Below are 56381 nucleotides of genomic sequence, written 5' to 3' on the forward strand. Positions count from 1 at the left end.
TCGACACGCTGCCGCTGACGGGACTCGTCCTCGCGCTGCTGGTCCCGGTCCTGGCACTGCTGTTCATCACCTCAGCGGACTCGGCCTCGTTCATGCTCGGCAGCACCACCACCGGGGGCGGGCTGAAGCCGCCGCGACCGGTGCGGCTGATGTGGTCGTTCGGGGCGGCCTTCGCCGCGGTGCTGCTGCTCAGCGGAGGGCAGGACGATCTGCGCAGCGCCGCGGTCATCGCCGCGGCGCCCTTCACACTCATTCTGCTCGGCCTCGGAATCTCCCTGGTCATGATGCTGTGGCGCGACCGCAGGCGGCCCGACGGATCGCAGCCGGGGGCAGTGACGCGCCCGTGAGCGCGGCGCCGTCGGGCCCGCCGCCCCGCGACGGGCCCGACGGACCAGCTGTGGTGCGCTCGGCCGCGTTCAGCTCGCAGCGGGCTCCTCCTCCGCGGGGGACGACGGGCCGGCCTCGGACCTGCGCGAGCGCGCATCCCGGAGGAAGAACGCGCCGACGATGCCGAGAGCGGCGACCACTCCGGCCACGATGAAGGCGACATTGACGCCGTGGACCGCGCCGGCCATACCGTACTTCTCGGGATCGCGCGCCGCCGCCGACATCACGGTCACCAGCACGGCGGTGCCCACCGAGGCGGCGATCTGTCGCAGCGTGTTGTTCAGTGCTGTGCCGTGCGGGATGAGGTGCGGGGGGAGCTGGTTCAGTGCCGCCGTGGTGACCGGCATGATCACCATGGCCGTACCCAGCATGCGCACGCTGTTGACGATCGCGATGTAGGCGAACGAGGTCTCCGGGGTCAGCGTGGCGAGCATGAACGTGGAGATCGCGACCAGCGAGAAGCCGGGGATGGCGAGCCACTTCGCCCCGAACCGGTCGAAGATGCGCCCGGTGACCGGGGACATCAGTCCCATCACGACGGCGCCGGGCAGGAGCACGAGGCCGGAGGAGACCGCCGAGTGCCCGGCCATGTTCTGCATGAACAGCGGGATCAGCAGCATGCCGCCGATCATCGCGATGAACACGATCATGCCCAGCGCGGTGCCGAGGGTGAAGATGCGGTAGCGCAGCACCCGGAACTCGAGGAGCGGCTCGTCCAGGCGCAGCTGGCGCCGGATGAACCACGCCAGGGCGAGGGCGCCGACGGCCAGCGGCACGATCGCCTCGGGGCTGGTCCAGCTGGTGTTGCCGGCGTTGCCGAGGCCGAACAGCAGACCACCGAATCCGACCGTGGACAGGATGACCGAGAGCACGTCCAGGGTCGGGAAGGTGCGCTCGGTGACGTTCTTGAGGATGAAGTGGGCGACGATCATGTCGATGACGGCGATGGGCAGCATCATCAGGAACAGGGTCTGCCAGGGCAGATGATCGACGATCCAGCCGGACAGGCTCGGGCCGATCGCCGGGGCGAAGGCGATCACCAGGCCGAAGGTCCCCATCGCCGTGCCGCGCTTCTCGATCGGGAAGACGACGAACAGGATGTTCTGCATCAGCGGCATGATGATGCCGCCGCCGGCCGCCTGGATCACGCGGCCCACCAGCAGGATGCCGAAGGCCGGCGCCACGGCGCACAGCAGGGTGCCCACGGTGAACAGCCCCATCGCGGCGAAGAACAGGGTGCGGGTGGTGTACTTCTGGACCAGGAACGCGGTGACCGGGATCATGATCCCGTTGACCAGCATGAACGTCGTGGTCACCCACTGTGCGGAGACCGCGGTGATGCCGAAGTCGCGCATGAACGCCGGCAGCGCGGTATTCAGCAGCGTCTGGTTCAGGATGACGACGAACGCGCCGGAGACCAGCACCGCCAGGACGGCGTTGCGGTTGACCGTGCTCGGCGTCGCGGATCCGGTGTCAGTGCCCGCCCCTGGCGGGGCCGGCCTGCTGCTCTTCTCTGTCTCAGTGGTCACGCGAAGGTCTCCTCCAGGTCTGGTGCGGTCGGTTCGTGCGCCGGCCGGGATGGTGCAGGGTGTGTCGTCGTCCGTCGTCCGTCGTCCGTCGTCCGTCGTCCGCGGGCTGGGTGATCAGTGGGCGGGGGAGGGCTGTGCTCCCAGCAGATCGCCCTGTTCGAGGAGCGCGAAGCCTTTGTCGATCTGGCGTTCCAGGCTCTGCTCCCCGTCGGTGCTCCAGCGGCGCATCGCCACCCGCAGCGTGCTGACGGCGATCGCCGCGAGCAGGTCCGGGCGGAGGTCGGGTCCGGGGTCGGTCCCGAGCCTCTCGGCGAGGGCCTCGGCAAGGGCTCGTTCGACCCAGGCGTAGTGCGTGAGCTGGCGGGCCATCAGGGGCGGGTGCTCCTGGACCAGCTTCTTGCGCGCCAGCGCCCGTCGGCGACCCATGTGATTCGTCCCGAAGAAGTCGCACTGGGCGAGCACGACGCGCAGCGCCTGCAGCGGCGACTCCTCGGAGGGGCGCTCCAGCAGCATCCGCTGGATCTCGTCCACGGGCACCGCCGGTTCGGCGACCAGGGCGTCCTCCTTGCGGGCGAAGTAGTTGAAGAACGTCCGCGGAGCCACCATGACGGCCTCGCTGATCGCTTCGACCGTCAGCGCCTCGATCCCGTGCTCGAGCGCGAGATCCAGGGCGCTGTCCTTGAGCGCCTGACGGGTCTCGAGCTTCTTCTGCTCGCGCCGTCCCACGGCTTCCTGTGCTGCGTCCGAGTTCCTCATTGATTTTTACAGTACGTGCAAGTTTGCACGGCATGCAAGGTTCGTCGTGTGTGCGCCTCATCGCGTCGGGGTTCGGGGTGGCGGCGGTGCGGCCGCGTGCGAGGGGTCGGCGGACGCCGGGCCGTGCCCGCAGCTGAACGCCCCTCAGGCCGTGCTCGACCCTTGACCGGTGTACGGTGTACACCTAGGCTCGAGGTGTACGCCGTACACCTCTGATCGGGAGCATGCCATGCGTATCGAACCTCTCGCCCTTCAGGCGGCCGCGGCGATCGCGGCCGTCGCCGCCGGCACTCTGTTCGCCGCGATCCAGTTCATCCATCCGCCCGATGAGCTGGCCAGCGTCACCACGCCGGCCTGGGCTCTCGTGGCCGCGCTGACCCTGGCCATGGCGATTCTCGGGCTCACCGGTGTCAGCGGCGCCTATCTCCGTCAGACCCGCCGGTCCGGCGTACCGGGCCTGGCCGGATGCCTGCTGCTGGCCGCCTTCTATCTCCTGACCGCGATGGTCACGTTCGTCGAGGCCCTCGTGCTTCCCGTCACCGCGGAGGACGCTCCCGGCTTCACCACCGACTTCATCGCACTCGCCGGAGGCGGGGAGGTCACCGGGGATCTCGGGGCACTCACGGCACTGGGGCCGCTCTCCGGTGTGCTGTTCATGGGCGGAGGCGTGCTCTTCGGCGTCGGCCTGTGGCGCTCCCGGGTCCAGCCGCGCTGGGTGGCCGTGCTCATCGGGCTCGGCGCGCTGGTTCCGCTGGCGACCTCGTTCCTGCCGCATGAGCTGCATCGATTCGCAGCGCTCCCGTTCGCGCTCGCCCTGATCGGCCTCGGCTTCACCTGGCGGCCGCGCCGCGGTCGGACGGACTCGAGTCCGCGCTCGGAAGCCGCCGTAGTCTGACCCTCCGACCCGATTCGAGGAGGGACATGGCACCGGCCGACGGACGTACCCCCGTCACGCGAGGGCGCGCACTGCGCGAAGCGGTGGCACTGGCCGACGAGGACGGGCTCGCAGCGGTCACCATGCGCAAGCTGGCGGCACGTCTCGGCGTGGTCCCGATGGCGCTGTACAAGCACGTCGAGGGCAAGGAGGATCTCCGGGACGGGATGGTCGACGAGCTGGTGTCGAGCATCGCCCCGTCGGATCCGTCCCTGGCGTGGAAGGCCCGGGTGCGGCACACGGTCCTCGCCGCGCGGGAGCTGGTCCTCGCCCATCCCTGGCTGCGGACGCTGATCGAGACCCGCACCCGGCGCACCCCCGCCGTGCTCGAGCACATGGAGCGCGTGACCGGAGCGTTCCTCGCCGGAGGGTTCTCCCCGGACCTCACCCACCACGCCATGCATGCCCTGGGGCACCGCATCTGGGGCTTCAGCCCCGAGGCCTTCGACGCTCCGGGCGTCCCGGACGCGGCGACCCCGCCGCCGGACCCCGAGGCGCGAGCGCAGATGGTCGATCGAATGGCCCGGCAGTATCCGAGCATCGCAGCCGTGGCCCTCGCTGCGGTCGGTGACGACCTCTCCCGGCTCGATGCGGGGTGCGACGAGCAGTTCGAGTTCGAATTCGCCCTGGATCTGCTGCTGGACGCCGTCGAGCGGCTCCGCGACGCCGGATGGTCCTCGCCGCGCCGCTGAGCCGCTCTCCGCAGTCTGCTCTCGCCGGCGACGCCCGGGTCGGTCAGCTCTGGCGGCTGCGGCGCAGCATCCAGAAGCCGGCGCCCAGAGCCACGAGGGCCAGAGCCGCCACGCCGGCCGCTTCCGTGCCCGTACGGGCGAGCGTTCCCTCTGCCGAGGGACCGGAGCCGACGGCGACGGTGCGGGGATCCGAGGAGCCCGGGACGGTCACGGTGACCGTGCCGTCACCGGCCGGGTCGCTCTCGCCGCCGGCGGGCTCGCTCTCGCTGCCGGCGGACGGTGCCGGGTCCTGCCCCGCGTCTGCGCCGTCCCCGGTGCCGGTCCCCGGGTCGCCGGTGCCTGCGTCGGTGTCGTCGCCGGTTCCCGGATCCGTGCCTCCGTCGAGTTCCGTACCCGGTTCCGTGCCCGGGTCGGTGGCCTCGCCCGCAGAGCAGTCCAGCCCGGTCAGCTCGGCTGCGCGCAGCGAGTGGCCGTCGGTGTCCGCGTCATCGGCGTAGTAGATCGCCAGGGCACCGTCGGCGCAGGTCTCCAGCGGGGCGAGGGCCACGCCCTCGTTGGCGATGTTGTCCATCCCGGCGGGACGGGCGGTGCGCTCGGAGGCGGTGACCTCACCGGCCGTGAGGTCGTAGCTGACCGATTCGCCCTCGCAGGCCTCGTCGCAGAAGGCGCGCAGCGTCCCGGTCGATCCCTGCAGATCCAGCGCCATCACGCCGTCGAAGGGGGAGGGGAGCGTGGCGACGAGCTCGGCGGACCCGCCGGGCATGAGCGCGAGGGCGTACACCTCGCCCGTCGCCTCGAGCGCCACGAAGGCGTAGGCCTCGGCGCCGGCGGGGACCTCGCCGCCGAGGTTGTCCAGGGCACTGGCCGGTGCGACCTCGATCGCCTCGAGGCCTGCGTTCGCCGCCGTCTCCGGCAGCAGTGCGGTGAGGTCCCATTCGGCCTCGGCGACCAGTTCGTCGGCCCCCTCGGCCGCGGCCGGGTCGTAGCGCAGCACGGCGTTGTGGCTGGTGCCGCCGGTGTCGTTGTCGCGCTCGATGGACTGGTAGAGCTTGCCGTCCTCGCCGTAGGAGATGCCCTCGCCGTCCGGCGTGCCGGTGCCGTCCGGGAAGCGCGTGGGGATGCCGCCCGCGGGCCAGCCCTCGGAGGGTGCGAACGTGCCGTCGGCGTTCTCGACGAGCCGGGAGATCTGGCCGGCATCGTTGTTCGTCGCCCACAGCACCATCTCACCGTCGATCATCGCGGCGTCAAGCCCGGAGAGGTCCTCGCCCCATGCGGCCTCGTCATCCAGCACGGCGACCTCACCGCTGGTGGGCAGCTCCGCGGCAGGCTCGGGCTCGGCGCAGTCGTTCGGCTCGCCCGGGGTCGCGCTCGCCTGGGGGACATACTCGTCCTCGCACAGGCCGTTGCTGGGGGAGACGTGCTCGCTCCAGGAGGTCTCGCCGAGCTGCGCGCCGTCCGGAGCGAACAGGCGCGCCGCGTCCTCTCCTCCCAGCCCGAAGCCCAGTTCGTCGCCGGTGATCAGCAGCAGCGCGCCGGGCTCGAGCGTGGTCCCGGCCGGGATCTCGTAGGTGTGCTCGTCGTCGTCATCGCGGACGACGTATCCGCCGAGGTCTGCCGGCTCATCACCGGTGTTGCGCAGCTCGACGAAGTCCTCGCCCTGGGAGGCGGTCTCGTTGATGACCACCGGGGCCGCGCAGTTGTTGGCGGCGCCCTTGGTGGGGAGCATGCTGAGCTCGAACGCCCCCGTGCCGTCGGCGCAGCGCTGCAGGGAGGGCTTGGCGTGCGTGTCGTCCGCCCAGTCGGCCGTATCGACCAGGGTGCCGGTAGGGGCGAACAGCCGGGCCATGTCGCCCTTGCCCAGTCCGAAGCCCAGCTCGTCGCGGTCGACGACCACGTACTCGCCGGGTTCGATCACGGTGCCGTCGGTGAACACCGAGGGCTCCTTGGTGTCGTCGTCGTCCAGCAGGTACCAGCCGCTGAGATCCACCGACTCGGAGCCGGTGTTGGTCAGCTCGACCCAGTCGTCGGGATCGCCGCCGTTGGAGACGACCTCGTTGATCACCACGGAGCCCTCGCCGGGAACGGGCTCTGCGGGCTCGGTGGGCTCATCCTCGGGCATCGGGCCCGAGTTCTCGGCGCCCGGGGTGACCTCCTCGGCCACGACGAGCTCTCCGTCGATGACGATGTACGTGGTCTCGGCGTGAGAATCCCACGCCACGGAGTCCACCTCGGTCGTGCCGTCGGGCAGGTACAAACGCGCCTGGTCGGACTTCCCCAGCCCGAAGTCGAAGCCTCCGTCGCCGTCGGTCTCCTCGCTCTCGAGCACCAGATGCGCACCAGGGGCGATGGTGGTTCCCTCCGGAACGGTCCAGTCGCGGTCGTCCTTGTCATCGCGCAGGTGCCACCCGGAGAGATCGATGGGCTCGGAGCCGCTGTTGACCAGCTCGACCCAGTCGGGGCCGTCGCCGCTGGACTCGACCTCGCTGATGCGCACGTCGTCTGCCGGGGCGGCGAGCGCCGGGGCGAGGCCGATACCCAGAGCGGCGGGAACCGCAAACAGGGGAGCGGCGAGAGCGAGCGCGGAGAGGCGCAGGACAGGGCGGGGACAGCGGCGCAAGGGCGCTCCTCGGATCGGGATGTACTGGGCGACCTGGACATACGATCACTGCCAGGTGAACGCAGAGCGTCCTGGGCGTGACCGACAGCGGACGGGCCGACGGGGCCGACGGGGCAGGCGGTCCGCGCCGACCGGGGCCGGGCGGCCGTCACGGACCGGGTGGTCGCCACGGGAATGTTCGCGGCGCGTCGCGTGTTGTCCCGGATATGCGCGCTATGACTTACCCCGAGTACGGAGACCCCAGCACCCTGGAGCTCACCGAGCAGCCCACCCCGAAGGTCAGCCCGGGCACCGTGCTGATCCGGGTCCAGCGGGCCTCGGTCAACCCCGTGGACTGGAAGCTGATGGCCGGCGGGCTCGACCAGATGATGGATGTCTTCTTCCCGGTCATCCCCGGCTGGGACGTGGCCGGCGTGGTCGAGGCCGTCGGCCCGGACACTCCCGAATTCGCCCCCGGTGACCGCGTCGCCTCTTACGGGCGCAAGGATGCCGTCTACGGCGGCACCTACGCCGAGTACGTGACGCTGCCCGCCACCTCGGTGGCCGCGATCCCGGACGAGGTCGACGACGAGGCCGCCGCCGGGCTGCCGCTGGCAGGCCTGACCGCACTGCGCTCGCTGGAGACGCTGGAGCTGACCGCTGAGGACACCCTGCTGATCCATGCCGCCTCCGGCGGGGTCGGCTACTCCGCGGCGCAGCTGGCCCGAGAGATCGGCGCCACCGTGATCGGCACCGCCTCCGAGAAGAACCACGACAAGCTCCGCGCGATCGGCGTGACCCCGGTGACCTACGGGGACGGCCTCGTCGAGCGGGTCCGCGAGGTCGCGCCCGACGGCGTCACCGCTGTCGCCGACTTCGTGGGCGGGGTCCGCGAGGACACCCTCGCCGTGCTGGCCGACGGAGGACGCCATGTCTCGGTCGCCGATCCCTCGGTCGAGGAGAAGGGCGGCCACTGGGTGTGGGTGCGGCCGGATGGGCAGCGTCTGCGCACGCTGCTGGAGAAGGTCGCCGCCGGCACCCTGAGCGTCGAGATCGACCGCACCTTCGCGCTCGCCGACGCGGCCGACGCCCTGGAGATCAGCAAGAACGGTTCGGCGAACGGCAAGCTCATCATCGACGCCACCCGCTGACGTCGACGCCGCCCGCCGAGGCGAGGCCTCGCGGGGGCGGCGACACCGTGGACACAGCCCGGCGGCCCATCCGAGGCCGCCGGGCGATGTCGTGCGGCGACGGGGAGGCAGCGGAGGGTTGCGAGCCGTCCTTCGTCGTGTGGCCGCTGGTCGTCGCCATCCTGCTGGGCTGGATCCCCTCGGTGGTCGCCACAGTGGTGATGCGTCACGCGCTCGAGTTCAGAGTGGCCGTGGTGCGCACGGCGCAGAACACGGGCGCCTTGGTGGAGCAGAGGGGCGACCCGAAGAACGGCTGAGAGCGCTCCGAATGTGGATGTTCGCTTCGCCGTCCCGGCTCAGATCTCGCTGCCCTGGGTGCGCAGAACGGACATGCTTCCGTAGAGGCTCGTCAGTCGAGCGACCTCGGCGTGATCGTGGAAAGCCGCGACTCCGCGACCGAAATCCTTCGCGGTCTCGATGGCGAAGCGGACGGCCTGGTCGACGTCGTGCAGATCTGTCGCCCCGGTGGCCGAACCGGGGACGGTCGACTCGGTGACGATGGCGACGCCGACCACCGGGGCGGCGGTCGCGGTGCACGGCTGGACGATCGAGTTCACGTGGTAGACGTCGTTCCCGTACGGGGTGATGTCCTGCATCGTGATGGGCATGACGGCGGGCAGGCGACCGGTTGTGCGTGAGGCGATGTCCAGCAGGCTCTCCGAGACCCGCAGGATCCAGCCGTCGGCGATCGTCGGGGTGATGGCGATGCCCTTGTGGTTGCACACTCGGTTGCCCTTGGTGGTGTCGATCGAGATGATCGCGTCCATCTCCGCGCTGACCTCATGTTTGTTGGAGACGTCCTGCTCGATGACGGAGCCCATGAAAGGCACCGGATCGTGAGGCTGCGTGGGAGCATCGGGATCGATGTGCGTGGCCACGATGACGTCGCCGGGGAGGTGCTCGCCACGCTCGGCCATCGACAGAAGTTTCGCGGCGATCGTGACCGCAGCGAGTGCTCCGTCTCCGTCGCTGACGAAACCGATCTGCTCGGGCCTGGCCCCGAGCCCGCCCAGCCGTCCCAGGATGCCCAGAGTGGGCGCATCCCCTCCGGACCGCTTGCCCGAGCTGCCGGGGATCCTCACGCGCAGGAAGTCGGTCGAGCCGCCGGTGCCCGCGACAGTCTCCACGTCGAGATCGGCATCAGGAGAGAGCGCGCGGAGGTATTCGGCGACGGCGTCGCCGTGCACGGCGGGATCATCGAGCAGATCGTAGGCGGCGATCAGGTGGCTGTAGGACATGGGATCTCTCTTTCGGGTCGTGGTCAGGGGAAGGGGTCGCAGGAGCCGGGAACCGGACTGGCCCCGAGCATCTCCGCGGCAAGACGCGCTGCGGCCGAGCGGGCCACGATCACGGGCAGCCCCGTCTCGTCAGCGACGGCGCGGCGCATCGCCGCCGTGTAGCCGAAGCAGTCCAGGGCGATCAGAGAGGCGCCGCCGGCCCTGAGTCGATGGGCCGCGGCGCGGAGGCCCGCTTCATCACCGGTGTAGGGGGAACTGGGCTCGACGAGGATCTCCACGTGCTCGCCGAGCACCGCAGCGAACTTCCCTCGCGTATCGCGCACCTGCTCGATGAGCGGGCAGATCACCCCGACCGGTCGCTCGGGCGGTGCGGCAGCTGCGACAGCATGGGTGATGATCCGATCCGGGACGAGCAGAGGTGCCTCGTGCACGAGCGGCGGGAAGGTGCCGGTGCATGCCAGGAGAGTGGCATCGACGACCTGCTCGAGCTCTGCGAGCAGGTCCGGCAGTCGCTGCATCACGGCCCGCTCGCCGACGACCGCGGAGCCGCCGTCCGCGAGCCGGGTCGTCAGGGTGTGGTCGTCCGGGGTGGGCCGCAGCTGGACGATCTGCCGGGCATCGAGTCCGTCGAGCACCCCGCGCTCTAGCAGCTCCACGCCGGGCAGAAGGCCTGCCAGCTCGGGGGTGAGGTCGGTCCGAGGGGATTGGCCGATCGTGACCACACCGAGTCGTGTCGGGGCCGGGCTCATCGCCAGATCATCTTCCCCACGGAGTTCACGGAGTCACCGGCGATCAGGCCCGCACCGACCAGCGCGACCTCCTGCTCGCCCTCGGCACCTCGCCAGCGCTGCCACAGGCTCCGGGCGGCCAGGGCGATCAGGACCAGCCAGCCGGCGTTGGGCGTCGCGACCAGCAGACCGGTGGCCAGGAGCACGCCCATCTGGCGTCCGGGCCCGCCGAGGATCTGCACGATGGCACCGGGGATCGCCCACAGCAGGAGATTCAGCAGCACCGAGGGATCGCTGAGACCGGCGGTGATGGTGTCCGCGTAGACCTGGGAGGTAGGAGGCACGGCGCCGGAGGCGAAGAGGTCCTGCCACACGAGGGCGACCAGGCCGATGGCCATGGCGAAGCCAAGGATCGAGGCCTTGAGCTGCTCGCGACGGCCCTCGAGCTCGAACGCGGTGTACGGGCGACGGTCACGCCGCAGGACCCATCCGGCCTTGAAGTCGTATCCCATGTCAGCGAAGGCGGGACCGGTGGAGGCGCAGTAGCCGATCAGCAGCGCCAGCGGCACCGTCGGGAACTGCAGGGCGAGGCCCAGGATGAGGAAGATCAGCGTGACCGCGAACGCCGGGAACCATCCGGCATGCATCGCGGCCAGCCCCACGATGAGCTCGTGCACGATCGCCGCGACGGCTGCGAACAGGGCGAAGGCGATGATGCCCCACCACGGGAGATCGGCCCACATCCCGCCGGCGACGGCCAGTGCCAGCCCGCCCAGCAGGAACAGTGCGAACCCGGAGCTCAGGGCGCGGCGCAGCGCCCTGTCCGTCACGGTCGGGGCGAGCGAGGGATCCGACTCCGCGGCGGTCTCGAGGGCAGCCGTCTCGGACCTCTGCCGCGCTGTGGGGCGGCCGAACATGATGACGCCGATCTGGACGAGGGCGACGATGCCGGCGCCGACCATGACTCCGTGCGGGACGTACAGCGCGCCGAGATCGACGTCGAACAGTCCCGGGGTGTACTGAGCGATGAGCAGACCGGCGGCGAACATCAGCAGGGCCCACATGTTGCCGATCATGGCGATTCCCGCCGCGGACATCGGCAGCCCGGCCATGGAGGCGCCGAAGCCGACGACACCACCACCGATCAGCACGGCCGCCTGTTTCCCGCCCTGGTCACCGGCCTTGATCGTCTCCGCGGCCGCCACTCCGGGCGGCCAGGCCGCGTTCGCCGGGAAGAACCGTGACCCGTAGGCGCGGTAGAGCACGAACACATCGATCGCGAGTCCCAGGCTCGCCCCCAGCAGCATCGGCCACACCAGGTCGGGACGACCGAACAGGAACGGGATCGCCATCGGGGTCAGGAGGGAGTTCGCAGCGGCGAAGGTTGCTCCGGAGATGGACGACTGCACCAGGTTCTGGCGGTTGACGTCCCGCATGCGGTGCAGCCCCGCGAACCCGAGCCGCCCGATCAGCATGGCGATGACGGCGCCGATCACGCTCGTGTTGGGGGAGACGCCGAGCGTCGTGATCATGTGGATGCCGATCGCAGCCCCGAGCAGCCCGACCAGCAGCGTGATCGCGGCCGTCGCGGGGGCGAAGGCGCGAGGATGCTGAATCCCGGTGATGGTCTCCTCCGGTGCCGGGGGTGCTGCGGACATGCGAGAGCCTCTCGACGTGCTGAGCGCCGGGTGGCGCGATGTCGGCCTACCCTCGACCCTCGGCGGCCACTGGCGCAACGACTTCCCGATATATGGGTCTGCCAGTTACAGTCTGGGAACGCAGATTGGTCTGAATACGGGGGACCGGCGTTGATCGGGTACTACTGGTCCTCTGGGCCTGAAGGGGCCACGAGCAGAGCAGAAAGGGCGTCATGGAGGACACCGATACGGGCTCGCGGGCGCCGTTGCAGACGGTCGACCGTGCACTGCAGATCCTGCTCTCGTTCAGCGAGACCCGCCGCGAGTGGGGAGTGGTCGAGCTCGCCGAGGAGTTCGGGCTGAACAAGTCGACCAGTCAGCGCTTGCTCGCGGCACTGGCCGCACGAGGCTTCCTGATCGCCGACCCCATCTCCCGTCGGTACAGCCTCGGACCCGCGATGTGGCACATGGCCGCGCTGTGGGAGCGCGGCGGCGGACTCGCGCGTCTGGCCGAGACCGTGCTGGAAGACCTCGCGCGCACCACGGGGCGCACCGCGTCGTTCACGATCCCGGATGGTTATCACGTGCGCTGCATCGCGGCCGTTGACGGAGATTCGGGACCGGTCCGCTCCCATCCCCTGGTCGGGGACCTGTACCCGGCGCACGCCGGTGCCACCTCCCGCGCCTACTTCGCCTTCCTCGATCCGCTGGTGCGGCGCAACATGCTCAGTGGCCGCCCGTTCGCCCGCTACACGGACCTCACCGAGGTCGACGAGTCGGCCCTGGAGCGCCTTCTTGTCGAGACCTATCGCGCGGGGTGGGCGTACTCCGAGGGAGAGTTCGACTCCACCACTCGGGCGATCGCCGCCCCGGTGAGCATCGACGCGACCCCGATCGGATCTGTGTCGGTGATCGAACCGAAGGCGTACCGCTACGACGATGAGCTGCGTGACCAGGTCCCGGCACTGCTGGAGGCGACCAAGGCGCTCGCCGATCTGCTGGCGAGCCACCGCGGAGCGCCGGGACGCCCTCCCGGGACTCGTCGAGTCTCGTGAGCATCCGAACACCGATCGGAAGGACCTATGCATCTGCTGCTGCTGTCGAACTCGACCAACCACGACTCCGGGTACCTCGAGCATGCCCGGGACGTCGTCGGGGAGCACATCGGCGGCGCCGAGCTGACATTCGTGCCGTATGCGCTGGCCGATCACGACGCGTACACGGCGAAGGTCTCGGCGGCGCTGGCTCCGCTCGGCATCAGGGTGCGCGGACTGCACGAGGCCGATGACCCACTGGCCGAGCTGCGCGCCGCCAAGGCCGTCTTCGTCGGCGGCGGCAACACCTTCCGGCTGCTGGCGGCGCTCGAGGACATCGAGGGGCTCCAGGCGCTGCGGACCCGCGTGCACGAAGGTATGCCCTACATGGGCGCCAGTGCCGGCACGAATCTGGCTGGCCCCAGCATACGCACGACGAACGATATGCCGATCACCCGGCCGCGATCCTTCGATGCGCTCGCCCTCGTGCCGTTCCAGCTGAATCCGCACTATCTCGATGCAGACCCGGGCAGTACACACCGTGGCGAGACCCGGGAACAGCGTCTCCAAGAGTTCCTGGAGGTCAACGACGCGACGGTTCTCTGCCTGCGCGAGGGCACCTGGCTCCGCGTGAACGGGTCCACGGCGATCATCGGCGGCCGTCCTGTGCGGTCCGACGCCCCCGGGCCCGCCCGCGTGCTGCAACGGAGAGCCAGGCCGCAAGAGGTCAGCGGAGATGTCTCGGGCCTGCTCACCGGGACCCCGCGATTCGACGTCCCGGCCTGAGTTCCCGGTGGAGCCGACTCAGGTTCCGCCGAGCTCCTGCAGCTCGCCCAGCAGCGCGAAGATCTGCTCGTCCATCTCCACCTGGGTCATGACGATGCAGACGCTGCCGTCGGGATCGGCGAAGAAGTCGGTGCCCATCCCGCCGGACCAGCCGAAGCGGCCCCGGTGCGGGCCGTCGGTCACCACGGAGACCCCGTAGCCCCAGCCGTTGCCCTCCCAGAAGCCGGGGAAGAAGCTCTCCGGGGTCTTCACCGAGTCGGGCACGTGGTCCCGCCGCAGCTCGCCCAGCAGCTCCGGGCCCAGCAGGTCACCGTCCAGCAGCGCACGCAAGAACGCGTGGAAGTCAGAGAGAGTCGAGACCAGCTCGGAGTGGCTGACGCCGAACGGTGGCGGGTCGGCATAGAAACCGGCACCGGCGGGCTCGATCTGCTCGAGACCGTGCTCGGTGCGCCGGAAGGCAGGCAGCAGGCGGTGGGCCTGGTCGCGGGGCACCGTGAAACTCGTGTCGGGCATTCCGGCCGGATCGAGCACCGTCCGCCGCAGCACGTCCTGGGTTCTCTCCCCCGTGAGGCGACCGAGCTGGATGCCGAGCACCCCGAAGGAGACGTGGTAGCGCCAGCCGTCGCCGGGCTGGAAGGCGAGGGGCAGGGCGGTGAGTGCCTCGAGCCACTCCTGAGCACCGAGCTCGAGCGGCTCGTTGCCCGGCTCGACCCGGGAGGTGACCATGGCGCGCTTCAGCGGCGAGTCGGTGGTCATCATCCCGTAGCCGGACCGGTTCGTCAGCAGGTGCCGCAGCGTGATCGGGCGGGAGGCGGGCACCGTGTCCGCCAGCGCTGCCTCCGCACTGGTGAGCACGCGGGGCTCGGCCAGCTCCGGCATCCACTCGGCGACCGGGTCGTCCAGGCCGAGCACGCCGTCCTCGACGAGGCGCAGCGCCGCCACCGAGGTGACGATCTTCGTCATCGACTGGATGCGGAAGATGGCATCGGTGCGCAACGGTGACCCGCCCGGGGCATCGGTGCCGACGGCGACCGGCTCGTAGTCATGGCCGCACGTGGCGACAGCTCCGGGCATGGTGCCGGACTCGACGTGACGGGACAGCAGCTCGCTCAGGTCAGTGGCCAAGAGGCGACTCGGCAGAGTCATCAGCCCGCGGTCGCCGCGCCGACCTCGGGCTCACCCGCGGCGGCGCTCTCACCGACGGCCTCCGACATGGCGCAGATCTGGAACGTGGCGCCGTCGGGGTCGGCGACGGTGGCGATCCGGCCGAACGGGGAGTCGATCGGACCGTCCAGCACGGAGCCTCCCAGCTCCTGGACCTTCGCGGCCGCCGGGTCCGCGCTCTCGACGGCCAGGTAGGCGCGCCAGCCCGTGGCCTCCTTCGGCATGAAGGCCGTGCTGTCCCCGAGCCCCCAGGTGGCGCTGTCCATGGGGCCGGCGTTGAGGTACCGCATCATTCCGTCGTCCATGGATTCGCCCATCGGCTCCAGCTGGATGTCGAGCAGGGTCGAGTAGAACTCGCGGGCCGCGTCGAACTCGTGGGTCATCAGTTCGAACCACACCGGCGAGCCGGGCGCGCCCGTGAACTCGAAGCCCTCGAACTCGTTCGCCTGCCACAGGCCGACGCGCGCGCCGGTGGGGTCGGTGATCATCGCGCTGCGGCCGAGCGGGCCGATGTCCATGGCCGGGGAGAACACGCTCGCCCCGTTCTCGGTGGCCCGGGCGAGGCGGGCGTCGACGTCGTCGACGGCGAGGTAGACGTCCCAGCCGCTCTCGAGCGGTGTCCCGTCGGGCATCGGCATGCCCGCCACGTCCATGAGGCCGCCGACGGGCGCACCGTCGTTGCTGATCATGTGGTAGTGACCGAACTCCTCGCCGGTGTCCTCGAACGTCCAGCCGAAGAGTTCGGAGTAGAAGGTGAGGGTCGCCTCGAGCTTCGTCGTGCCGAGATCGAGCCAGGTCGTGTCTCCGGTGGGGCGGGCCATGATTCCTCCAGTGGTGGGTCGCGGAGTGCGGCGGACAGTGCTGTGGCTCACAGTAGAGGCTCGCGAGGGTCTGGTCTTGTCCGATCCTGCGCACATCCGGCCCTGCGCACCTCTGATGCTGCCGGGCCGGGCGCTGTCACCGTCGGCACAGGCTCGGCAGTGCCGAGAGCAGGGGGATCCCGACCGCGTCCTCCTGGGCCCGGAATCGCAGGGTGACCTCGCCGGCGGCGGTGATCGGATGTGGATGGGCGGCGACGACGGGGGTCGACGGCGTCAGGTGGGCGCGTGGGTCGGCGTCAGGGGCCACCGCGAAGCCGAGCAGGAACGGGGCGCTGTCGCACAGCGGGAGGTCGATGAACTGCTCGCCGGAGGTCAGCGCGCCCGAGCGTGGCAGCCCGATGGGTGCCGGGTGCGCGTACCAGCCCACCCAGATCGAGGCATCTCCGCGGCGGCTCAGCTCCTCCGGCACGTCGAGGTGGATCCGTACGGTCCGCTCGTCGGGGGCAGTCAGCGAGAAAGGGCGCGGCGGGTGGTCGCTGATCCGCTCCGCCAGGCGGCGGAGCTCGGCCGGCGGCACCCCGACGGTCTGGCGGAAGCGCCGGCTGAAGCTGGAGAGGGAGTCGAACCCGACGGCGGCGGCCACGTCGATCACGGGGTGCTCTGCGCCGAGCAGCATTCGCTTGGCGGCGTCGATCCGCATAGCGATGAGGTACTGGCCGGGACCGATGCCCACGTGAGCACTGAAGCGCCGGGCGAAGTGGAAGGGGCTGTAGCCCGCCTCGTTGGCGAGATCTGCGACCTTCAGCGTCGCGGCCTCCCGCCGCGCGAGAGCGAGCACGGAGTCCCACGGCGCGGACGCCTGCCGTTCAGTGGTCTGGGTCACGCGCCGAGTCTAAATCGTTGTACACGGCAGTCGCAGGCGGGAAAAGCGCTTGCGGGGGACGTGGCCGGTGGGCCCTGTCCCTCGGTGCCGGCTCCCGCCCGGCCGGTCTCCGCACGGCGGGATGACGGTGGCAGTACGTGACTGCCCAGCGCATGGTTACAGTGGCAGAGCCCTACTCCCCGTGGTCCGCGTGATGCTGGACCCGATCACCGGTGCCGGCTGGTCCGATCCGTCGGAGGTCGTGACCGCCCCGGTGCAGGGGAGTCCGCCATCCCGAACGGAGAAGCTCTGTGATGACCGAGGACGAATCTGCCACCGGCAGGAGAGGGCCCGCCGGGTCACGACGTACCGACCGGCGCGGCGGAGACCGGCTGCCCAGCCTGGACTATTCCCGTCCGAAGTATCCCCACAACATCCATCCAGCCCTGGTGCCCGGCATCGGCATCGATGACCAGCGCCGCATCTACCACGTCGACAAGATCGTCTTCGGGGTGGCCGGGATCCTCACCGTCGCCTTCGTGATCTGGGGCATCGTCGATCCGGCGAGCGTCGGCACCGTCGCCAACGCGGCGTACGCGTGGACGATGAGCCACCTGGGGTGGCTGTTCAACGCCGTCGCCACCGTGGTGCTGGTCGCCATGATCATCCTCAGCCTCTCGCGGTACGGGAAGATCCCGCTGGGCAAGGACGGGGAGAAGCCGGAGTTCTCCACCTTCTCCTGGGTGGCGATGCTGTTCGCCGCCGGCCTGGGCATCGGCGTGATGTTCTGGGGCCCGGCCGAGCCGCTGACCTACTTCCTCTCGCCGCCGCCGCTGACGAACGAGGCGGAGTCCGTCGAGGCCATGCACTACGCACTGGCCCAGACGTACTACCACTGGGGCTTCCACGCCTGGGCGATGTACGCGCTGGTCGGCGGAGCCGTCGCCTATGCGGCCTACCGTCGCGGGCGCTCCCTGCTGATGTCCTCGATCTTCCAGCACCTGTTCGGCAAGCGGCGCACCGAGGGCTGGGCCGGTCAGCTGGTGGACACCTTCGCGATCATCGCGACCCTGTTCGGCACCGCCGCGGCCCTCGGTATCGCGGCCCTGCAGATCGGTCAGGGTGTCGTCATCGTCTCCGGCGCCTCGGAGCTGACCAACACTGCCCTGCTCCTGGTCATCGCGGTGCTCGCCGTCGGGTTCGTGATCTCCGCCGTCTCCGGCGTCTCCCGCGGCATCCGCTACCTCTCCAACCTCAACATCGTGCTGACCATCGGCTTCACCGGTCTGGTGTTCCTGCTCGGTCCCACGCTGTTCCTGCTGAACCTGCTGCCCTCGGCCATCATGGAGTACGTGGGCTCGCTGTTCCACCTCATGGCCCGCTCGGCCTCCTGGGGCCAGGAGACGCTCGACTTCCAGTCGGCCTGGACCGTGTACTACTGGGCATGGTGGATCTCCTGGTCGCCCTTCGTAGGCATCTTCATCGCCCGCATCTCCCGGGGCCGCAGCATCCGCCAGTTCGTCCTCGGCGTCATCCTGATCCCGTCCTCGCTGCTGTTCGTCGCCTACGGGATCATGGGCGGGACCGCCATCTCGATGTACCGCGAGGGCGGCCTGGGCGTGATCGAAGAGGTCAACGCCCCCGAGGTGCTCTTCTCGATCGTGGACAACCTGCCCTTCGCCAGCGTGATGCCGCTGCTGATCATGGCGATCCTGGCGATCTTCTTCATCACCGCCGCCGATTCGGCCTCGGTGGTGATGGGCATCCTCACCACCCGAGGCAGCTCCAACCCGCCCAAGGTCCTGGTCGTCTTCTGGGGCCTGGTGATGGCCGGCATCGCCGTGGTCATGCTGCTGCTGGGCAACGAGTCCGCGCTCCAGGGGCTGCAGTCACTGGTGATCGTCACGGCCGTGCCCTTCGCGGTCGTCATGCTCCTGATCGTCGTGGCGTGGTTCCGTGAGCTGCGCACGGACCCGAACACCCTGCGTCAGAAGTACGCGGAGGCCGCCGTCAGCAACGCGGTCGTGGACGGCGTGGACAAGTACGACGACGACTTCAGCTTGCAGGTCGTCCGGGCCGAGCCCGGGGAGGGCGCCGGCGCCGGGGTCGACTCCACCCATGCGGATTACACCGAGTGGTACCAGCGCACCGACGAGCACGGCGAGCCCGTCGGCTTCGACTTCGAGACCGGAGAGTGGGCCGACGGCTGGACCCCCGAGACCGAGGAGGACGACACCGGCTCGGTGTCGCCCGAGGTCACTGCCACCCCGAGCACACGAAAGGACACGCCATGAGACCGAACATCGTCGTCATCCAGGCCGACCAGATGGCCGCGCAGGCGCTCGGCGCCTACGGGGACCAGGCGGCTCTGACCCCGAACATCGACGCCCTCGCCCAGGAGGCAGCGGTGTTCGACCGCGCCTACTGCAATACGCCGCTGTGCGCTCCCTCGCGGGCATCGATGATGACGGGCCGCATGCCCTCGGACATCGGGTGCTACGACAACGGGGACGACTTCGGCGCCTCCACGCCGACGTTCGCCCACCACCTGCGCGCCGCCGGCTACCACACCGCGTTGGTCGGCCGCATGCACTTCATCGGCCCCGACCAGCACCACGGGTTCGAGCAGCGACTGACCACCGACGTCTACCCGGCGGACCTGGACATGGTCCCGGACTGGCAGCGGGATCTCGGCGACCGGCTGCAGTGGTATCACGACGCCGACGCCGTCTTCACGGCGGGCGTCTCGAAGGCCACCGTCCAGCAGGACTTCGACGACGAGGTGGGCTTCCATACGCTGCGCCACCTCAACGACCGTGTGCGCGCGAACCAGGCCGCGGGGGAGGACATCCCCTTCCTCATGGTCACCAGCTTCATCCATCCCCACGACCCGTACGAGCCGCCCCAGGAGCACTGGGACCGGTTCGAGGACGTCGACATCCCCGATCCCGCGCACCCGCAGGTGCCCAGCGCGGACGAGGACCCGCACAGCCATCGTCTGCGGGCGATGAGCGGATTCGACCGGCGCGAGCCGACCCTCGACGAGGTCCGGCGCGCCCGGCGCTCCTACTACGCCGCCGTGAGCTACATCGACGACCACGTGGGCCGGATCCGCGAGCGCCTGGAGACCCTCGGGCTGCTCGAGAACACCGTCATCATCGTCACCAGCGATCACGGCGACATGCTGGGCGAGAAGGGCCTGTGGTACAAGATGTCGCCGTACGAGGAGTCCTCGCGCGTGCCGATGATCGTCTACGGGCCCGAGCACCTGGTCCCGCGCGGCCGGTACGCGAACCCGGTCTCGCTGCTCGACCTGATGCCGACCCTGCTGGACCTGGCCGGTGCGCCCGGCGACCAGGACAGGGAGGGCCGTGACCCCGCGCGCCGGGGCATGTCACTGCTGGAATCCGCGCGTCGCGAGGCCGACGGGAAGGCCGGCCCCGAGGACCGCGACGTGGTGATCGAGTACCTCGCCGAGGGCACGCTGCGCCCGCAACTGACCCTCGTGCGGGGTCAATACAAGTACGTGGTCTGCCCGGGCGATCCCGATCAGCTCTTCGACCTGGTCGCCGACCCGCACGAGCTGACCAACGTCGCCGAGCGACCCGAGCACACCGAGCTCGTCAGCCGGCTGCGCGGCGCGCTGGAGAACCAGTACGATCTCGCCGCTCTCGAGGAGGCCGTCCTGGCCAGCCAGGCACGGCGGCGCCTCGTGGCCGAGGCGCTGCAGACCGGCACCCCGCGCCCGTGGGACTTCGTCCCCGACCCCACGCAGCGCTACGTGCGCGGCGACTTCTGGGGTGCCCTGCAGTTCGGGCAGATCCGCGACGCGGTCCCCATGGAGGAGACCTCCTGAGCTGCTGACCGCAGCGCGCCCGACGGACCAGCGCACGCCCGACAGACCAGCGAGATCCGCGACTTGTAGGGAATAAGCGAGCCATTCCCTACAAGTCGCGGATCTCGTTCGTTGGGCTGTTCTCCCGGGGAGAGAGGGAGCGGGGGTCAGGCGCCCTGTGCGCTCCGGATCAGGTCCGCGGCGCGCTCACCGATCAGCATCGTGGTGATGTTGGGGTTCACCGCGACCAGCTGAGGCATCACCGAGCCGTCGACCACGCGCAGCCCCGTGACGCCCTTGACCCGCAGCTGCGGATCCAGTGGTGAGGAGTCGTCGTCGGCCGAGCCCATCCGGCAGGAGCCGGCCGGGTGATAGACGGTGTTGTGGGTGCGGGAGACGTAGTCGGCGATCTCCTCGTCGCTCTGGACGTCCTCACCGGGGTAGAGCTCGCGGCCGCGGAAGGCGTCCATGCCGGGCTGGGAGACGATCTCCCGGGCCTTGCGGATACCGGCCACGGCGACGGCCATGTCATGGCCGTCCTCGTCGGTGAAGTAGCGCGGGTCGACCTTGGGCTTGTCCCGGTAGTCGATCGAGCGCAGCCGCACCGTGCCGCGGGAGCGGGCATGGGTGATGTTCGGAGTCAGCGCGAAGGACTCCGGGGAGGTGGGGTAGCCCTGCCGGCGGGTGTGCATGTCGAAGGGCACCGAGCCGTAGTGCATCATCAGATCCGGCAGGTCCAGCCCCTCCTGGGTGGGCGTGAAGATCCCGATCTCCCACCACTGGGTCGTATCGCGCGTCATCTTCTGCGTGGACTCCCACGAGATCACAGCTTCCGGGTGGTCCTGGAGGTTCGAGCCGACGCCGGGGGAGTCCACGCGCACCTCGATGCCGAGCTCGCGCAGATGATCGGCCGGGCCGATGCCGGAGAGCATCAGCAGCTTCGGGGAGTCGATCGCGCCGGCGGAGAGGACCACCTCGCGGCGTGCGTGCATCACGGAGGAGCGGCCGAAGGCGTTGTCGACGTACTCGACCCCGGTGGCCCGCTGGTCGGCGTCGAAGAGCACCTGCGCCACGTGGTGACCGGTGAGGATGTGCAGGTTCTCCCGCTCCATGACCGGGTGCAGGTAGGACACCGAGGACGACGACCGGGTGCCGTCGGCCCTGCGGTTGACCTGGAACCAGTTCGCCCCGTTGACCACGGTCTCGAAGTCGTTGAAGGTCGCCGTGGGGATGCCGGCCTGCTCGCACGCCTCCAGCAGTGCGGCCCCCAGCGGATCCTCCGGGGGAACGTCCATGAGGTGGACCGGACCGTCGGTGCCGTGCCCCTCGCCGCTGCGGGAGCTGTTGGTCTCCAATCGCTTGATCAGCGGCAGGATCGCCTCGGCGTTCCAGCCGTCGGCGCCCAGCTTCTCCCACAGGTCCATGTCCTCGGCCGGGGGGTAGAAGGCGATGCAGGAGTTGTGGGAGGAGCACCCGCCCAGGACCTTCGCGCGCGCATGGCGCATGAAGGAGTTGCCGTGCTCCTGCGGCTCGATCGGGTAGTCCCAGTCGAGCCCGGATTCGAGCAGCTCGGGCCAGCGCTGGAGGTCCAGCACCTCGGCGTGGTCGAGGTCATTGTCACCGGCTTCGAGGAGCGCGACCTCGAGGCTGGGGTCCTCGCTGAGCCGCGAGGCGACCACAGCGCCGGCGGACCCGCCGCCGACCACGATGTAGTCATATTCGGTGACGGGGTTCTCGGAGGGAAGGTCCTGGTCGGACATCGTGTCTTCTTCCTGTCGTTCCGTGAGAATGAGGGTCGATCAGCTGAGCGTGCCGGGCTGGTCTCCTACCGCTGGCAAGCTCGCAGTACGTCGATCAGCTGAGCTTGCTGGGCTGGTCTCCTACCGCTCGCAGGCTCGCAGTACGTCGATCAGCCTTTGCGCGGGAACCAGCCGGAGACCGCGGGCTCGGTGTTCTCGTAGATGTGCTTGGCCTCGGTGTACTCCTCGAGTCCGCTCGGGCCGAGCTCGCGGCCGATGCCGGAGCGCTTGAAGCCGCCCCACTCCGCCTGCGGCAGGTAGGGGTGGAAGTCGTTGATCCAGATAGTGCCGTGGCGCAGACGCCGCGAGACCCGATTGGCGGTGCCGGAGTTCGATGTCCACACCGCGCCGGCCAGGCCGTACTCGGTGTGGTTGGCGATCTCGATCGCCTCCTCCTCCGTGGAGAAGGTCTCCACGGTGATCACGGGGCCGAAGCCCTCCTCGACCACGGCCGGGTTCTCGGCGGTGCACTGATCCAGGACGGTCGGGGCGTAGAAGAAGCCCTGCTCGTGCTCGGGGCCGCCCCAGTTCCCGCCGGTGCGCAGCCGGGCACCGGCCTCGACGCCGCGATTGACGTAGTCGGTGACCTTGTCACGGTGCTCGGCGGAGACCAGCGGGCCGGTCTCCGCATCCTCGTCGAGCGGACCGCCCATGACGATGCCCTCGGCGCGGGCGACGAGGTCGTCGACGAACTGCTCGGCGATGGTGTCCTGGACGATCAGGCGCGTGCCCGCGGAGCAGACCAGGCCCGAGTCGAGGAACCCGGCGTTCAGCGCATTGTCCAGCGCCGCCTCGTAGTCGGCGTCGGCGAAGACCACGTTGGGGTTCTTGCCGCCGAGCTCGAGGGCGACCTTCTTGATGTCGCTCGCCGCGGACTCGGCGATCTTGCGGCCGGTGACCAGGCCGCCGGTGAAGGAGATCAGGTCGATCTCCGGATGGGAGGACAGGGGAGCGCCGACCACGCCGCCGGCGCCGAGCACGAGGTTGGCGACCCCGGCGGGCAGCCCGAGCTTGTCCAGCACGTCCAGGATGAGGATCGTGGTGTGCGGGGTGAGCTCGGCCGGCTTGATGATGAAGGAGTTGCCCGCGGCCAGTGCCGGGGCGATCTTCCACGAGGCCTGCAGCAGGGGGAAGTTCCAGGGCGTGATCATCCCGCACACGCCGACGGGCTCGTGGACGACGCGGGAGATGACGCTGCCGTCACCGGCGTCGACGAGGCGCCCGGGGTTCTGATCGGCGATCTTGCCGAAATAGCGGAAGCAGGCGGTGATGTCGTCCATGTCGCCTTCGGCCTCGACCAGTCGCTTGCCGGTGTCGAGCGCCTCGGCGCGGGCGAATTCGTCCTTGCGGGCCGCCAGCGCATCGGCGACCTGCAGCAGGAAGTCCCCGCGCTCGGAGGCCGGCTTGTCGGCCCAGACGCGGGACTCGAAGGCGGCCCGGGCCGCGAGGATGGCCCGCTCGACGTCCTCGGCGGTGGCCTCACTGACCACTCCGACCTCGCTCTGATCGGCCGGGCAGGTCACGGTGCGGGTCTCTCCGGACGAGGAGGGGACCCACTGGCCGTCGATGTACAGGGTGGCGATCTGGTCAGTCATGGCGCTCATTCTCCTCCGTCGCGGGTGGTGCGGGGGGCCGGGCCCGTCCGGTCGGGCGCAGCGGTCGTCGGGGCGGGGTGGTCGAGCTGGTCGGTGTCGACCCATTCGTCCGGAGCGGTCACCGGGACCGCGCCGGTCACGGTGCCGATCTGCCGGCTCATGGTCAGATACATGATGTGGGCGTCGTAGGCGTCCAGGACATCGGCGATGACCTGATCCTTCGTGTACCCCATGATGTCGCGTCCCCGCGACCCCAGGGCCGAGAAGATCTCGATGCGGTAGTAGGTGTCCTTCACGGCGGCCAGGTTGGCCGCGAAGTTCGGGACGGAGTAGGCCACGGGGTAGGTCTGGTACTTGAAGTCCTCACCCTCGGGGAAGGAGACGACCAGGTCGACGAAGGGGATGGAGCTGTCCGGGTGGGACCCGCGGTGGCAGGTGACCTCGCAGCCCAGTTCGCTCAGCTCCGCGGCGACCTCCTCCACGGCGGGCGTGGCGACCGTCTCGACGAAGTCCGTGGCCTGCTCGGCGGAGGCGTAGGACATGCGGTGGCGCAGCCGGTCCCGCCAGGTTCCGCGTTCGCCGCCCTCGCGCACCCGGCTGGTCAGCAGCGCGGGCAGTGCCGCCTGGCGCGACTCGAGGTTCATCCGCTCGGTCCTCAGCACCTTCCACAGGCTGAACATCACCAGGTACACCATGATCGACAGCGGCAGTCCCACCATCACGGTCGCAGCCTGCAGCGTGTACACGCCGTCGATGAACAGCATGACCACGGTCAGGGCGCCGGTGATCACGGCCCACACGATCCGCAGCCACGGCGGGCCGTCCGAGTCGGTGCTGGAGGCCTTCGAGGTCATGTTCGCCATCACCAGCGAGCCGGAGTCGGCCGAGGTGACGTAGAAGAACAGGCCGGTCAGCAGAGCCAGGGACACGGTGAACAGCGACCCCGGGTACTGCTCCAGCAGATTGAAGAAGCCGGATTCGGGCTGATTGACCGCGAGGTCCAGGAACTCCTGGTCCCCGAAGAAGCCCAGCGCGGCATTGCCGAAGATCGAGACCCACAGCAGGATGAACGAGAAGGGGATCAGCAGCACGCCGACGATGAACTCGCGCAGGGTGCGGCCACGGGAGATCCGCGCCAGGAACAGGCTGACGAACGGCGCCCAGGCGATCCACCAGGCCCAGAAGAACAGCGTCCAGTCCGCCATCCACTGATCCGCGGGATAGCCCTCGGCCCCGTCGCTGTAGGCGAAGGTGGTCATCAGCATCGAGGGGAAACGGGAGAAGAAGTCGCCGATGTTCTGGACCAGGGCGTTGAGCAGCTGGTGGGTCTCACCGGTGATCAGCACCCACAGCATCAGGGCGATCGCGAGGTAGACGTTCAGCTCCGCCAGGCGGCGGATGCCCTTGTCCACACCCGAGACGGTCGAGGCGATGGTGATGAACACGGCCAGCGCCATCAGAGCGATCTGCACCGCGATCGAATTGGGGATCCCGAACAGCGCGGAGAGCCCGAAGTTCAAGAACACCACGCCGATGCCGAGGGAGACCGAGATGCCGAAGATGGTGCCGATCGTCGAGGCGATCTCGGCCGCGTGCCCCACGGCGCCGTGGATGCGGCGGCCGAAGATCGGGGCGAGAGCGGAGCGGATGCTCAGCGGCAGGTGATACCGGTAGGCGAACAGGCCGAAAGCCATGCCCATCAGGGCGTACATCGCCCAGCCCGGGATGCCGTAGTGGAAGATCGTCCAGATCGGGGCCATCCGCGCGGCCTCGGCGGAGCCGGCGGGAACGTCCGGCGGGGTGAGGTAGTTCGTCGCTGGACCGGAGATGCCGAAGAACATCAGGTCCACGCCGATCCCCGCGGCGAACAGCATCGCGGCCCACGTGAACATGTTGTACTTCGGCTGCGAATGGTCCGGACCCAGCCGGGTCTGGCCCACCTTGGAGGCTGCGACGATCACGACGAACACCACCACGAGGGCGGCCGTGAGCACGTAGTACCAGCCGAAGTTCGTCGCCACCCAGCCCATGGAGCCGAAGATGACCGTCTCGGCGGTGCCCGGCCAGATCGCGGCGAACAGCACGAACGCCACGATGAGCACCGAGGTGCCGATGAACACCGGCCAGTTCACGGGGGAGTGGGAGCCCGCCGTGCCGATCGCCGGGCCGCCGTCCTCCCCACCGGGGTCCCTCCCGGGTCCGGGAGCTGACGTGGGCGGGTGGCTCTGGGCGGCCTGGGCCATCACGGTCCTTTCGATCGACGAGCGAGGGGTCCGACGGTGCATCGGCCGGCGCCGGGAATTCTTCGTTCCGGCGGGTTCGGCCGACGCACGACACTAAGGTGATCTCCGCTCCGCGGGCCACTATCGGTGCACAGTCCGTGATCCACCCATCAGATGACGATTTCTCGGGTGCGGAATGCCACGCCGGGGCAGGTGCAGATCAGTCTCGCGCGTGTCCCCGTCGCTGTCCAGGGCTCCATCGCAGGTGCGTACGGAGCCGACCGGGGGCGTGCCGCCGGCCGCAGAGCCGCGGACCGCCGGAATCGTGAATGCTCGCGAGGGGTCGGCGCGAGAATTCTCGACGTTCGCGAAGACCGCGCGGGGCACACGAATTCCGCGCCTTCGCGCAACTCTCCGGAATCGGCCCGGCGCCCAGCGGCGCCCAGGCGGCCGAGCGGCCCCGCTCAGTCGCGACCGACGTCCTCGCGCAGCACCTCGGGCCATGCCGCCACCTGCTCGGGTCGCTCGGCGATCCGGAGCCGGGCCCGCGGCAGCACCCGTGCGAGTGAGAGCGCAGTGGAGACGGGATGGCCTCCGTCCCCGGTCCACGCCAGGATCGACACCGGCAGCCGGAGGCCCGCGAGCTCCTGCCGGGAGGGCAGGTCACTGAGCGCAGCCCCTCGGTAGGCCGCGGGGAGCAGCCGCTCGGCGACGTCCGGGGTCGCCGGAGGGTGGCTCGCCGCGGCCGGAGGCAGCGCGTGCAGGCTCGCGCCGGCACCGGCGAGGCGTTCGGCGCCATGGCGCTCGACGAATGCTGCCAGTCGTTCGTAGTCCCTCGCCTGCGCGGCGCGGGTCTCCCACGCCGTCGGCGGCAGCAGCAGAGTCAGTCCGTCGAACCGGTCCGGTTCCCGCACTGCCGCGTGGAGCAGGGTGCCGCATCCCATCGACGGTCCGACGCCGTGCACCGCCTCCCCGGGGAAGTAGGCCTCCACCAGCGCCAGCAGGTCCGCGGCCAGCCGGCTCCAGCGGTAGTCCTCCGGCAGTGGGCGTCCGGTGGAGCGGCCGTGGCCGCGCGCGTCATAGCGCAGCAGGCGGGTCCCGGACAGGCCCCGACCGAGATCCAGATCGAGCAGTCGGTCCCGAGCACGGCTCGAGGTCAGCCCGTGCAGCTGGACCACCGGATGCCCGCCCTCGTCGCTGTACTCACAGGCGAGCTCGGCCCCTCGGACACGGAACGGTGACAACGGGACCTCCGGGTCGGTGGCGAGACGGGTGCCGGTTAGATTACCGCCATGCGGCTCACCCACGTCGCCCATCTGCGGCTCCCGTTCGGTGCTCTGCGCAGCTACGAGGTGGAGACGTCCGCCCCTGGCGCCGAGCTGCCGGTCTCCTTCGATCAGAGCCGCCACGTGGCCGCCGGCAACCGGCCGGGCTCGTGGATGGCCATCTCGCTGACCCTGCCCAGCCGGGTCGACCCCGATCAGCTCGGTGCCGCGTGGCTGGGCGTGATCGCCCGCCACGGCACGCTGCGCACTGTGTTCGACGAGACCGACGAGACCGACGAGACCGACGAGACCGACGAGACCGACGAGACCGAGCATGCAGGAGTGCGGCTCAGGAGCATCGAGGTCGGGCCCGGCCGCTGGGTCGATCATCCCGTCGGCCCCGGTCGTTCCATGCACGAAGTGCTCCGCGAGGTGCTCGATGAGCACTGCGTGTCCCTGGCGCGCCCCGCCCACCGGCTGTGCATGATCGACACCGCCCAGGGCCCCACGCTCGTGCTGGCCGCGGATCACGCCCACGTGGATATGTGGTCCATGCTCGTGCTCGCCCGCGACCTGTTCACCGCCCTGGCGGACGTCGGCGCCGGCCGCGAGCTCTTCCCCGGCTGGGTCCCGACCTTCGCCGAGCACACCCGGATCCTGCGCGGCCGCGACGCCCCCGAGGATGTCCAGCGCCGCTGGCGGGAGATCATCGCCGCGGGCGGGGACGTCATGCCTCGTTTCCCGCTGCCGCTGGGGGAGGCCGGGCCGCAGCCCGAGCGGGTGGAGGTCCGTGACGTCCTGGACGTGGACGATACCGCCGCCCTCTCCGCGCAGGCCCGCTCCGACGGGGTCTCCACCCTCGCGCTGGCGGTCTCCCTGATGACCGAGGTGACCCGCGAGCTGGCAGGGGTCCCGCTGCGCGCCGTGTTCCCGGTCCACAGCCGGTACGACACCACCTGGCACGACTCGGTGGGCTGGTTCATCACCAACTCCGTGCTGGAATCCGGGGACCCGGCGCCGGCCGCCGCCGCGGCCGCGGTCAAGGAGGCGATCCGCCTCGGATCGTGGCCGCTCGAGAAGGTCCTCGCTCCCTGGGGAGGCATGCCGGAGGCCCCGGGCATGTTCGCGATCTCCTGGCTGGACCTGCGGCGGCTGCCCGTGCGCATCGACGACGTCGGCCTGCAGGCCCAGTACGTCAGCGCCGCGACCCGCCCCGACGGGGTGATGCTCTGGTTCATCCTCGACGAGGCGGGAGTGCATCTGCGCTGCCGCTACCCGGACACCGGCGAGGCCCGTGCCGGGGTGGGCGCCTGGCTCGACGCGCTGGTCGCCCGGATGCAGCAGCGAGCACGATCCTCCGCCGGGGACCTGCTGCGGTGCGGGCAGAGGACCTATCGCCTCCAGCGGGCCGAGCGAGGAGACCTCCCGGCGATCCGCGACCTGCTGGCCGACGACGACATCGGCCGCACCCGCGAGGCCGGGGACCTCGAGGAGTACGAGGCCGCGTTCGACCAGATCGCCCACGATCGTGCGCACTATCTGGCTGTGGTGCGCGACGAGGGCGGGACCGTGGTGGGCACGATGCAGCTGACGATCCTGCCCGGTCTCTCGCGTCGCGGCGCCACCCGCCTGCAGATCGAGGCGGTGCGCGTGGCGCGCTCCGAACGCTCCCGTGGCCTGGGCAGGGCGATGTTCGAGTGGGCCCATGCCCACGGGCGCACCCGCGGCGCATCCCTGGCCCAGCTCACCACGGACCTCGAGCGCACCGGCGCCCGCGAGTTCTATGCGCGGCTCGGCTACGAGGCGACCCACGCCGGTCTCAAGCGCGGCCTGTGACGGCGTGGGCCTGGTCGAGGTGACCTTCAGGCACTAGCGTGGACGTACCGCGCACGCGCCCCCAGCGCAGCGCTCGATGACGAGGACCGGTCATGGCCGACGCCCAGACTCCGCAGGCAGAACAGGAACTGATCGTCGATTTCATCCTCTCCCTGGACGGCTGCGCCGCCGCCGAGGGGTGGCCGGGGTGGTGGGGACTGGAGAGCCCCGAGTACCTCGAATGGCTCGCGCAGGAACCCGAGCGCCTCGTGCTGATGGGCGCGACCACCTACCGGCTGATGTCGCAGATGGCGGTCGAGGCCGCGCAGATCGACGTCTCCGCGGAGGAGAAGGCCAGCTTCGAGCAGATGACCGCCACGGACAAAGTGGTCTTCTCCGCCACCCTGGAGGAGCCGCTCTCCTGGCCGAACACCACGCTGATCAGCACTGATGCCATCCAGGGGGTCAGGGACCTCAAGCGCACCTCGAGCAAGCCGCTGACCACCATCGGCAGCATCCGTCTCGCGCATTCGCTGCTGCGGGCGGGCGTGGTGGACCGGTTCCGCGTCATCCTGTTCCCGGTGATCACGGGCCGTACCGGCCTCGAGCGCATCTGGGAGCAGTTCGAGGACTTCCGTCTCGAGCTGCTGGAGGCGCGCACCTTCGCCGGTGGGCTCCAGCTGCTCGAGTACGCGCCGACGCACCTGCCCGAGCCGCCCGGGACAGCGTGGCAGCGCTGACTCCATCGGGTCTCAGCTGAACTGGATCCCGCCGTCGACCAGCATCGTCTGACCGGTGACGTAGTCCGAGTCCTCGCTCGCGAGGTAGGAGACCATGCGGGCCACGTCATCCGGGACCGAGACCCGTCCGAGGTGGATGGAGCGGGCGTTCTCGGCCAGGGCCTCACCCCGCTGCTGGCCGTTCTTGGCCGCCAGCTTCTCGTCGATGAGGTCCCACATCGCGGTGCCGACGATGCCGGGACCGTAGGCGTTCACCGTGATCCCGTGCTCGGCCCACTCCATCGCAGCGGCCTGGGTCAGCCCGCGGACCGCCCATTTCGTGGCTGAGTAGGGCCCCAGCAGCGCGAAGGGGCGGAAGGCGACGATCGAGGCGGCGCCGATGATCTTGCCGCCATGACCCTGGGCGATCATCTGCCGGGCCGCCTGACGGTAGGAGTTGAACACTCCGGTGATGTTCACGTCCACGATCTTCTGGAAGTCGGCGGCGTCGTAGTCGATCAGCTCCTGGACCTGGGCGATGCCGGCGTTGGCGACGAACACGTCCAGGTGGCCGCCGGCCTCGACGGCAGAGGCGACCAGGCGCTCGACCGAGGCCTCGTCCGTGACGTCCACGTCCGTGCCCGTGGCCGTCCCGCCCGCCGCGGTGATCGCCTCCACCGTGGAGTCGATGCCCTCCTGCATGGTCGGCAGATCCGCCACCACGACGTGCAGGCCGTCCCGCCCCAGGCGCCGGGCGATCCCTTCGCCGATGCCGCGGGCCGCTCCGGTGACGACGGCGACCCGCTGGCCCTCGGGGGCCCTGCGCCGCGCCGCCTCGATGGTCGACAGATCGTCGGTGCCGCTGTGCGTGGTGCTCATGGTTCTTCTCCTCATCGAGAGTTCCGGCGATGCCGAGCGGCACCGCAGCGACAGCACAGCAACGCCTGGCCCCGACGGCAACGGAGGTTCTCGCCGCACGAGAACCTTCCGCGGCGCCACCCGGGTGACCGAGCACGACCATGAGCCGACCGAACGGACGAGGAAGCGCCCGATCCGGGGCGGGGCGCAGTGCGCGCACTAAACTGTCACCACGATCAGGACCCCGCCGGCCCGATCCGGCGGCCGTCATTCCAGGAGGCTCCCGATGACCGATCCGACGCCTGATGATCCCTCCCGTGCGGCGGACGACCGCGGCCAGGAGACCCTCGGCGCGACAGGCGATGGCCAGAGCGACCCCGCGCTGCAGCGCGACCCCGAGGAGTGGGTCAGCGGGGACGACCCGATGACCGAGGCCCAGAAGTCCTACCTCGACACGCTCGCCAAGCAGGCGGGGGAGGAACTCCCGGCGAACCTCACCAAGGCCGAGGCCTCCGAGCACATCGACCGGCTCCAGGGCGGGCGCCCGGGCTGAGCCCTCACGACGGGAGGGGGCGCGGTGGTCATCCACCGCGCCCCGTCGTCGTCCTGCCCTGCTTCAGCCGGCTCAGTCGAGTCAGTCCACCGTGAGCTCTCCCATCGGACCCCAGTCCTCGACCTCGACCTGCTGGGAGATGATCTGCGGGGTCGCGGAGAGGTACTGCGGGAACTCCTCCTGCATCTTCTGGAAATGCGGTGAGTTCACGTGCGGCTCGGCACCGTCGTCGGTGAAGGCCTCGATCAGCACATAGGTGTTGGGGTCCTTCACGCTGCGGGACCACTCGAACCACTTGTTGCCCGGCTCGGCCAGCGTCGCCTCGGTGAACTCCCGCGAGAGCTCCGGCCACTGGTCGGCGAACTCGGGCTTCACAGGGAACTTGACGTTGATCAGGATCATGTCGGGTCCTTTCCGGATCGGTGGTGCGAACAGCCTGCCCGGCGGGCGAGGCGTGCGGTAGAGCGATTCTCGCAGGACAAGAAGAGCACAATGGGGGTCGATCGCAAGGAGGCAGGATGACCCTGATGAAGGACCGGGACGACGAGGCCCCGGCCGGACAGATCGCCAGGGCGCTCGCCGTGCTCGAGGCCGTCGCCCAGCACGGCAGCAGCTCGGCACGCACCATCGCCGACGCCACGTCGATCCCGCTGCCGACGGTGTACCGGATCGCCCAGGAGCTGATCCGTGAGGAGTACCTCGTCCACCTCAGGGATGAGAAGCGGTTCGCCCTGGGCTACCAGCTGCACCGCCTCGCCGTCGGCCTCCACGAGGATCTCGGCATTCCGCGCGCGGTGCGCGAGGAGGTCTGCGCGATGCACCGCGACCTGGGAATGGCCGCCTATCTCGCGATCCACCGGGGCACGGACTTCGTCGTCGTCTTCGTCGCGGACTCCCCGCAGCACCCGCGGCTGAGTCCCATGGGATTCGGCTTCCATGAGAGCCCGCACTCCACCGCCTTCGGGAAGGTGGGGCTCAGCGCCCTCACGCTCGAGGAGCGCGACGCCTACCTCGCCGATCGCGAGCTGCGCGCCCACACCGATCGCACGATCACCGACCCCGAGCTGCTGCGCCGGCACCTGGAGGAGATCTCCGCGCGGGGCATCGCCTGGGAGCATCAGGAGTTCCAGACGGGGACGGACTGCCTCGCCGCCTCGATCAAGGCCGACGACGGCATGCTCATCGGGTCCGTCGCGGTCTCCGCGCCCGTCGCGGCGTTCGAGGGCCGCACCCGGCACGTCGAGGACCGGGTGCGTGCCTGCGCCTCGCGCGCCGGCCGGGCCTACCGCCTCGGCACCCACCACGGCTGAACCCCGTTCTCGTTCTCGCCCCGCGATAAGCGGAGTTGCCGCGGCTGGGGGCCGTTCCTAGGTTGTGCTCCACATCACTGACGACGACGCAGTGGGAAGGAGATGTCATGAGCGCATCGCGCAGCAGCGAGGCCGTCAACGACGTCGAAGGGACACAGGAAGCCGACCGCACACTGGTCGCCCTGATCAAAGCCGCGTTCCCGCACGAGCGGGTCCCCGACGCGGCCTACGAGCGCACCGCCGCGGTGGTGCGGAAGCAGGCGGAGGAGAGCACTTGGATGCGGGTCAAGCTCGCCCAGGGTCTGGACTCCCTGCAGGGACTTGCCGGCGGGATCTTCCACGAGCTCACGCCGCAGCAGGCACTGCCGCTGCTGGGGAGGATCCAGCACACCACCTACTTCGGGTTCGTGCGTCAGACCAGCGTGGTCACCCTCTACGAGGACGAGGAGGTATGGGAGGCGCTGGGCTACGAAGGGCCGTCCTTCGACCAGGGCGGCTACATCGACCGCGGATTCGACGACCTCGACTGGCTGCCTGATCCCCGGATCGAGGAGTACGACGGCGAGCCCCTCGAGGAGGTCGTCTCCGATCTGCCCACGGCCGCCAGCACCAGCAGCACCCGCGGTGCCGCGGTGCCCGCCGGGCAGAGTCGCGCCAGGGCGGGCCGAGTCGGCAACGGAAGGACGAAGCAGGCATGAGCACCATCGACCACGACACCGAGACCGTCGTCATCATCGGCTCCGGCGCCGGCGGCGGCACCCTGGCCTACGAGCTGACGAAGCAGGGCATCGAGTGCGTCGTCCTCGAAGCCGGCCCGTACCTGCGCAATGAGGACTACATGAACCTCGAGTGGGAGGCCTTCAACCAGATGGCGTGGACAGATCCGCGCACCACGTCGGGCTCCTGGCGCATCGCCCGGGACTTCCCCAACCTCCCGGCCTGGATCGTCAAGGCCGTCGGCGGCACCACCACCCATTGGTCCGGGGCGACCCCGCGCTTCAAGCCGCACGAGTTCCGGGCCCGCAGCACCTACGGTCGCATCGACGGGGCGAACCTGATGGATTGGCCGCTCTCGTACGACGACCTCGAGTCGTACTACACGCGCGCCGAGGATGCGATCGGCTCCACCCATCGCGGTGGCCGCCCGCCGCTGCCGGCGAACAACAACTACAAGGTCCTGGCCGCCGGCGCGGAGAAGCTCGGCTATCGCTACTACGCGACCGGGCCCTACGGCACCAACGCCGCCCCGTACGACGGCCGACCGGCCTCCATCCAGGACGGCTTCAACTTCCAGGGCGACAAGAACGGCTCCAAGTGGTCGACGATGGTCCGCGAGATCCCGCGCGCCCTGGAGACCGGGAAGCTGGATCTGCGACCCGACTCGCACGTCTGCCAGATCCTCCACGACCGCACCGGCCGCGTGAACGCCGTGATCTATCTCGACAAGGACGGCAACCTCCACCGGCAGGCGGCGAAGGTCGTGTGCGTGGCCGGGAACTCGATCGAGACCCCGCGGCTGCTGCACCTCAGCTCCTCCTCGATGTTCCCCGACGGGCTCGCCAACTCCTCCGGTCAGGTGGGGCGCAACTACATGCGTCACATGACCGGCAGCGTCTACGCCCAGTTCGACAAGCCGGTGCGTATGTACCGGGGCGAGACCATGGCCGGGAACATCTCCGACGAATCCGTGCACAACCCCGCGCGCGGGTTCGCCGGCGGCTACTACATCCAGACCATCTCCCTGGGCCCCGCCTTCATGGCGAGCTTCGTCGAGCCCGGCGCCTGGGGACCGGACTTCACCAAGCTGCTGGACGGCTACGAGAACACCGCCGGATGCTGGCTGGTGGGCGAGGACATGCCCCAGGAGTCCAACGCGGTCACCCTCAATGCGACCGTGACCGACCAGCACGGACTGCCGGCCGCCCACGTCCACTTCGACGACCACGCCAACGACGCCGCGATGCGCAAGCACGCCTACGGGGCGGCGACCACGCTGTACAACGCGGTCGGCGCCGTGAGCACGCACCGCACCACGCCGTACCCCTCCACCCACAACCTCGGCACCTGCCGCATGAGCGAACGGCCGGAGGACGGTGTGGTGGACAAGTGGGGCCGCGCCCACGACGTACCGAACCTGTTCGTCTCCGACGGCTCGCAGTTCACCACCGGGGCGGCCGCGAACCCGACCCTGACCATCGTCGCCCTGGCCATCCGGCAGGCGGAGTACCTGGCTGATGCGCTGTCGAAGGGGGAAGTCTGAGTCTGCGCCGACGGGGTCAGGGCTTGATGCAGATGACGGGCTTGTTCGCCTCGAGGATGATCTGCTGGGCGAAGGAGCCGAGGAAGAGCTTGGCGACCGCCGAGCGGTGACGCACGCCGATCACGATGGCGGAGATGTCCTCGCGCTCCGCCCGGTCGATGAGGTCGCCGGCCTCGGAGTGGCCGCGCTCGTCGGGCCGTTCGACCTGCTCGACGACTTCGCCGAGGTCCGGGGAGGGAGTGTGCTCGCCGTCCATGAGGAAGTAGACGAGGTCCTCCCCGCGGCGGCGGGCCTCGCTGATCCCGTAGCGGTAGGCGGCCCGGCCGGCGGGAGTGGCGGTTCCTGCCACGAGAACAGACATGGGCGCTCCTTCGGGGGTTCGTCCCAGGCACCCTAGCCGACGCGTGGTCGCGACGGCACCGGCGGTGGTGAGGGTGTTTAGACTGTCGGGCCACCTCATGACGAAGGAGTCGTGCCCATGCCCCATGCGGCAGACAGCCCGCCGCCGGCCGGATCCCCGACCCGCCGCCGCGCCCTCAGCATCGGGTTCGGGATCCTCGCGGTCCCTGTCATCGCAGCCGCCGGCTACGAGTCGATCCGCTCCGCCTCGGGCGGCAGCAACATCCGTTCCGCCCTGACCCTGGTCGCTCCCGCGGCAGCGGGCGGCGGCTGGGACGCCTTCCAGCGCGAGATGCAGCAGACCATGCGTGCCAACTCCCTGGTGGGCAATGTGCAGGTGGTGAACGTCCCCGGTGCGGGCGGCACCATCGCTCTGGGCAGCGTCAGCCAGATGGACCAGCCGAACACGCTGATGGTGGGCGGCACCGGCCAGATCGCGGCGCAGATCCAGTTCGACACCTCGTCCGTGATCACCGATGTCACCCCGATCGCCCGCGTCATCGAGGAGTACGACCTCATCGCCGTGCCCGCCGACTCCCCGCATCAGGATCTGGAGTCACTGGTGACGGCGTGGCGGGAGGATCCTCCGTCCCTGGCCTGGACCGGGGGCGGTTCCTTCGACCAGCTCGTGATGACGGACCTCGCGCTGGCCTCGGAGATCGCGCCGGCGGAGTCGACCTATATCCCCTCCGACGGCGGGGGCGAGGCCATCCAGGCCCTCCTGAACGGAACCGCTCAGGCCACCGCGGGCGGCTTCGCCGACATCTATCCCCAGGTCCAGGGTGGAAGGCTCCGAGCCCTCGGCGTCGTCGCCCCGGAGCGCCTCGAGGGCGTCGACATCCCGACCCTGCCCGAGCTCGGCTACGACGTGACCCTGACCAACTGGCGCGCGCTGTTCGCGCCGCCCGTGGTGACCGACGAGGAGGTCTCGGAGCTCGAGGCCCTGATCGACGAAGCCGTCGCCACCCCTGAATGGCAGGACGCCGTGGAGCGCAACTACTGGGTCGAGGTGCCGCTGAGCGGCGAGGAGCTCACGCAGTACGTCGCCGAGGAGACCGACCGCATCGCCGGGCTGTTCGAGGAGATCGGAGGATGAGCGAGATGGAGAGGACCACGAGCTTCTGGCGCGGCCGCTCGGCGCTGCTGATGCCGGCGATCATCGCGACCTTCAGCCTGTACCTGCTGATCGGTTCGTTTCTGCTGGAGGCAGGGGAGGCCGAGTTCCCCGGTCCGCGGTTCGTGCCGGTGATCCTCGGCTCGGTCGGACTGCTGCTGGCCGTGCTGCTCGCCATCGGCGTGCTCCGCCACCCCGAACCGGCCGAGGAGACCTCCGGGCGGCGCTACCGCACCCACTCGGACTTCGTCGCCCTGGCCTGGGTGGCGGGCGGCTTCCTCGCCTTCGCGCTGCTGCTGCCCTGGCTGGGCTGGATCCTCGCCGGCGGCCTGCTGTTCTGGTGCGCGGCGCACGGCTTCGGCTCCCGCCGGCCCGTGTTCGACATCCTGGTGGCGCTGTTCCTCAGCTCGCTCGTCTACCTGATCTTCGCCACCGGCCTCGGCCTGGTGCTTCCCTCCGGCGTCCTGGGAGGCGGTTTCTGATGGAGCAGCTCGATCTGCTGATGCAGGGCTTCGCCGGCGCCCTGACCCCGATGAACCTGCTGTGGGTCGTCGTCGGCTGCCTGCTCGGCACCGCCGTCGGCGTGCTGCCGGGAATGGGCTCCTCGATGGCGGTGGCGCTGCTGCTGCCGATGACCTTCGCCCTGGATCCCACCGCCGCGTTCATCCTGTTCGCCGGGGTCTACTTCGGCGGTCTCTTCGGGGACTCGACGATGGCGATCCTGCTGAACACCCCGGGGCAGGCCTCCGCGATCGCCTCGACCTTCGAGGGTCATCGGATGGCGAACGACGGGCGCGCCCCGCAGGCCCTGGCCACAGCTGCCATCGGCGCGTTCATCGGCGGCATGGTGGCCTCGATCCTGGTCGTCTTCCTCTCCCCGGCGCTGGTGGCGCTGTCGGCCAGCTTCGGGCCCGCGGAGTTCTTCGCCCTGGCCCTGTTCGCCTTCGTCGCCACCTCCTCGGTGGTCGCCGACAACGTGCTCAAGGGGCTGGCCGCGCTGGTCCTGGGCATCGGGATCACCCTGGTCGGGATCGACGGGGTCTCGGGGATGGAGCGGTTCACCGGGGGAGCGCCGCAGCTCTTCGACGGCATCTCGCTGGTCACCGTCACCGTCGGCATCCTCGCCCTCGGCGAGGTCTTCTCCGTGGCCTCCCGCGTCCGGCGCGACCGGGAGGACCTGCAGATCCGCGCCGCCGGCCGGCCGTTCCTCAGCCGCCACGAGCTCGCCGAGGCCGCGCCGGCCTGGGGCCGTGGCACCCTCATCGGTCTGCCGTTCGGCGTGGTCCCCGCCGGCGGCGCCGAGGTGCCCACCTTCCTGGCCTACGAGGCGGAGCGCAGGCTGGACCGCCGGCGTCGGGTGCCCATGTTCGGCAAGGGAGCGATCCGCGGCCTGGCCGCCCCCGAGGCGGCGGGCAACGCCACCACCGGCATGGCGATGGGTGCGCTGCTGGCACTGGGCCTGCCCGTCTCGGCTACCGCGGCGATCATGCTGGCGGCGTTCCGCCAGTACGGGCTCCAGCCCGGCCCGCTGCTGTTCGATCGCAGCCCCGAGCTGGTCTGGGCTCTGCTGGCCAGCTTCTTCCTGGCGATGGTGGTGCTGCTGATCATCAACCTGCCCTTCGCCCAGCTGTGGTCGAAGCTGCTGCTGATCCCCAAGCCCTACCTGTACGGCGGGATCACGCTGTTCTGCGGGCTCGGGATCTACGCGACCTCGGGTGCCGTCTTCGATCTGCTGCTGCTCCTGGCCGTGGGCGTGCTCGGCTTCGTGATGCGCCGCTACGACTACCCGCTGGCACCGCTGATGATCGGCATGGTGCTGGGGCCGCTGGCAGAGAGCTCACTGCGCGATGCGCTGCTCTCGTCCGTCGGCGACCCCAGGGTGCTGGTCTCCAGCCCCATCACCATCGGCATCTACGTCCTGCTGGCCGTGGTCATCGCCCTCTCGGTCCGCACCGCCGTGCGCAGGCGCACACGCCGGGACGTCTGACACGGGCGCTGCCGACCCTCAGAGGTTGACGGTCACCTCGCCCTGTTCACGCAGGTCCTCGGTGATCTGCGGGAGCGCCTCCTGCCGCTGCTTCATGAGCATGTCCTCGGCGACCTTGTCGCGTGCGTCCTCGAAGGGCGGGATCTCCTGCTGCTGGCCGCCGGACTGGGGCTGCTGACCGCCGGACTTCGACTGCTCGACGAGCTGGTCGTACTGCTTCTTCACCTCCTCCTCGCTCGGCTCCTCGATGCCCGCCTCCTGATCGACATAGCCGGTGAGCTGGAAGTTGTCGGATGCGTCGGCTCGCAGATCCTCCTCGGAGATGCCCTGCTGCTCCGCGGCCTTGACGAGCTCGTCGACCGACCCTGCGCCCTGCTGCGCGGCGAACTGCTCGAGCTGGGCGTCGATGTCGTCCTCGGTCGGCGTGATACCGGCATCATCGGCGGCCTGCAGCACGAGACGGTTGTCGATCAACTGAGCGGCGACCTGCTCCTTCAGCTTCGCCTGGTCGAGCGGTTCGCCGCCGCCCTGCTGCTGTTGCTGCATGGAGGCCTGCTGGAACTGGCTCTCGTAGGCCTGGACGAACTCGTCCTTGGTGATCTCCTCACCGTTGACCTCGGCGACGATGTCCGGGACGTCCGAGACGTCGGGCTGAGCCTGCTGGCCGCCTCCGTCGCTGGGAGCCGGCGGCTGGCCGCCCCCGTCGCTGACGGAGGGCTGCTGGCCGCCTCCGTCGCTGGCGCCCGACGGAGCGGCCTGATCTCCGCTGCAGCCCGCCAGGGCCACGACAGCCGCCAGCGAGGCGGCGGCGAGCGTATTGCGGATTGTCGAGGTGCTGAGGACCTTCACTGTGCCTCCTGAAGTTGACGGCCCGGGCGACGCTACAACCCGAAACCTGGCACCGTGTTGCAGGAATACTCAGATAACGGTCAGATAACGCCGCTGGTGAGGCGCGGGGCCGACGCCCTCGACGGGCCTTCCCGGACGCGGCGGGCCGGCGGCCCGAGTGAGCTCGGGCCGCCGGCGACGCCGTGCGCTGGGTCTACGCCAGCTCCTCCGCGGCGTGGACGGCCATCGCATCGCGCACGTAGGGCGCGAGCTCCCGGCCCTCGAGCGTGAAGGTCTTCGCGAATCGAGGATCGGCGACATACATCTCACCGAGCCCCATGAACGCCTCCGCGTCGGGAGCCTTCCCGCCCCAGCCGGCACTGATCCAGGCGTACAGCCGGCGGGTCAGGGCCCGCACCTCCTCGCTGTCCACGGCGACCCCGCGCCGGGCGGCGTCGTCGTAAGCGGCGATCAGGTCGGTCAGCTCCGCCTGGAACGCCTGCTTCCCGGCCTCGTCCAGAGACCTCCACCACGCCTCGGAATCGGCATAGGCCTGCGCACCCCAGCGCTCCTCGACCTCATCCTTGTACTGCGTATGGTCGAATCCCTCGAACATCTTCTCTGCCATGAGTCCTCCTCCTGTCTCGATCATCGAAAGGGTCGCTCGCACCGACGCGACGGCCTGTGCCAGGCGCTCCCGTTCACGCTCCAGCTGCCGCACGTGCTCACGCAGCGCGTCGGCCACGTCCACCTGCTTCTCGAGCACGCGGCCGATCTCCGCCAGGGGGAGGCCGAGCTCGCGCAGCACCAGGATCCGCTGCAGGCGCAGCAGTCCGTCCCGGTCGTAGAACCGCTGGCCGCCGTGCCCGGTGCGGGAGGGCGTCAAGAGCCCCACCTGCTGGTAATGGCGCAGGGTGCGGCTGGTCGTGCCGGAGCGGCGGACGACGTCCTGCATCGACCATTCCTGCTCTGTGTTGCCGGCCATGTCCGGTTCCTCCTCTCTCTCCACCGTGGTGCATGGACCACAGTGACGCTTGACGTCGCGTCAAGCGCAAGGGGTATTCCGAACCGGGCCCCGAACCGTAGGGTGGCGAGCCATGGAGATGACGATGCCCGGGGACTGCGGCAACTCACCGCGCATGGCGATCGTGGCCGACGTCGCCGCGGCCTGGGCTTCGGGCGATCATGACGCCATACGCGAGTGGCTCACGGACGATGCCCGCTGGGTCCGCGTCGGCGCCGACGGACCCGATGCCTCCCACGGCGGACCCGCGATCGTGCCGCCTCCCTTCGAGGCCGAGCGCGGCGAGATCCTCACCGTCGTCAACCACGGCCGAGGGGCCGCGTGCGACGGCTACCTGATCCGCGGTGAGGATCGCGCGGACTTCTGCCACGTCTTCCGCTTCGCCGGCGCCGCCAGGACGGCCCGCATCCGAGAGATCCGCACCTACCTGCAGACCTGAGTCACCACGGGATCTGCTCCGCGGACTCCAGCACCGTCGGCTCCAGCTTCTCCGCGCGGGCCCCGTCGGCCCCTGCAGCCGCCGGAGCGAAGGCCAGTCCGGTGCGCGAGGTCAGCTCCCGGAGATCAACCAGGTAGGTCGAGAAGGCGGAGAGGTCCAGGCGCTCCAGCCCACCGAGATCCTGCGTCAGCAGGAAGGCCTGCACGCGCAGCTCGTCGTCGACCATGTAGTAGACGGCCTTGAAGAACTCCTGGGGCAGGCGCACGCCGCGGTACTCCCGGTCCTGCTCGCCGAAGACCGGGCCGCCGACCACGCTGACCCGCAGATCCTGCACCTCGACCTGGTCGAACAGGGAGTTCTCCACCTCGCCCCAGACACCGCCGCGACCGGACTGGTTGAACCGCGCCATCTGCGGGGCGATGTTGGTGAAGCAGAAGGAGTCCTCGTTGGCGCGCCGGGCCTCGGTCCGCTCACCCCAGGTGAGATCGGCGCGGCGGGCGATGTGCCCCCGATCGAGGTCGTTGCCGCGGTACAGGTCCTCGCCGGCTTGGGCGTCCTCCGGGAGCCGGTCATCGAGGCGGAAGTCGATCCCGTCCCGGCTGATCCGCTGCAGGCGTGCGCCGTCGATGTTCCAGGCGACGACCCGCGCGAAGCGTCGGGAGGCCGACTGGACCAGCGAGAAATGCGTGTACGGCACCACGGGTGATCCGTCGACGCAGGCCGCATCCTCGCGATGCTCCGCCGCCAGCTCCGGGAACGGCACCGGCTCGGCGAGGAAGTCGGGATCGTAGCCGCGGGCGCTCGCCCGGGAGGCCGCCTCGGCCTGCGCGGTGGCGGGGGAGAGGGAGAATCCCAGTGCCGTGCGGACGGACGAGGCATAGCAGGCCAGGGCACGTTCCTGCCCGTCGGCCGAATCCGCGCCCGCGAAGTGCAGCCCGCCGAGGACCGACGAGGTGTGGCCGTTGCCTGCCTTCAGCATCCACGCCGCCCCGGAGTCCCCGCCGTCGCTGAGCGCCGTCTGCTGGCCGGTGCGCCGTGGATCCGGCTCGATCTCGAAGCCGCCGATGCTGTGCTCACCGGCGCCGTCGCCGTAGTCGAGGGCGACCATCGTGTGGATGCGCGAGACGACCCCGTGGCTGACGCCCGTGGTGCGGCCGGACTTCACCACGCGATCGCCGAGCTCGGGATCGCCGATCTCCTCGGGCACCACGTCGAGTTCCAGGATCGAGGGATCGCTGCTGCGCTGGTCGAGCGAGGCAAGGGCTGCGTCGCCAGCCGCCCCGAGATGGGACCGCAGCAGGCGGCCGAAGACGTTGCGCGGATCACCGGAATTGTCGTCATGGGTGCCGGGCTGGAGCACCTCGTCCCCGATCGTCCCCTCGGGACCGTGCAGCACGTGCCAGTTCGAGAGGACCACCGGCGCACCGGTCCTCCGGTCGTGGACGATGGCGCCCGCGGTGCCCGCCGAGACCGTCGGGTGCGAGATGCTGACGCCGGGACGCAACGGGTCCATGCGTCCCTTGCGGTCCTCGTCGAAGGCCTCGGGCACCACCTGGTACGAGGGGACGTAGACCCGTTCGATCACGTCGGTCGGCACCTCGACGGACTCGATGTCGACGGCCTCGGGCAGAGCTCGGGTGGGGGCCATCTCCACTTCGGCCGGCGCCAGCTTCGCCCGCACGGTGAACTGGATGCATACCTCGCCGGTGCGCTCGCCCTCGACCTCCTTGGTGCCGATGCCGAGGGAGGTGACGTTGCCGTCCTCGAGATAGAGTCGGCCCCAGCGGCGGATCCAGGTCCGCATCTGCTCGATGGTCGCTCCGGGTCCCTGTGCGCTCGCGCTCATGGCTCCAGTCTGGGAGGCGGGGGTGACGCGCGGGCGACGGGGGCGTGAAGGATCGGTCCGTCACGGGCGCATGACGGCTCCGCGAACGGCGTCGTACAGCAGTGCGCGCCGGGCAGCATGGACATCGTCGGGTTCGTCGGTCGTCGCGGCGTAGACGTTGCTGACCGGGGACCATGCCATCGACATGCCGATGACCAGTGCCATCACGTCGAACGGGTCCCCGTCGCGGACGGAGCCGTCGTTCTGCCCCTGGGCGATGTGGGCCAGTTTGCGGTCGTCGAGGCGCTCGGCATCCTCGACGAGGTGGCCATCGGGCCGGCGCTCCAGACGAGCCCAGGTGGCCAGACGGATCAGGTCCGGCCGGCGCAGATACTCGTCGTAGAGGCGGACCGCCCAGTTCGCGAGGTCCGAGTCCTCGAGCGGGACGGCGTCCATGATGTGCGTCAACGAGTCGCGGAAGATCGCGTCGAAGAGTGCGTCCTTGTTCCCGAAGTAGCCGTAGAGCTGTGCCTTGTTCGTGCGTGCGGTCTCGACGATGCGCTCGATGCGGGCACCGGCGATGCCGTACCGGGCGAACTCCTGGGTCGCGGCCTCCACGATGCGCTCGCGAGTGGCGGCGCCGCGCGGCGTCAGATGCTTCGTCGTCATAACGACAGCCTAGCAACAGACCAGTCGGTTTACTTTGTCACGCTGTGGACGTACGCTGCGGCAGACCGAACAGTCTGTTTGCAACTGAGGAGAGAAGCATGAGAACCACCGACGGATGGGCCGCCGACGGGGCCGGCAGACTGCGACGCACGACCCTGGAACGGCGCGACCTGCGACCAGGAGATATCGCAGTCCGGGTCGACTACTGCGGGGTGTGCCACACAGACCTTCACGCCGTCCACGCCCATGGTCACGCCGAGGAGCAGCTGGTCCCGGGCCACGAGTTCACCGGAGTGGTCACGGCCGTCGGCCCGCAGGTGATGGATCGTGCCGTCGGCGAGGCGGTCGCGGTCGGCAACATCGTCGACGCCTGCCTCGAGTGCGACATGTGCACAGCAGGTCAGGAGAACTTCTGCCGAGAGTTCCCGACGCTCACCTACGGCGGCCGAGAGCGCGGGGACGGCGCGATGACCCTGGGCGCCTATTCGCGCGAGTACGTGCTCCGCGAGGACTTCGCGTACCCCCTGCCCGAGGGGCTGGACCCCGCGGCGGCTGCCCCACTGCTGTGCGCAGGGATCACCGTCTGGGAGCCGATGCGCGCCCTCGAGGTCGGCCCGGGGTTCCGTGTCGCAGTGGTCGGCCTGGGCGGGCTGGGTCACCTGGCAGTGCGCCTCGCCCGCGCACTGGGCGCCGACGTGAGCGTCATCAGCCGCACGGCAGCGAAGACGGAGGACGCCCGGCGCCTGGGCGCCGTCGACGTGGTGATCTCGTCGGATGAGGCCGCAATGGCGGAGGCGCGCTCGCGGTTCGACGTCCTCATCGACACCGTGGCTGTGGCGCACGAACTCTCGCCCTACCTCGCGCTGCTCGCCCTGGACGGAACACTCGTTCACGTCGGCTACCTCGGGCCCCTCACCGTGGAGACCACCGAGCTGCTCATCGGACGCAAGCGCATCACCTCGGCGGGCAGCGGTGGCCGGCGCGAGACGGCGGCGATGCTGAAGTTCTGCACCGAGCACGGAGTCGTCGCCGACATCGAGCTTCTGCCCTCAGTGCGGGTGAACGAGGCGTTGGAACGGCTCGAACAGGGTGACGTGCGCTATCGCTTCGTCCTGGACCTCTCGGACCTCGACGGGGAATGACGGGGATCCCGTTTGCTGGCTGTTCGTCCGCAACAGGGCCACCGGGCATGGCCCGGACGAGGACGACGAACGGCCGGGCCGTCCCTGAAGACGACCCGGCCGGTCGGATACGCGGTGAACTCGCGTCAGCGGCGTCGTGCCGCAGAAGGATCAGTAGAGGTTGAGGAAGGTCTGCAGGACCTCCGCGGTGTCCTCATCGATCTCGTCGGAACCGTTCTGGGCGGCACCGATCTCGTGCTGCAGGCCGGCCACGGTGTCCTCACCGATCACGCCGTCCTGCTCGGTGTTGGCCCACGCCTGGAGCGCGAGGGTGGTCTCCTCGTCCATCTCACCGGTCTGCTCGACGCCCAGCCAATCCTGGAGCGCGGTGATGGTCTTGGGGCCGACCTTGCCGTCGACCTCGAGGGTGCCGGCGACGGAGAGGTCACCGGTCGCCTTGGAGCCCGGCTCGCCGGCGGACTTCTCCGGTTGCTCAGCCTGCTCCGGCTTCTCGGACTCCTGAGCCTGCTCGGACTGCTGCTCCTCGGACTCGGACTGCTCGGACTCATCCTGCTTCTGCTGGGAATCCTCCTCGTCCTTGCGCTCGCTGCGGTCCTCGTCGCGGCTGCTGCTGTCGTCCTCGCGGGACTCCCGCTGCTCCTGCTCGCCGGACTGCTGCTCCTGGGAGTCCTGCTCCTGCTCCTGCGACTCCTGCTGCTGGGAGTCCTCCTGCTGGGAGCTCTCCTCCTCGCCCTCGTCGTCGGACGCAGCGGGAGCACCGCCGGTCTCGGCGCCGCCGCTGAGGTGCACGCCGCAATTCGGCCATGCGCCGGCACCCTGGCCCGCGAGGACCTTCTCGCCGATGGCGATCTGCTCGCTCTTGGAGGCCTGATCGGCGCTGGGGGCGTACTGCGTGCCGCCGTAGCCTTCCCAGGTCTGCTGGCTGAACTGCAGGCCGCCGTAGTAACCGTTACCGGTGTTGATGGACCAGTCGCCGCCGGACTCGCACTGCGCGACGTCGTCCCAGCCGCCCGCGGCGTTCGCTGCGCTGCCGCCGGCCAGCATGCCGGTGGCGACGACTGCGCCACCGGCGAGGGTGACGGCGGTACGGGTCAGGCCACGGCGCAGGGCCGGGGTCCTCATGGCATGCGTGTTGTGCTTCGGCATGAACACGTCCTTTCGGATGTCTCGCGTATCTCGCGTATCTCGAACGTCGGCCACGGTAGGGCCCGCACTCCCCCTGAAGGCAAGAGAGATGGGGGAGGGGTGACGGCTTTTTTACTCTTGCGTTTCAGGACTATGACATTCGGCGACGGCGATGCCGGTGCTGTGACCTGCATGAATGGAGATGCCCTCACGTGTTCGCGCACGTCATGTGATGTAGGCGCCCTTTGTTCCTCAGATCACGGGGCTATAACAACGATAGTGACGTGCGCCTCCAGGAGGCTTAGTGAAGGTGGTGTGTGCGGCCGGTTCCGATGGCGAACCGTCGCATTTCCGACGCACCGGACCGCGGCGGTGCGGCCAGCTCGCCGCCACGGAGTGGCAGGGCGCAGGCGGTCGGGCTCCGGGTCGGGTGGATCGCGCGGCGGGAACGGTCAGCGGGCGGTGTCGATCAAAGCCCCGACCGGCCCGGTGGCACCACGTCACGCGAAGGGGACGGGATCAGACCGGCGTCGCGGCACCTCATCACCCGGGGACGTCGACGGGCCCCGCCGCTATGCGACGGGGCCCGGGTCGACGTTCCTCCCGTAGGAGATCAAGCGCGGAGGTCAGCGCTCCTCGGGGCCGTCGTTCTCCTCACGAGAGGCCGAGTCTCGGGACTGATCCGCCGGAGCGGAGCCTGCCCGGGGATCCTCGACGAGGATGTTCCCGTCGGCGTCCTTGCGGACCTTGCCGTCGGGCCCGATGGTCGACAGCCCTTCGGGGTGCTCGTCGCTGCGCGTGCCGCCCTGACGATCGCTCCAGCGCTTCTGGGCCATCGCGTGGGCATCGTCCAGCAGCTCGCTGAGGGACTTCTCCTCGTGCACCAGGTCCTGGTACTTCTCCGGCAGGTTCTTCAGCTTCTCCTCGTTCTCCATCAGGCGGCGGTACACGCGCTCCCGCTCCTGCTCGAAGGACGTGTACGTCATCGACACGTACGCTTCGGCGTCGCGGCGGGCGCTGGAGACGGTGTTCTGTGCGCGTCCGCGCCGCGAGACCAGCGAGGCGATGACCGTGAGGGTCAGGACGGTGATGATCACCCCGAGGGAGAGCGAGGTCGTGACCTCGGGAACCGGGACCGGCTCGCCGTGGTTGATGATGCCGAGCTCGTTCTCATGCAGCGCGTGGAGGATGAGCTTGACGCCGATGAAGCCCAGGATCGCCGCCAGGCCGTAGGAGAGGTAGACCAGGCGATCCAGCAGGCCGTCGAGCAGGAAGTACAGCTGCCGCAGGCCCAGCAGCGAGAACACGGTCGCGGTGAAGACGATGAAGGTGTTCTGAGTCAGCCCGAAGATCGCCGGGATCGAGTCGAGCGCGAACAGCACGTCGGTGCCGCCCACGGCCACCATGACCAGCAGCATCGGGGTCATCACGCGCTTGCCGTCCACCTGCGTGGTCAGGCGGTCGCCGTCGTAGACGTCGGTGGTCGGCAGCACGCGCTTGGCGAGGCGGACGACGAAGTTGTTGGCGTCGTCCTTGTCCTCGTCCTCCGGCTTGAGCATGTTGCCCGCGGTCAGCAGGAGGATCAGGCCGAAGAAGTAGAACGCCCAGGCGAAGTGCTCGATGATCGCGGCGCCGCCGGCGATCAGGCCGGTGCGGGCGATGATCGCGAAGGTGATGCCGAACAGCAGCACTTTCTGCTGGTCCTCGCGCGGCACGCGGAAGCTGCTCATGATCACGAGGAACACGAAGAGGTTGTCGACCGAGAGCGCCTTCTCGGTGATGTAGCCGGCGAAGTACTCGCCGCCTGCCTGTCCGCCGCCGAACAGCAGTACGAGCAGGCCGAAGACGACGGCGATCGCGATGTAGATCGACGACCAGACCGCGGCCTCGCGGAGCGTGGGGATGTGCGCCTTGCGCACGTGGAAGATGTAGTCGAAGGCCAACAGGCCCACGATCACGGCGATCGTGAGGGCCCAGATGAGTGGGGAGACAGTCATGGTCCTGCTTTCCGGGTCGCTGTATGGACCCGGGTCTCTCCACCCGCCGATTCCTGTCGGCGGGCCGTTGCGCCCGGAGAACCCTCGTCAGTTCTCGTGATGACGTGCGCAGCGTGGCGGATACTCCCCCGTTGCCGACACGGAGTCTACACAGGAGCCCTGAACGCCCGCGAGAACGCTGAGAGCAAGGGCACCTCAGAGCAGGTCGTCAGGCCCGGTGTCCCGGTGGGCGTGGAGGAACTCGTCGACCACGGCCGCCCCGAGATCCTCGGGGTCCGGGGCGACGACGGTGCCGCCGACGCGTCGGGCCATCGCCGCCAGGAACCTGGTGAGGCCAGGGTCGTCCCCGAGCCGGAAGAAGGTGGTCGAGGCCCCGGCCCGGCCGAGTCGGTCCAGCTCCGCCACGGTGGCGGTGATCGTCTCGGCCTCGGGCGGGTAGGAGAACCAGGACTCGCCGCCGGGAAGCAGCTGCGCGGTGGGCTCGCCGTCGGTCACCACCAGCAGCACGGGCTGCATGCCGGGGTGCTTGCGGAAGAACTGTCCGGCGAGCATCAGCCCGTGGTGGAGGTTGGTGCCCTGCTCGTGCACCGCCTCGAGCGCCAGCAGCTCGCCGATCTCGCGGGTGCGCGCGTAGCGGCCGAAGGAGACCAGCTGCAGCGCATCGCCCCGGAATCGGGTGCTGATCAGGTGGTGCAGCGCCAGGGCGGTGCGCTTCATCGGCACCCAGCGGCCCTCCATCGCCATCGAGAACGAGGTGTCCACGAGCAGTGCGACGGCCGCCCGGCTGCGGGCCTCGGTCTCCCGCACCTCGATGTCCTCCACCTGCAGGTGCACCCCGGCACCGGGGTCGCCGCCCTCGCCGGCGGTGCGGGTGATCGCATTGGTCAGGGAGCGGCCGACGTCCCACGGCTCGGCATCGCCGAACTGCCACGGGCGCGTGGCGCCGGTCTGCTCGCCGGCCGCGCCGGCCTGGCGGGTCTCGCGGGCCCCGGTGCGGGAGGAGAGTCTGCTCGCGGTGTCGCGCAGCAGGGACGCGCCCAGCTTCCGCGTCGCGGCGGGGGAGAGCCGCAGAGTCCCGTCGGCGGAGCGACTGAGGTACCCGGAATCCCGCATGGCCTGTTCGAGCTCCTGCAGCGTGCGGGCCGAGACCGCGGCGTCCTGACCCAGGTGCCGGGTCAGGGCTTCGATGTCGAGATCCGACAGACTCGAGCCCGCATAGGACTGCGAGAGCTGTTCGGCGAGATTGTCGAGATCGGCGAGGTCCTGCATCACGCCCGCACCCTCGCCGAGACCGAGCCCCTCCTCCCCGTCGAAGGACTCCGAACCGGTCCAGTCCTCACCCGGGCGCAGCGCCTGCAGAGCCCCGTCCATGCGGGCCAGCTGCGCCATCAGCTCCGGTGACCCGAAGGCCTGGCCGGACAGCGCCATCAGTTCCTCGCGCTGCTCGGGCGTCATCGAGCGGAGCATCCGCGCGGCGGCGGCCGAGCGCTGGGCCAGCACGTCGATCAGCTCGTCGATGTCCTGGGGGTCCTCGGGGAAGGCATCCCCGTGCTTGGCCATGAACTCGTCGAAATCCTGGGAGGTGTCCTCGCCGCGAGCGTGCTTCTCCAACAGGTCGCCGAGGTCCCGGAGCATCTCGGTGATGGCCGCGCGGTCCTCGTCGGTCGCTCCTTCGAGGGCCTGCTTCATCCCGGCGAAGCGCTGGTCGAGCATCTCCCGGCCCAGCAGCTCCTGGATCTGCTGATAGGTCTCCCGGCCCTCGGTGGAGGCCCAGTCGTAGCCGGCGAGCTCGGTGACCGCGGCCGACGTGGAGGCCGGCAGGTTATCGATCGTCATCTCCCGCAGCGTGCGGTCGGTGGGATCCATCTCGGTGTCTCGGGCCAGCTGCCCGCGCTCGGCGAGGACCGCCTTGTCCAGCAGCATCTTGACCTCCTGCAACGTGCCGTCGAGGCGGTGCCGGCTCAGCAGATCGCGCCGCCGCTGCTGGACGCGGCCGGCGAGCTCGTCGAGTCCCTCACGGCTGCGGCCGCCGCGGCGCAGGAACTCCCGCAGGGCGTTCTCGGGCGAATAGCCGTCCATGACCCCCTCGGAGACGGCATCGAGGGCCTCGGCGAGGTCGACGGGGGGCGCGAGCGGATCGGGGCCTCCGGTGAACCGCCCGTAGCGGGCGCGGCGCTGGGGTCGGGGCATCGCGTCATCCTCCTTCTCGGCCGAGGAGCACTCAGCCGTAGACCGTCTCCCCGGCCCCGCTCTCCTTGGAGAGGCGGCGGACCAGGAACAGGCCCTCCAGGGCCAGCTCGATCGCCCCGGCCCGCTCACCGGGACTGTGCGCGCCGAGCCGTTCGGCGATCTCGTCGTACACCTCCGGGGCGGACAGCTCGGGCAGGGACTCGAGGAATTCCGTGGCCGTCACCTTGTCGCCGGTGGTGACGGTCTGGGACCCGTCGAAGGCCTCCACCAGCGGGCCCAGGTCGAGGTTGCGGAAGTGCTCGCGGACGGTCTCGGCGGTGGCGGTGCGCAGCAGGTGCTCGAGGATCTCGAGTTCGCGCCCCTCCTCGCCGGATTCGAACTCGACCTTGCCGCCGAGAACGTCGATCGCCGTCTCCAGGTCGACGGGCCGGGCCACGGCCTCGTCATCGCGCACCGTCGCGCGGTGCAGGGCGGCCGCGGCGACGGTCTCCGCGGCGGCGATGGCGAAGCGGGCCGAGACCCCGGAGGCCTGGTTCACGGCCGCGGAGTCACGCAGGTTGCGGGTGAAGCGGGCGAGGATCTCCAGCAGCACGTCGGGCACCGCGGCGGCGAGCTCGGCCTCCTGGCGGGTCACGGCGATCTCGTCGGCGATCTCGAGCGGGTAGTGGGTGCGGATCTCGGCGCCGAATCGGTCCTTCAGCGGGGTGATGATCCGCCCGCGGTTGGTGTAGTCCTCCGGGTTCGCCGAGGCGGCGACCATCACGTCCAGCGGGAGCCGCAGCACGTAGCCGCGCACCTGCACGTCGCGCTCCTCCATGACGTTCAGCAGCGCGACCTGGATGCGTTCGGCCAGGTCGGGCAGCTCGTTCAGTGCCACGATGCCGCGATTGGCGCGGGGGACCAGCCCGTAGTGGATGGTCTCGGGGTCACCCAGCCGGCGGCCCTCCGCGACCCGCATCGGGTCGACGTCACCGATCATGTCGGCCACCGAGGTGTCGGGCGTGGAGAGCTTCTCGACGTACCGCTCGCTGCGGTGCAGCCAGACGATCGGCAGGGTCTCGCCCTCGGCCGAGAGGCGTTCACGGGTCGCGTCGGTGATCGGGTCGAAGGGGTCCTCGTGCAGCTCGGAGCCGCCGACGGCGGGGACCCATTCGTCGAGCAGGCCCGCGAGGGTGCGCAGGAGGCGGGTCTTGCCCTGCCCGCGCTCACCGAGCAGGACCACGTCGTGGCCGGCAATGATGGCACGCTCGAGCTGCGGGATGACGGTCTGCTCGAAGCCGTGCATGCCGGGCCAGGGGGAGCGGCCCTCGGCCAGGGCGGCCAGCAGGTTCTCGCGCATCTCCTCGCGCAGGGTGCGGTGGGTGTATCCGGCGGCGCGCAGCTCGCCGAGGGTGGTGATCTCAGGCTTCTGGCTCACACCCACACGGTAGACCTCTCTGTCCTTCGTGTGGGAGGCGTGCCTACTCTGTGATCGATGAGCGAGCACACGGGCACCCTGATCCTGCTGGTGCGTCACGGGACCACCTCGACCACCGGCACCCTGCTGCCCGGGCGGGCGAGCGGCCTGCACCTGGCCGACTCCGGCCGCGCCCAGGCCGAGCAGGTGGCCGAGCGGCTTCTCGAACGCCACGCGCATCGCCCGCTGAGCGCCCTGCTGACCTCGCCGTTGGAGCGGGCAGTGGAGACGGCGACGCCCACGGCCGAGCGCACCGGGCTCACTCTGAGGCACGAGGAGCTGCTGCTGGAGTGCGACGTCGGGGAGTGGACCGGGCAGAAGCTCGCCGACCTCTCACGGCTGCCCGAATGGCGCACCGTGCAGTCCGCGCCCTCGCAGTTCACCTTTCCCGGCGGGGAGAGCTTCGCCGACATGCAGAACCGGATGGTCTCGCTCGTCGAGCGCCTGCGCACCGAGCACCCCGGCGGCACCGTGGTGTGCTTCTCCCACGCCGATCCCATCCGCAGTCTGCTCGCCCACGCCCTCGCCGGCGGTCTGGATGCGATGCAGAGGCTCTCGGTCTCCCCGGCCTCCGTCTCGGCCATCGAGTATCCGGAGCACGGGGACCCGGTGGTGCTGCTGACCAACTCCGGAACTCGTTCCCTGGCCGATCTCACCGCGCAGTGAACGAGCTCCACGCCCTCGAGACGGAGCCGATCGAACTGCTCGGCGGGATCGTCGGCTCGAGCAACGAGACGTTCCTGGTGCGGCTGGGCGAAGCCTGCGCTGACGTGCACGCCGTGTACAAGCCCGAGCTGGGCGAGCGGCCCCTGCACGACTTCCCACCCGGCCTGTATCGGCGGGAGCGGGCCGCCTACCTGCTCTCGCAGCATCTGGGCTGGGGCCTGGTGCCGCCGACGGTCATCCGCGAGGACGGACCCTTCGGGGTCGGCTCCTACCAGCTGTTCCGCCACCACGACCCGGACGAGCACTACTTCACGCTGTACACGCGCAGCACGGGGCACGTTCTGCCCGTCGTGCTCGAGGGATTCGGCGACCCCTTCGGGCTCGGTCTGCTGGAGGCCTCGGCCGACGGGGCGGGCGAGGACGTCCAGGAGCAGCTGCGGCGACTGGCCGTCTTCGACATCCTCGCCAACAACGCGGACCGCAAGGCGGGTCACGTGCTGCGTGGGACCGACGGGCGGGTGTGGGCGATCGACCACGGGCTGTGCTTCTCCGAGGATCTCAAGCTGCGCACCGTGATCTGGGACTTCGCCGGGGAGGCGTTGGAGGACGAGACTCTGGAGTCGTTGTGGGATGTCGTCGACGAGGTGCCCGCAGAGGTCGCGGACCTGCTCGAGCCCGCGGAGGTGCGAGCGCTGCAGGGACGCGCCCGCTGGCTCACCGCGGTCGGCGAGCTGCCCGGGGACCCGACGGGGATGCGATTCCCCTGGCCGCTGATCTGAGAGGAGCGAAGGATGGCACGGGAGCACGAGAAGACCGTCGCCGAGCTGCTGGAGACGTATGGGACCACCTATGCCAAGCAGGCGGGCATCACGCTGCGGGATACGCCCTCGCCGCTGTACCGGCTGCTGGTGCTGTCCACGCTGCTGTCGACCCGGATCAGCGCCGACATCGCGGTGGACGCCGCGATCGAGCTCTCCCGCGCCGGGTATCGCACGCCGCAGCGGATGCGTGAGGCGAGCTGGCAGCAGCGGGTCGACGCGCTCGGTCGTGGGCACTACCGCCGGTATGACGAGTCCACCGCGACGCGGCTCGGGGACGGTGCCGAGCTGCTGCTCGAGGAGTACCGCGGTGACCTGCGCCGGCTCCGCGAGCAGGCCGAGGATCGTGAGGGCGTCCTGGATCTCCTGCAGGCCTTTCCGGGCATCGGGCCGACGGGCGCCGCGATCTTCGTCCGCGAGGTGCAGGGCATCTGGCCGGAGCTGGGCCCGTTCCTCGATGCCAAGGCCCTGGACGGGGCCCGGCGCGCCGGGCTGCCCGAGGACGTCGCGGCACTGGACGCCCTCATCGACCCCGGCGACCGGCCCCGGCTGGCTGCGGCCCTGGTGCGGGTCGCGCTGGAGGGGTAGGACTCACTCGCGGTCCTCGACCGCGTCCTCCAGCTCGTCCTTGTCCATCTTCGAGCGGCCCTCGACGCCCTGGCGCTTGGCGTCCTCGTACAGCTGCTCCTTGGTACGGCCCTGGGGGCCCTGGCCGGACCGCTCGCCGCCGCGCTCGGACGGGGACTTGTCCTCGGTGGAGGTCTTCGAGGCCTCGTCGGCCTCGCCTTCCTGGGCCCGCGTCTTGTTGACCGTGCGGGCGGCGATCTCCTCCGCCGTGTCCTCCGAGCGGCCCTGGTCCTTCACGCTGTCCTTGACGTGCTCGTACTGCCGTTCGCGCTTCTCGCTCCATGCCTCGGGCATGATCGGCTCCTTCCCTCAGGAAAACTCGTCCATCCCCATACTGGAAGTCCTCGCCCCGAGCGTCGAGCGCCCGGACCAAGCGGTTCTCAGCTGCGCAGCTGCTCCTCCTCCTCGGCCCGCGGCGAGGGCTCCTCGCGCTCGGGCTCGACCGCGTCCTCGCGCTGGGTGTCTCCGCTCATGCTGCCGATCCGGTTCGACGGGGTGGCCTCGTCGCGCCAGCGCAGCAGGGCGCCGACGCCTTCCGGGATCCCGTCGAACTCCGCCTCCAGCGCGGAGACGGAGGCGTCGGTGAGGATGGCCCGGCGCAGCAGACTCTCGATGCCGGCCGGCTCGGTGCCGGAGACGAAGATGAGCTCCTCGACCTGACCGCGGTCCAGGGCCTGGCCCACCTCGCGCGCACCGCCGACGGAGGCGCCGTCGCGGGCCTGGCTCTCGTGGAACCGCTCCGAGAGCGCGCGCTGGCGTTCGTCGATGAACTCCCGGGTGGTGCGGGCGACGACCTCGCGGAACGAGTCGCGCTCCAGCGCCACGCCGCGGGTGCCGCCGGAGACATCCTGCAGCCGCTCCCGGACCTCACGGCCCACGGCGTCCTTGCACAGGCTCATCGCGCGCACGTCGCCGCTGAGCAGCACCATGTCGGGGTCGTGCTCGCGCACGATCCGGTCGACCTTCTCGGCGACCGCGTCGGCATTGCGCTCCCAGGAGTCCTCGACCCGGGCCTCGTAGTTGTTCGCGCGCCAGCCGTGCTGGGTCCCGCCGCCGAGGTTGGCCTTGTGCAGCTCGTCGTGGCCGCCCTCGACCGTGTCGTCCGCGCCCAGCCCGTTGGGCCCCTGTGCGATCGACGGGTTCTCCGGGGCGCGCAGATGCAGATCAGCGCCCGCTCGATCCACGACGATCAGCAGCTGGCTGACGGCGAACGGCGTCAGCTGCAGCAGCGGCAGCAGCTGAGGCGACTCGCCCCTGTGCACCGACTCCTGCAGCGGCGGCACGGGCAGGACGCGGTCGATGAGGATCTCGTCGTCGGTGGCGATGATCGTGCGGCCGTGGCGGCCGCCGATCGGGGACGGGCTGAGCACCGTCTCCTCGATCCGGGTCAGCAGGTCGTCCGGGGCGCCGTCGGCCGCGAGCGAGGAGCGCATCTGCGACCAACGCGTCTCGAGCTCGGCGGCGGAGTGCGGATCCGTCCTGGTGGTGTCGAGGTGGACCGAGGTGAAGGGACCGGACCGTTCGAGTGCCGGCTTGAGCCAGGGCAGTTTCACTGTGACCTCCTGCGTGCTCGACGTGCGGGGACCGAGCTCCCAGCTCGGCCTCGTTGCACCGCGTGGGTCGTCCCACCCTTCCACGCGGTGGGGGCCGCCGCAAGCGGCATCCCGAGGCGGTGGCCGAGTCAGTGCTCGCCGCCGGTCTCCTGACGCAGCAGACCGCCGAGCCAGCGCGCGATGTGCCGGGCCGCCGGCATCTCGAGACCGTTCTCGACGTCCGGGTTGTAGTTGGTGTTGGTGTTGATGTCGTAGGTGACGGTGCGGCCGTCGACCGTCCGCATGTACTCGACGCCGGCGATCTCGATACCGTGCCGCGCCAGCAGGTCCCGGTAGCCGCGGATCAGGGGATCCTCGGCGGTGACCTCGGGGCGGATGCGGAACATCGGCTCCGGCTCGACGCCCGGTTCCGGCACGGCGCACGCCTCGGCGGGGCACAGCTCGAAGCCGCCGCCGGAGGTGTCCACCCGGACCGCGTAGACGAACTCGCCGCCGACGAACTCGGCGCGGGTGATGGCGGGCTCGGCGGCGACCAGGAGCTCCTGCAGCAGGGTGATCCCGTCGGCCGCCTCCTCGAACTCCTCGCCCTCGACGTACGCGGCGAAGGAGGCGTGGTCCTCGAATCGGCGCACGCCCAGGCCCTTGCCGCCCTGGTTGTGCTTGGTGATGAAGGGGGCCTCGATGCTTCCGGCCGCCTCGAGGAGGCCCTCGCGGCCGTGGACGGCCACGGTGCGCGGCACGTCGAAGCCCGCGCTGCGCAGCACGGAGTGCTGGATGACCTTGCTGACCTCGAGGTCGGCGACGTCGCGGCCGCCCACCACGCGCCGGCCCCGGGAGGCGGCCCAGCTGGTGATCGAGCGGGCCGCGTCCTTCGCCAGAGGCGCGCCGCGGGTGTGGGAGGAGGCGCTCAGCCGCGACCAAAACACCCCGCGCGGCGGCTCGGAGTCCAGGTCCAGGGTGCCCTGCCCCAGCGGCCACTCCACCAGCGGCACGCCTTCTGCCTCGAAGGCGCGGCGGAAGGGCGGCATCCACTCGGGGTTGTCGTGCAGCACGTGCACGGCCGGTTCACCGGTGGCGGCGGAGGTGCTCATCATCTTCTCCTCGTCGGCGATGTCTGGGCGCTTCGTCAATGCGCATCGGCGGCCGGATATTCCAGCGCTCGACCGTGATGGCGGCCGATCGGCACCATCAGCGGCAGCCCGGAGACCGGATCGGTGATGACCCGGTTGGTCAGGCCGAAGACCTCCTGCACGCGGTCCTCCGTGAGCACCTCGGCGGGGCGGCCGCACGCGCGCACGGCGCCGGAGGCGAGCATCACCAACTGGTCGCAGTAGCGCGCGGCGAGATTCAGGTCGTGCAGCACCATGACGATGGTGATCCCGCGGGCCCGGTTCAGATCCGTCAGCAGGTCCAGCACCTCGACCTGGTGGCTGACGTCCAGGAACGTGGTGGGCTCGTCCAGCAGCAGCAGATCGGTCTCCTGCGCCAGCGCCATCGCGATCCACACGCGCTGGCGCTGCCCGCCGGAGAGCTCGTCGACCGGCCGGTCGGCGAGGTCCGCGGTGCGGGTCGCGTCCAGGGCGGCGGCGACCGCGTCGTCGTCGGCGCGGCTCCAGCGGGAGAAGACCCCCTGGTGCGGGTGCCGCCCGCGGCCGACGAGATCGGCGACCGTGATCCCCTCGGGCGTGATCGGGGCTTGGGGAAGCAGTCCCAGGAGGCGGGCCAGGTGCTTGGCGGGCATGCGGTGGACCTGCTGGCCGTCCAGCAGCACCCGGCCCGCCCGCGGCGTCAGCAGGCGGGACATCGAGCGCAGCAGCGTCGACTTGCCCGAGGCGTTCGCGCCCACGATCGCGGTGACCTTCCCGGGCAGCACCGAGAGGTCCAGTCCCTCGATGACGGTGCGCTCGCCGTAGCCGAGGGTCAGCTCCTGGACGCGC

Annotated in this window: 51 protein-coding genes (1 of these 51 running past the window's edge); 23 read left to right on the plus strand and 28 right to left on the minus strand. The window is 70.1% G+C overall.

Annotated features, from left to right (window positions below):
• Positions 1-347, plus strand: a 347-nt coding sequence (locus AC5020_RS06500; protein ID WP_464987643.1) for a BCCT family transporter, incomplete at its 5' end; no start/stop codon positions are given.
• Positions 348-416: 69 nt separating this feature from the next.
• Here AC5020_RS06500 and AC5020_RS06505 read toward each other — a convergent pair.
• Both AC5020_RS06505 and AC5020_RS06510 read right to left on the minus strand, forming a co-directional pair.
• Positions 417-1916 carry an MDR family MFS transporter gene (locus AC5020_RS06505; protein ID WP_464987644.1) on the minus strand — a complete coding sequence of 500 codons (1500 nt, stop codon included), beginning with the start codon at positions 1914-1916 and terminating at the stop codon, positions 417-419.
• 114 nt (positions 1917-2030) lie between these two features.
• Positions 2031-2672 carry a TetR/AcrR family transcriptional regulator gene (locus AC5020_RS06510; protein WP_377019425.1) on the minus strand — a complete coding sequence of 214 codons (642 nt, stop codon included), beginning with the start codon at positions 2670-2672 and terminating at the stop codon, positions 2031-2033.
• Positions 2673-2901: 229 nt separating this feature from the next.
• Here AC5020_RS06510 and AC5020_RS06515 point away from each other — a divergent pair, with 229 nt between their 5' ends.
• Both AC5020_RS06515 and AC5020_RS06520 read left to right on the plus strand, forming a co-directional pair.
• The gene (locus AC5020_RS06515; protein ID WP_464987645.1) at positions 2902-3567 is read left to right on the plus strand and encodes a hypothetical protein; all 666 of its coding nucleotides are present in this window, start codon (positions 2902-2904) and stop codon (positions 3565-3567) included.
• Between the two features lie 26 nt (positions 3568-3593).
• The gene (locus AC5020_RS06520; protein ID WP_464987646.1) at positions 3594-4298 is read left to right on the plus strand and encodes a TetR/AcrR family transcriptional regulator; all 705 of its coding nucleotides are present in this window, start codon (positions 3594-3596) and stop codon (positions 4296-4298) included.
• A gap of 43 nt (positions 4299-4341) precedes the next feature.
• Here the strand turns inward: AC5020_RS06520 and AC5020_RS06525 are convergent, their stop codons facing one another.
• Entirely contained in the window at positions 4342-6915 is a 2574-nt protein-coding gene (locus AC5020_RS06525; protein ID WP_464987647.1) for a lamin tail domain-containing protein, read from the minus strand.
• 215 nt (positions 6916-7130) lie between these two features.
• Between AC5020_RS06525 and AC5020_RS06530 the strand changes: the two genes are divergently transcribed.
• Both AC5020_RS06530 and AC5020_RS06535 read left to right on the plus strand, forming a co-directional pair.
• Complete coding sequence (locus AC5020_RS06530) at positions 7131-8045, plus strand: NADP-dependent oxidoreductase (RefSeq protein WP_464987648.1); 915 nt, start codon at positions 7131-7133, stop codon at positions 8043-8045.
• Between the two features lie 86 nt (positions 8046-8131).
• Complete coding sequence (locus tag AC5020_RS06535; RefSeq protein WP_464987649.1) at positions 8132-8341, plus strand: hypothetical protein; 210 nt, start codon at positions 8132-8134, stop codon at positions 8339-8341.
• Positions 8342-8380: 39 nt separating this feature from the next.
• Here AC5020_RS06535 and AC5020_RS06540 read toward each other — a convergent pair whose 3' ends face one another.
• The 3 genes from AC5020_RS06540 to AC5020_RS06550 are packed head-to-tail and all read right to left on the minus strand — an operon-like array spanning position 8381 to position 11708.
• On the minus strand, positions 8381-9322 hold the full coding sequence (locus AC5020_RS06540) for a DUF1177 domain-containing protein (RefSeq protein ID WP_464987650.1): 942 nt from the start codon (positions 9320-9322) through the stop codon (positions 8381-8383).
• 23 nt (positions 9323-9345) lie between these two features.
• On the minus strand, positions 9346-10071 hold the full coding sequence (locus tag AC5020_RS06545; RefSeq protein WP_464987651.1) for an AroM family protein: 726 nt from the start codon (positions 10069-10071) through the stop codon (positions 9346-9348).
• Positions 10068-11708: an OPT/YSL family transporter gene (locus AC5020_RS06550; RefSeq protein ID WP_464987652.1), complete on the minus strand. Its 1641-nt coding sequence runs from the start codon at positions 11706-11708 to the stop codon at positions 10068-10070. Before AC5020_RS06550 ends, AC5020_RS06545 begins: the two co-directional genes overlap by 4 nt.
• 212 nt (positions 11709-11920) lie before the next feature.
• Between AC5020_RS06550 and AC5020_RS06555 the strand changes: the two genes are divergently transcribed.
• Both AC5020_RS06555 and pepE read left to right on the plus strand, forming a co-directional pair.
• Complete coding sequence (locus AC5020_RS06555) at positions 11921-12742, plus strand: IclR family transcriptional regulator (protein ID WP_464987653.1); 822 nt, start codon at positions 11921-11923, stop codon at positions 12740-12742.
• A gap of 27 nt (positions 12743-12769) precedes the next feature.
• Positions 12770-13507 carry a dipeptidase PepE gene (pepE, locus tag AC5020_RS06560; protein WP_464987654.1) on the plus strand — a complete coding sequence of 246 codons (738 nt, stop codon included), beginning with the start codon at positions 12770-12772 and terminating at the stop codon, positions 13505-13507.
• 18 nt (positions 13508-13525) lie between these two features.
• Here pepE and AC5020_RS06565 read toward each other — a convergent pair whose 3' ends face one another.
• From AC5020_RS06565 to AC5020_RS06575, 3 genes are all read right to left on the minus strand, one after another.
• Positions 13526-14632: a serine hydrolase domain-containing protein gene (locus AC5020_RS06565; RefSeq protein WP_464987655.1), complete on the minus strand. Its 1107-nt coding sequence runs from the start codon at positions 14630-14632 to the stop codon at positions 13526-13528.
• A gap of 20 nt (positions 14633-14652) precedes the next feature.
• The gene (locus tag AC5020_RS06570; RefSeq protein ID WP_464987656.1) at positions 14653-15492 is read right to left on the minus strand and encodes a VOC family protein; all 840 of its coding nucleotides are present in this window, start codon (positions 15490-15492) and stop codon (positions 14653-14655) included.
• A gap of 136 nt (positions 15493-15628) precedes the next feature.
• A complete protein-coding gene (locus AC5020_RS06575; RefSeq protein WP_464987657.1) occupies positions 15629-16375 on the minus strand; it encodes a helix-turn-helix domain-containing protein in 747 nt (248 codons plus the stop codon).
• A 293-nt stretch (positions 16376-16668) separates the two neighbouring features.
• On the opposite strand from AC5020_RS06575, the gene AC5020_RS06580 reads away from it, so the two are divergent.
• Entirely contained in the window at positions 16669-18648 is a 1980-nt protein-coding gene (locus tag AC5020_RS06580; RefSeq protein ID WP_464987658.1) for a BCCT family transporter, read from the plus strand.
• Positions 18645-20210 carry a choline-sulfatase gene (gene betC / locus AC5020_RS06585; protein WP_464987659.1) on the plus strand — a complete coding sequence of 522 codons (1566 nt, stop codon included), beginning with the start codon at positions 18645-18647 and terminating at the stop codon, positions 20208-20210. Before AC5020_RS06580 ends, betC begins: the two co-directional genes overlap by 4 nt.
• Before the next feature lie 146 nt (positions 20211-20356).
• Here betC and AC5020_RS06590 read toward each other — a convergent pair whose 3' ends face one another.
• The 4 genes from AC5020_RS06590 to AC5020_RS06605 all read right to left on the minus strand — a co-directional run bounded on the left by AC5020_RS06590 (position 20357) and on the right by AC5020_RS06605 (position 27112).
• On the minus strand, positions 20357-21949 hold the full coding sequence (locus AC5020_RS06590; RefSeq protein ID WP_464987660.1) for a GMC family oxidoreductase: 1593 nt from the start codon (positions 21947-21949) through the stop codon (positions 20357-20359).
• A 149-nt stretch (positions 21950-22098) separates the two neighbouring features.
• Positions 22099-23583, minus strand: a complete 1485-nt coding sequence (locus AC5020_RS06595; protein ID WP_377793267.1) for an aldehyde dehydrogenase family protein — start codon at positions 23581-23583, stop codon at positions 22099-22101.
• A gap of 5 nt (positions 23584-23588) precedes the next feature.
• A complete protein-coding gene (gene betT, locus AC5020_RS06600; protein ID WP_464987661.1) occupies positions 23589-25826 on the minus strand; it encodes a choline BCCT transporter BetT in 2238 nt (745 codons plus the stop codon).
• A gap of 443 nt (positions 25827-26269) precedes the next feature.
• The gene (locus AC5020_RS06605) at positions 26270-27112 is read right to left on the minus strand and encodes an alpha/beta fold hydrolase (protein WP_464987662.1); all 843 of its coding nucleotides are present in this window, start codon (positions 27110-27112) and stop codon (positions 26270-26272) included.
• Between AC5020_RS06605 and AC5020_RS06610 the strand changes: the two genes are divergently transcribed.
• Together AC5020_RS06610 and AC5020_RS06615 are read left to right on the plus strand one after the other, a co-directional pair.
• On the plus strand, positions 27098-28906 hold the full coding sequence (locus tag AC5020_RS06610; RefSeq protein WP_464987663.1) for a GNAT family N-acetyltransferase: 1809 nt from the start codon (positions 27098-27100) through the stop codon (positions 28904-28906). The two genes, AC5020_RS06605 and AC5020_RS06610, sit on opposite strands and share 15 nt — an antisense overlap.
• A 92-nt stretch (positions 28907-28998) precedes the next feature.
• On the plus strand, positions 28999-29625 hold the full coding sequence (locus tag AC5020_RS06615; RefSeq protein ID WP_464987664.1) for a dihydrofolate reductase family protein: 627 nt from the start codon (positions 28999-29001) through the stop codon (positions 29623-29625).
• A gap of 12 nt (positions 29626-29637) precedes the next feature.
• On the opposite strand, the gene AC5020_RS06620 is transcribed toward AC5020_RS06615, so the two are convergent.
• Complete coding sequence (locus AC5020_RS06620) at positions 29638-30483, minus strand: SDR family oxidoreductase (RefSeq protein ID WP_464987665.1); 846 nt, start codon at positions 30481-30483, stop codon at positions 29638-29640.
• 265 nt (positions 30484-30748) lie between these two features.
• On the opposite strand from AC5020_RS06620, the gene AC5020_RS06625 reads away from it, so the two are divergent.
• Positions 30749-31015 (plus strand): DUF3072 domain-containing protein, encoded by a 267-nt coding sequence (locus AC5020_RS06625; RefSeq protein ID WP_377019404.1) that lies wholly within the window; start codon positions 30749-30751, stop codon positions 31013-31015.
• Positions 31016-31096: 81 nt separating this feature from the next.
• Here the strand turns inward: AC5020_RS06625 and AC5020_RS06630 are convergent, their stop codons facing one another.
• Positions 31097-31417 carry a putative quinol monooxygenase gene (locus tag AC5020_RS06630; protein ID WP_377793272.1) on the minus strand — a complete coding sequence of 107 codons (321 nt, stop codon included), beginning with the start codon at positions 31415-31417 and terminating at the stop codon, positions 31097-31099.
• A gap of 116 nt (positions 31418-31533) precedes the next feature.
• On the opposite strand from AC5020_RS06630, the gene AC5020_RS06635 reads away from it, so the two are divergent.
• The 3 genes from AC5020_RS06635 (at position 31534) to AC5020_RS06645 (ending at position 34585) form a co-directional block, all read left to right on the plus strand.
• Entirely contained in the window at positions 31534-32325 is a 792-nt protein-coding gene (locus AC5020_RS06635; protein WP_377793273.1) for an IclR family transcriptional regulator, read from the plus strand.
• A 107-nt stretch (positions 32326-32432) separates the two neighbouring features.
• Positions 32433-33023 (plus strand): hypothetical protein, encoded by a 591-nt coding sequence (locus tag AC5020_RS06640; protein ID WP_377019400.1) that lies wholly within the window; start codon positions 32433-32435, stop codon positions 33021-33023.
• Positions 33020-34585 carry a GMC family oxidoreductase gene (locus AC5020_RS06645; RefSeq protein ID WP_464987666.1) on the plus strand — a complete coding sequence of 522 codons (1566 nt, stop codon included), beginning with the start codon at positions 33020-33022 and terminating at the stop codon, positions 34583-34585. Before AC5020_RS06640 ends, AC5020_RS06645 begins: the two co-directional genes overlap by 4 nt.
• 16 nt (positions 34586-34601) lie before the next feature.
• Here the strand turns inward: AC5020_RS06645 and AC5020_RS06650 are convergent, their stop codons facing one another.
• Positions 34602-34946, minus strand: a complete 345-nt coding sequence (locus AC5020_RS06650) for a universal stress protein (RefSeq protein WP_464987667.1) — start codon at positions 34944-34946, stop codon at positions 34602-34604.
• Positions 34947-35063: 117 nt separating this feature from the next.
• Here AC5020_RS06650 and AC5020_RS06655 point away from each other — a divergent pair, with 117 nt between their 5' ends.
• Genes AC5020_RS06655 through AC5020_RS06665 form a run of 3 tightly spaced genes read left to right on the plus strand, consistent with a single transcriptional unit; the run spans position 35064 to position 38085 of the window.
• The gene (locus AC5020_RS06655; protein WP_377019396.1) at positions 35064-36080 is read left to right on the plus strand and encodes a tripartite tricarboxylate transporter substrate binding protein; all 1017 of its coding nucleotides are present in this window, start codon (positions 35064-35066) and stop codon (positions 36078-36080) included.
• Complete coding sequence (locus AC5020_RS06660; protein WP_464987668.1) at positions 36077-36580, plus strand: tripartite tricarboxylate transporter TctB family protein; 504 nt, start codon at positions 36077-36079, stop codon at positions 36578-36580. Before AC5020_RS06655 ends, AC5020_RS06660 begins: the two co-directional genes overlap by 4 nt.
• Positions 36580-38085, plus strand: a complete 1506-nt coding sequence (locus tag AC5020_RS06665) for a tripartite tricarboxylate transporter permease (RefSeq protein WP_464987669.1) — start codon at positions 36580-36582, stop codon at positions 38083-38085. The genes AC5020_RS06660 and AC5020_RS06665 overlap by 1 nt, the downstream gene beginning before the upstream one ends.
• An 18-nt stretch (positions 38086-38103) precedes the next feature.
• Here AC5020_RS06665 and AC5020_RS06670 read toward each other — a convergent pair whose 3' ends face one another.
• Both AC5020_RS06670 and AC5020_RS06675 read right to left on the minus strand, forming a co-directional pair.
• Positions 38104-38934 carry a SurA N-terminal domain-containing protein gene (locus AC5020_RS06670; protein ID WP_464987670.1) on the minus strand — a complete coding sequence of 277 codons (831 nt, stop codon included), beginning with the start codon at positions 38932-38934 and terminating at the stop codon, positions 38104-38106.
• Positions 38935-39127: 193 nt separating this feature from the next.
• Positions 39128-39898 (minus strand): MerR family transcriptional regulator, encoded by a 771-nt coding sequence (locus AC5020_RS06675; RefSeq protein WP_464987671.1) that lies wholly within the window; start codon positions 39896-39898, stop codon positions 39128-39130.
• 112 nt (positions 39899-40010) lie between these two features.
• Between AC5020_RS06675 and AC5020_RS06680 the strand changes: the two genes are divergently transcribed.
• Complete coding sequence (locus AC5020_RS06680; protein ID WP_377019391.1) at positions 40011-40376, plus strand: nuclear transport factor 2 family protein; 366 nt, start codon at positions 40011-40013, stop codon at positions 40374-40376.
• 1 nt (position 40377) lies between these two features.
• On the opposite strand, the gene AC5020_RS06685 is transcribed toward AC5020_RS06680, so the two are convergent.
• Both AC5020_RS06685 and AC5020_RS06690 read right to left on the minus strand, forming a co-directional pair.
• A complete protein-coding gene (locus tag AC5020_RS06685; RefSeq protein ID WP_464987672.1) occupies positions 40378-42222 on the minus strand; it encodes a DNA/RNA non-specific endonuclease in 1845 nt (614 codons plus the stop codon).
• A gap of 60 nt (positions 42223-42282) precedes the next feature.
• A complete protein-coding gene (locus AC5020_RS06690; RefSeq protein WP_464987673.1) occupies positions 42283-42870 on the minus strand; it encodes a TetR/AcrR family transcriptional regulator in 588 nt (195 codons plus the stop codon).
• Positions 42871-42968: 98 nt separating this feature from the next.
• Between AC5020_RS06690 and AC5020_RS06695 the strand changes: the two genes are divergently transcribed.
• Positions 42969-44012: an NAD(P)-dependent alcohol dehydrogenase gene (locus AC5020_RS06695; RefSeq protein WP_464987674.1), complete on the plus strand. Its 1044-nt coding sequence runs from the start codon at positions 42969-42971 to the stop codon at positions 44010-44012.
• A 150-nt stretch (positions 44013-44162) separates the two neighbouring features.
• Here the strand turns inward: AC5020_RS06695 and AC5020_RS06700 are convergent, their stop codons facing one another.
• The 4 genes from AC5020_RS06700 to AC5020_RS06715 form a co-directional block, all read right to left on the minus strand.
• Positions 44163-45158 carry a transglycosylase family protein gene (locus AC5020_RS06700; protein WP_464987675.1) on the minus strand — a complete coding sequence of 332 codons (996 nt, stop codon included), beginning with the start codon at positions 45156-45158 and terminating at the stop codon, positions 44163-44165.
• Between the two features lie 605 nt (positions 45159-45763).
• Positions 45764-47134, minus strand: coding sequence for a TerC family protein (locus tag AC5020_RS06705; RefSeq protein ID WP_377019385.1), 1371 nt, complete (start codon positions 47132-47134; stop codon positions 45764-45766).
• Between the two features lie 195 nt (positions 47135-47329).
• Positions 47330-49324, minus strand: coding sequence for a vWA domain-containing protein (locus AC5020_RS06710; protein WP_464987676.1), 1995 nt, complete (start codon positions 49322-49324; stop codon positions 47330-47332).
• 31 nt (positions 49325-49355) lie between these two features.
• The gene (locus tag AC5020_RS06715) at positions 49356-50741 is read right to left on the minus strand and encodes a sigma 54-interacting transcriptional regulator (protein WP_464987677.1); all 1386 of its coding nucleotides are present in this window, start codon (positions 50739-50741) and stop codon (positions 49356-49358) included.
• A 57-nt stretch (positions 50742-50798) separates the two neighbouring features.
• Between AC5020_RS06715 and AC5020_RS06720 the strand changes: the two genes are divergently transcribed.
• Genes AC5020_RS06720 through AC5020_RS06730 form a run of 3 tightly spaced genes read left to right on the plus strand, consistent with a single transcriptional unit; the run spans position 50799 to position 52852 of the window.
• Positions 50799-51446 (plus strand): histidine phosphatase family protein, encoded by a 648-nt coding sequence (locus AC5020_RS06720; protein ID WP_464987678.1) that lies wholly within the window; start codon positions 50799-50801, stop codon positions 51444-51446.
• The gene (locus tag AC5020_RS06725) at positions 51443-52225 is read left to right on the plus strand and encodes an SCO1664 family protein (RefSeq protein ID WP_377019380.1); all 783 of its coding nucleotides are present in this window, start codon (positions 51443-51445) and stop codon (positions 52223-52225) included. Before AC5020_RS06720 ends, AC5020_RS06725 begins: the two co-directional genes overlap by 4 nt.
• Positions 52226-52237: 12 nt before the next feature.
• Positions 52238-52852 (plus strand): endonuclease, encoded by a 615-nt coding sequence (locus tag AC5020_RS06730; RefSeq protein ID WP_464987679.1) that lies wholly within the window; start codon positions 52238-52240, stop codon positions 52850-52852.
• Positions 52853-52855: 3 nt separating this feature from the next.
• Here AC5020_RS06730 and AC5020_RS06735 read toward each other — a convergent pair whose 3' ends face one another.
• From AC5020_RS06735 to AC5020_RS06750, 4 genes are all read right to left on the minus strand, one after another.
• The gene (locus tag AC5020_RS06735) at positions 52856-53185 is read right to left on the minus strand and encodes a plasmid stabilization protein (protein ID WP_464987680.1); all 330 of its coding nucleotides are present in this window, start codon (positions 53183-53185) and stop codon (positions 52856-52858) included.
• 86 nt (positions 53186-53271) lie between these two features.
• Positions 53272-54444, minus strand: coding sequence for a baeRF2 domain-containing protein (locus AC5020_RS06740; protein ID WP_464987681.1), 1173 nt, complete (start codon positions 54442-54444; stop codon positions 53272-53274).
• A gap of 128 nt (positions 54445-54572) precedes the next feature.
• Positions 54573-55538, minus strand: coding sequence for an ATP-grasp domain-containing protein (locus AC5020_RS06745; RefSeq protein ID WP_464987682.1), 966 nt, complete (start codon positions 55536-55538; stop codon positions 54573-54575).
• Between the two features lie 32 nt (positions 55539-55570).
• Positions 55571-56381, minus strand: partial view of an ABC transporter ATP-binding protein gene (locus AC5020_RS06750; protein WP_377019374.1) — the 3' portion only. 20 nt of this gene lie beyond the right edge of the window; the window shows 811 of its 831 coding nt (coding positions 21-831); its start codon lies beyond the right edge, outside the window — the gene reads right to left on this strand; the stop codon is at positions 55571-55573.

The sequence above is a fragment of the Brachybacterium sp. SYSU DS0246 genome (assembly GCF_059391765.1).

Excerpts from the sequence above, each read along its gene's own strand:
- AC5020_RS06675 (WP_464987671.1), bottom strand. The coding sequence starts at position 39,898 with ATGGCCGGCAACACAGAGCAGGAATGGTCGATGCAGGACGTCGTCCGC.
- AC5020_RS06640 (WP_377019400.1), top strand. The coding sequence starts at position 32,433 with ATGAGCGCATCGCGCAGCAGCGAGGCCGTCAACGACGTCGAAGGGACA.
- AC5020_RS06530 (WP_464987648.1), top strand. The coding sequence starts at position 7,131 with ATGACTTACCCCGAGTACGGAGACCCCAGCACCCTGGAGCTCACCGAG.
- AC5020_RS06620 (WP_464987665.1), bottom strand. The coding sequence starts at position 30,483 with ATGAGCACCACGCACAGCGGCACCGACGATCTGTCGACCATCGAGGCG.
- AC5020_RS06545 (WP_464987651.1), bottom strand. The coding sequence starts at position 10,071 with ATGAGCCCGGCCCCGACACGACTCGGTGTGGTCACGATCGGCCAATCC.
- AC5020_RS06685 (WP_464987672.1), bottom strand. The coding sequence starts at position 42,222 with ATGAGCGCGAGCGCACAGGGACCCGGAGCGACCATCGAGCAGATGCGG.
- AC5020_RS06745 (WP_464987682.1), bottom strand. The coding sequence starts at position 55,538 with ATGATGAGCACCTCCGCCGCCACCGGTGAACCGGCCGTGCACGTGCTG.
- AC5020_RS06695 (WP_464987674.1), top strand. The coding sequence starts at position 42,969 with ATGAGAACCACCGACGGATGGGCCGCCGACGGGGCCGGCAGACTGCGA.
- AC5020_RS06555 (WP_464987653.1), top strand. The coding sequence starts at position 11,921 with ATGGAGGACACCGATACGGGCTCGCGGGCGCCGTTGCAGACGGTCGAC.
- betT (WP_464987661.1), bottom strand. The coding sequence starts at position 25,826 with ATGGCCCAGGCCGCCCAGAGCCACCCGCCCACGTCAGCTCCCGGACCC.
- AC5020_RS06635 (WP_377793273.1), top strand. The coding sequence starts at position 31,534 with ATGACCCTGATGAAGGACCGGGACGACGAGGCCCCGGCCGGACAGATC.
- AC5020_RS06645 (WP_464987666.1), top strand. The coding sequence starts at position 33,020 with ATGAGCACCATCGACCACGACACCGAGACCGTCGTCATCATCGGCTCC.
- AC5020_RS06610 (WP_464987663.1), top strand. The coding sequence starts at position 27,098 with ATGCGGCTCACCCACGTCGCCCATCTGCGGCTCCCGTTCGGTGCTCTG.
- AC5020_RS06510 (WP_377019425.1), bottom strand. The coding sequence starts at position 2,672 with ATGAGGAACTCGGACGCAGCACAGGAAGCCGTGGGACGGCGCGAGCAG.
- AC5020_RS06535 (WP_464987649.1), top strand. The coding sequence starts at position 8,132 with ATGTCGTGCGGCGACGGGGAGGCAGCGGAGGGTTGCGAGCCGTCCTTC.
- AC5020_RS06650 (WP_464987667.1), bottom strand. The coding sequence starts at position 34,946 with ATGTCTGTTCTCGTGGCAGGAACCGCCACTCCCGCCGGCCGGGCCGCC.
- AC5020_RS06630 (WP_377793272.1), bottom strand. The coding sequence starts at position 31,417 with ATGATCCTGATCAACGTCAAGTTCCCTGTGAAGCCCGAGTTCGCCGAC.
- AC5020_RS06590 (WP_464987660.1), bottom strand. The coding sequence starts at position 21,949 with ATGTCCGACCAGGACCTTCCCTCCGAGAACCCCGTCACCGAATATGAC.
- AC5020_RS06595 (WP_377793267.1), bottom strand. The coding sequence starts at position 23,583 with ATGACTGACCAGATCGCCACCCTGTACATCGACGGCCAGTGGGTCCCC.
- AC5020_RS06705 (WP_377019385.1), bottom strand. The coding sequence starts at position 47,134 with ATGACTGTCTCCCCACTCATCTGGGCCCTCACGATCGCCGTGATCGTG.
- AC5020_RS06720 (WP_464987678.1), top strand. The coding sequence starts at position 50,799 with ATGAGCGAGCACACGGGCACCCTGATCCTGCTGGTGCGTCACGGGACC.
- AC5020_RS06690 (WP_464987673.1), bottom strand. The coding sequence starts at position 42,870 with ATGACGACGAAGCATCTGACGCCGCGCGGCGCCGCCACTCGCGAGCGC.
- AC5020_RS06660 (WP_464987668.1), top strand. The coding sequence starts at position 36,077 with ATGAGCGAGATGGAGAGGACCACGAGCTTCTGGCGCGGCCGCTCGGCG.
- AC5020_RS06655 (WP_377019396.1), top strand. The coding sequence starts at position 35,064 with ATGCCCCATGCGGCAGACAGCCCGCCGCCGGCCGGATCCCCGACCCGC.
- AC5020_RS06550 (WP_464987652.1), bottom strand. The coding sequence starts at position 11,708 with ATGTCCGCAGCACCCCCGGCACCGGAGGAGACCATCACCGGGATTCAG.
- AC5020_RS06700 (WP_464987675.1), bottom strand. The coding sequence starts at position 45,158 with ATGCCGAAGCACAACACGCATGCCATGAGGACCCCGGCCCTGCGCCGT.
- pepE (WP_464987654.1), top strand. The coding sequence starts at position 12,770 with ATGCATCTGCTGCTGCTGTCGAACTCGACCAACCACGACTCCGGGTAC.
- AC5020_RS06625 (WP_377019404.1), top strand. The coding sequence starts at position 30,749 with ATGACCGATCCGACGCCTGATGATCCCTCCCGTGCGGCGGACGACCGC.
- AC5020_RS06710 (WP_464987676.1), bottom strand. The coding sequence starts at position 49,324 with ATGCCCCGACCCCAGCGCCGCGCCCGCTACGGGCGGTTCACCGGAGGC.
- AC5020_RS06520 (WP_464987646.1), top strand. The coding sequence starts at position 3,594 with ATGGCACCGGCCGACGGACGTACCCCCGTCACGCGAGGGCGCGCACTG.
- AC5020_RS06735 (WP_464987680.1), bottom strand. The coding sequence starts at position 53,185 with ATGCCCGAGGCATGGAGCGAGAAGCGCGAACGGCAGTACGAGCACGTC.
- AC5020_RS06580 (WP_464987658.1), top strand. The coding sequence starts at position 16,669 with ATGACCGAGGACGAATCTGCCACCGGCAGGAGAGGGCCCGCCGGGTCA.
- AC5020_RS06665 (WP_464987669.1), top strand. The coding sequence starts at position 36,580 with ATGGAGCAGCTCGATCTGCTGATGCAGGGCTTCGCCGGCGCCCTGACC.
- AC5020_RS06680 (WP_377019391.1), top strand. The coding sequence starts at position 40,011 with ATGGAGATGACGATGCCCGGGGACTGCGGCAACTCACCGCGCATGGCG.
- betC (WP_464987659.1), top strand. The coding sequence starts at position 18,645 with ATGAGACCGAACATCGTCGTCATCCAGGCCGACCAGATGGCCGCGCAG.
- AC5020_RS06515 (WP_464987645.1), top strand. The coding sequence starts at position 2,902 with ATGCGTATCGAACCTCTCGCCCTTCAGGCGGCCGCGGCGATCGCGGCC.
- AC5020_RS06570 (WP_464987656.1), bottom strand. The coding sequence starts at position 15,492 with ATGGCCCGCCCCACCGGAGACACGACCTGGCTCGATCTCGGCACGACG.
- AC5020_RS06615 (WP_464987664.1), top strand. The coding sequence starts at position 28,999 with ATGGCCGACGCCCAGACTCCGCAGGCAGAACAGGAACTGATCGTCGAT.
- AC5020_RS06540 (WP_464987650.1), bottom strand. The coding sequence starts at position 9,322 with ATGTCCTACAGCCACCTGATCGCCGCCTACGATCTGCTCGATGATCCC.
- AC5020_RS06730 (WP_464987679.1), top strand. The coding sequence starts at position 52,238 with ATGGCACGGGAGCACGAGAAGACCGTCGCCGAGCTGCTGGAGACGTAT.